This window comes from Acidimicrobiia bacterium, from assembly GCA_040881685.1.
Lineage (GTDB): Bacteria > Actinomycetota > Acidimicrobiia > IMCC26256 > PALSA-555 > SHVJ01.
Genome location: JBBECS010000044.1, coordinates 2,746 through 53,518, shown reverse-complemented (window position 1 = coordinate 53,518; position 50,773 = coordinate 2,746). Strand labels below are relative to the sequence as shown.

Genomic DNA, 50,773 nt, shown 5'->3' with positions numbered 1-50,773 from the left:
CAGCCGAGCCGACTGAGACCGCCGACGATCACCCGTCGGTATGGTCGCAGACGCAGAACTCGTTGCCGTCGGGGTCGGCCATCCGGATCCACGTGCTCCCGTGCTCGATCGACGGTGAGGCTTCGAGTCGCTGGGCCCCCAACGCCACCAAGCGCGCCGCTTCGGCTTCGATGTCGGGGACGTGCAGGTCGAGGTGCATCCGGTTCTTTCCCGCCTTGACCTCGGGTACGCGCTGGAGGAGGAGGTTCGGCCCCTCGCGACCGTCGGGCGTGAGCAACGTGTAGTTGTCGACCGCTCCAACCGTCACGTATCGCAGCACAGCTGCCCAGAACGGCGCGAGCGCCTTGGGATCGGCGCAGTCGAGCACGAGCCCGAGTGAGGCGTCCGGTGCCGGCGTGTCTTCGGTCATGGGATCAGTCCTCGTCGGCAAGCCCGGGGATCAACGGCCCGGTCATGTAGCCGCCGTCGATGATGAACTCCGACCCGGTCGAGAAGGAGCTGTCCTCCGACGCCAGGAACACCATCATCTTGGCCACCTCTTCCGGAGTCCCGATGCGCGGGATCGGTTGGCCGATGTAGGCGGAACCCTGGTCGAGGTTCGCGAACTCGGGCTGGTCGAGCATCTCGGTGTTGATCCCACCGGGGTGCACCGAGTTCACCCGGATGCCGAAGTGCCCGAGCTCCATCGCCGCGACTTTGGTCATGCCGCGTACTGCAAACTTGCTGGCCGTGTAGGCCACCAGGCCCATCGTGCCGACGAATCCCGACGTCGATGACGTGTTGATGATGGAACCACTGCGCTGCTTCTTCATGTGTGGCGTGACCGCACGCATGCCGAGGAAGCAACCCACCTGGTTGATGTTGATGATCTGCATGTAGTCGTCGAGCGTGTGACCGTCGAGCATGCGCACCCGCAGGATGCCCGCGTTGTTCACCAGCACGTCGACTCGTCCGAAGCGTTCGATGGTGGACGCGACGATGGCGTCCCATTCGTCGGGCTGGGTTACGTCGAGGTGCTGATAGATCGCGGCATCGCCGACGTCGGCCGCAACCTTCTCGCCGCGATCGTCGAGCACATCGCCGAAGACGACCCGCGCCCCCTCCTCCACGAAGGTTCGGACCTCGGCTTCGCCCTGCCCCCGGGCACCGCCGGTGACGATTGCGACCTTGTCGTCGAGCCTTCCCATGGGTCCTCCTCGAAGTCGCCAGCAGATTAGGTGGTGGCGTTTTTGGGCATCCAAGAGGGCACGAGGGACACAGCTCGGCCGACGGGGCCGGCGTCCCCGGTCGAGAGGAGTCCCCAGATGCTGGCGTTTCTCGCAGCGTTCGGGCCCGTAGACGAGTCGACGGCGATCCTGAGGCTCGTGGCCGTGGTGTGCTGGGTTGTCGCGGCGTTCTTCAGCGCCCCAGCTCGGTTGCGCAGTGGTGGCATCGGCTTGATTGCGCTCGGACTGGCACTGTGGTTCTTCCCGGACATGTGGAACACCGTCGACGCCGCGTTCTGACCTGGTGAGGCCGCGACGGCCGATGTGCCGTCGCGGCTGTGTCCTACAGTCGCCGCGTGCAGCTCCACTACGACGAGGCGACCGAGCGGTTTCGCGCGGAGCTCGACGACTGGCTCGACGAGCATCTGCCGCCGCCCGAGGAGAAGCGCGAACGTCCACAGTCGAGCGCGCACATCCCCGAGTGGGCGCGGCGCTGGCAACGGTCGTTGTTCGACGCGGGGTGGCTCGTGCCGGGCTGGCCCCCTGAGCTCGGGGGACGCAACGCGACCCCGGTGCAGCAGATGGTGTACTTCGAAGAGCTGGCGCGGCGACAGATCTGGCGGTCGTACAACATCCAGGGCGTGTCCATCTTCGCCCCGTCGGTGGTCGACTTCGGCACCGAGGAGCAGAAGCAACAGTGGGCTCTCCCCGTACTCCGTGCAGAGCGCACCACGTGCCTGGGCATGAGCGAGCCGGGCGCGGGCAGTGACCTCGCCGGTCTCTCGACGCGCGCGGAGCTGCGCGACGACACCTTCGTCATCAACGGCCAGAAAGTGTGGACGTCTGGTGCGCACCACGCCGACTTCTGCATCTGCTTCGTGCGCACCGACCCGTCGGCACCGAAGCACCGGGGGATCAGCGTGCTGTTGCTCGAGATGAGCACCCCCGGCATCACGGTCCGCCCGCTCCCGAGCCTGGTGAACCGGACGTCATGGGTGGACTTCAACGAGGTGTTCTTCGACGACGTGGAGGTTCCGCGCGAGAACCTGCTCGGCGAGCTGAACGACGGGTGGCGGGTGGCCAACGCATCGCTCGGCCACGAGCGCGGCATGCTCTGGGTCTGGGAGTCTGCCCGCCTCGACCGGGCACTCGAGCTCGCAGTCGACGAAGCCCGCCGAACGGACCACAACGATCGTCGGTTGGGCGAGCGGGTCGATGTGCGCGACGCGTTGGCCAACGCGTATGTCGACGCGCTGGCCTTGCGGTGCCTCGGCTACCGCGGCTTCGCGAAGTTCGCGCATGGCGAGACCGCGCCGGAGCACGTGATCTTGAAGCTGTTCGGCTCGGAAGCGAATCAGAGGCTCTTCCTGGGCTTTGCCGAAGGTCTCGGTGCGCCGGCGCTCGACGTCGAGACGCCGGACGACGCACTCCGCATGGACGACGGCTGGCCGTGGGTGAACCGGTACCTCGCCTCGTTCGGCACCACGATCTCGGGAGGCACGTCGGAGATCCAGCGCAACATCATCGCCGAGCGCATCCTCGGGCTCCCGCGCTAGACCTGCACGCCCGTGGCTCAGGCTCGCCAAGACCTCGACCAGTTCTTTCACCCCGACGGTGTCGCCATCCTCGGTCGAGTCGACCGCGACGGCGACGCCCGCGCGTTGCTCGACGAGTACCGATCACGGTACGGCACCGATCGCGTGTACCTCGTCAACCCGAAGGGCGGGTCGATCGGTGATGTCCCGGTCTACGAGAGCGTCGTCGACATCCCCGATCCGGTCGGGCTCGCGATCATCAGTGTGGGCCCGCGCTTCTGCATCGACGCGATCGAGGAATGTGGACGCAAGGGCATCCCATACGCCCTGATCTTCACCGCCGGGTTCAGCGAGGTTGGCCCCGAGGGCGCGGCGCTCGAGGATCGCCTCGCGTCGGTGGCGCGGGAGCACGGCATTCGGGTGTTCGGACCGAACACGAACACGAATGCCTTCGAGCGGATGCCCGAGATCGCAGGGCTGCGCGGCGGCAAGATCGGCCTGCTGACCCAGAGCGGTCACAACGGTCGTCCGGTGGTGCAGGGGGCCCACTTCGGCGTCGGCTTCTCTCGCTGGGTGCCGACCGGCAACGAGGTCGACCTCGAGGTCGCCGACTTTCTCGAGTACTTCGCGTATGACGACGAGACGGCGGTCATCGCGGGCTACTTCGAGGGCTTCAAGAACCCAACCGCGCTCCGACGCGCGCTCGACGCGGCGAACGCCAACGGCAAGCCCGTCGTCGCGCTGAAGATCGGCTCGACCGCGGCGGGCAGGCGCATGGCGAGCTCGCACACCGGTCACTTGACTGGCGCCGACGCCGTGGTGGACGGGCTGTTCGCGCAGCACGGCGTCACGCGGGTGCGCGACCTCGACGAGCTGCTCGAGACCGCGGCCCTGTTCGCAAAGCTCCCGCCAGGGACCGGGCCGAACGTCTGCCTGTATTCGGTCTCTGGCGGATCCGGCACGCTGATGGCCGAGATCGCCGAGACGGCGGGGGTGCCGGCGCCGTTGCTCTCGAGCGAGACGCAGACGCGTCTCCACGAGCTCATCCCTGACTACCTCACCGTGGCCAACCCGGTGGACAACGGCGGCCAGTTCCTCGGCGGACCACAGGAGCACCGCCTACGCGCGCTCGAATTGATCGCAGCGGATCTGGCGGTGGACGTGATCGTGGTCGGAATCACCGGCGCGCTCGCATCGATGACCGACAACTTCGGCGCAGACTTGCTTGTCTTCGCGCCGACGGCCGCGAAGCCTGTCGTAGTGACATGGAACTCTCCCAAGACGGACGAGCAGGGGTTCCGCGACATCGTGGCGTCCGGGCTCCCGTTGTTTCGGTCGTTCCGTAACTGCTTCGCGGCGCTGCGGGCCTACGCCGACTACCAGCAGAGGGCAAACGGGTTCCGGGTGCGCGTGCCGATCGAGCCCAGGGCGGAAGAGCGGGCCGCCGCCAGCAGCGCGTTGTCTGGTGACGGGACGCTGGACTCAGCTTCCGCGCGTTCGCTGCTCGAGGCGTTCGACCTGCCACTCGTGCGCGAGGCGCTCGTCACGTCCGCCTCCGACTTGGGTGCTGCGGCAGAGCGCATCGGTTGGCCGGTGGTGATGAAGCTGGTGTCGCCCGACGTTCCGCACAAGTCCGACGTCGGGCTCGTGCGCCTCGACGTGAGCTCCGTCGATGCAGCGACCGGCGCCTACGAGGAGCTCGTCGAGCGTTCCCGCAGCCTCGACGACTCAGCGCGCGTGGACGGCGTCGTCGTGCAGCAGCAGGTGTCGGACGGCGTCGAGATGATCGTGGGTGCGACCCACGATCCCGTGCTCGGGCCGGCCGTCCTGGTGGGCACAGGCGGGATCTTCGCCGAGGTCCTCGATGACGTAGCCGTTCGCCCCTTGCCACTCGACGCCGACGATGCACGCGAGATGGTGCACAGCTTGCGCGGGCACGCGTTGCTGGCGGGCGCGCGCGGCCGGCCACCCGTTGACGAGGAGTCGTTGGTGCGGGTGATCGTGGCCGTGGCGCGGCTGTGCGCGGCGGCTGAGGGGCGGTTGAGCGAGCTCGATCTCAATCCCGTGCTGGTCAGCGCGACGGGCGCGATAGTTGTCGACTGGCTGGCCATCGCCGGTGAGGCTGAGCGTCCGGTGCATCCGTAGCATGGCGCCCGTGGTCCAGACGCCGACGACTGATCTGTCCGTCGACGAGATCGACTTCGGGAACATGGAGATCTGGCACCGGACCGATTGGGACGGGATGTACGCCAAGCTCCGCCACGAGCGTCCGGTCTCGTGGCACTCCGAGCCTGAGATCGAGGGGTTGGGCGCACCAGGCCCTGGCTTCTGGTCGCTCACCCGCTATGACCACATCCAGCACGCGAGCCGCCGCCCCGACGTCTTCCTCTCGGGGAAGGGCACGAACATCCCCGACTTCCCACCCGAGGTCTACGAGTTCCTCGGCTCGATGATCAACATGGACCCGCCGCGGCACACACGCTTCCGCCTCCTCGTGAACCGCGGCTTCACGCCGCATCAGGTCGCGGCGCTCGAGCAGAGCGTGCACGGCCGCGCTCGGGCGATCGTCGATGCGGTCTGCGAAAAGGGTGAGTGCGACTTCGTCGACGAGATCGCATCGGCACTGCCGCTCCAGATCATCTGCGACATGATGGGAATCCCGGCGTCGGAGTACCGATCCGTCTTCGACAAGACGAACGTGGTGCTCGGCGCGAGCGACCCCGACTATGGCGGCCTGATCACCGACGCGTTCGCCGCCGCGTACGAGCTCTGGACGTATGCCCAGGAGCTGCGCGCTGATCGCGTCAAAAGTCCCCGTGACGACATCACCACGAAGATTGCGTTGGCCGAGGTGGACGGGGAGAGCCTGACGCCGGAGGAGTTCGGGTCGTTCTTCGTGCTCCTTGTGGTGGCGGGCAACGAGACCACGCGCAACGCCATCAGCTTCGGGATGAAGGCGCTCACCGACTTCCCCGAGCAACGACAGATCTGGCTCGATGACTTCGATGGAGTCGCGGACACGGCCGTCGAGGGGATCATCCGGTGGTCCACGCCGGTGATCCACTTCCGCCGCACGTGCGCGGCCATCAACGTCGAGATCGGCGGTCAGGCCATCAAGGAAGGCGAGAAGGTCGTCCTCTGGTACAACTCGGCCAACCGCGACGAGGAAGTGTTCGACGACCCCTACGCGTTCAACGTGCGCCGGGACCCCAACGAGCACCTCGGCTTCGGCGGCGGCGGCCCGCACTTCTGCCTCGGTGCCCACCTCGCCCGTCGTGAGATCCGGGTGATGTTCGACGAGCTGCTCCACCGCCTCCCCGACATCGAGGTGAGCGGGGAGCCCGCATTGCTCTTCTCGAACTTCATCCACGGCATCAAACGCATGCCGGTTCGGTTCACGCGAACTCGTCCCTCGAAGTAGGCGGGAGCATGCGGCGCGGGTCGTGGAGCCGGTCGGCCCAACTGCGTCGCCGCGCTGTCCGGCAAGCGCGCCGCGCGGCGGGGTCGGTGCGGGCCGTGCTCGGCGGCGAGAAGGCCCACCGTCCACCCGAGGAAGATGCCGAGTACAACGCTCACGTTGCCGCCGTAGGTTGGCCGATCGAGCCGGACGAGCGCCTCTCGATTGGCGGTGAGAGGTTTCTCTTCACGCACACGAACACGACCAGCAGCCTCGCGGTAGACGAGAAAGAATTCTTTGTGTACAAGCGGCCGAGCCTGATCCAGGCATATCGGAAGCTCGGTAAGGAGGGTGGGTACAAGACGGTCGTCGAGCTCGGAATCCTGAATGGAGGGAGTACGGCGTTCCTCTTCCAGCTGTTGGAGCCGGAGATCCTTGTCGCCTTCGATGTCGTCCACACTCCGGTGCCCGCCCTCGAGCGTTTCGTCGACGAGCACGAGCTCCAGGGAAGACTTCGCCCCTACTACGGCGTCGACCAAGCTGACACCGGGCAACTCTTACGGCTGGTCGACGAGGCAACTGGTGGCAAGCCGCTCGATCTGGTTGTTGACGATGCGTCGCATTCGTACGCTCCGACCCGCGCGAGCTTCAACGCACTGTTCCCACGTCTCCGCGACGGTGGCGTCTTTGTCATCGAGGACTGGGCCTGGGCACACGTTCCCGGAGAGCACTTCCAGCGTCACGGCGGCCCGTTCCCTGGCGAGCCGGCCCTGACGAACTTGATCGTCGAGATCATGTTGTTGCAAGGCACGCGCCCAGACCTCGTGCCGCAGGTCGAAGTCCGGCGCAACATGGTCCAGATCGTGCGTGGTCGCGGCGACCTTCCGGTCCCGATGGACATGGCGACCCTCATCCTGAATCGCGGCAACCCGTTCCACCCGAGTGTCTAGAAGGTCACAGCACCTCGATCGGAATGGCGTCGTAGGCGCACGCGAAGGCGCTCGGGATCTTCTTCGGCTCGGCTCCGGCGGCGAGCCGCATCTCCGGAACCCGCTGCACGAGCTCCTCGAACAGCACGCGGATCTCGAGGCGAGCGAGCGACGCGCCGAGGCAGAAGTGCGTGCCGAACCCGAAGGCGACGTGATGGTTGTGCTCGCGGGTGACGTCGAGGGTGTCGGGATCGTGGAAGACGCGCTCGTCGCGGTTGGCTGACGAGTACATGAGCACGAGCTCGTCACCGGCGCGCAGCGCCTGATCGTGGATCTCGTGGTCCTCGGTTGCGGTGCGACGCATGTTGAGGATCGGTGTGACCCAGCGGATGAACTCCTCGACGCCGGTGGCTCCGAGGATGCCGGGGTCCGCGACGAGAGCGGCGTGCTGCTCGGGGTTGCGGATGAGCTCGAGGCACATGGTGCCGATCACCGTGCGGGTCGTCTCGGCGCCGCCGTCGAGCAACAAGAGCGCTTCGTGCACGATCTCGTCGTCGTTCATCGGGCGCTTGGTGCCGTCGGGGAACTCGACCTCTTCGTGCGCCCATACCGAGATGAGGTCGTCCTGCGGGTCAGCGCGGCGTGCTGCCAGCACTTCGAGCGCGGCACCCGCGAACTCGAGCACCGCGCTCATGACCTCGGGCGTCGCTTCCGGGTCGCTGCCGTCGAGGTTGTAGCGGCCCCCCTGGAGCATCGTGACCTCGGACCACTCGCGGCACTTGTCGGCGAGTGACGGAGGGAAGCCGAGCATCTCGCAGATCACTCGTGCCGGCAGTGGCGCCGCGAGCGCGGTGATCACGTCACCGCCGCCAGCACCGATCCACGCGTCGAGCAGGTCGGTGACGACGCCGCGCACGTGATCCTCGTGCTGCTTGACCGAGCGGGGCGTGAAGCGACGCGCGACGAGCCGGCGCTTGTTCTGGTGGAGGGGGTCGTCGTTGTTGATCATCGAGACGTCCCCGATGATGCGCGGGCGGGACCCGTGCGAAGAGGTGTAGCGACGGGGGTCCTTCTCGATCGCGACGATGTCGTCGTAGCGGCTGATGCCCCAGACGCGACTGACGGGGTCCCAGTACGCGGGCGCCTCGTCGCGCAAGCGCCGGTACGTGGGATACGGGTCACCGGCGTAGAACCGCCCGTCGAGCACGTTCACGTCCAACGCCACGGCCAGGAGGCTAGCGAGTAGGGACGGAGTGGCTTTGCCGCTTCGTCACCGGCCGAAGCCTGCGGAGTCGACCCAGAAAGTTAGGGGACGGAGTGGCTTTGCCGCTTCGTCACCGGCGGGAGACGAAGCCTGCGGAGTCGACCCAGAAAGATGGGTAGCGTCGCCGCCCGTGACCGCAGGATGGGAGCCGCCGCCGCGCATCGAGACGCGCCTGCGCGTGATGACGTGGAACCTTTGGTGGCGCTTCGGCCCGTGGGAGGCGCGCCAGCCGGCCATCCTCGAGACGCTGCGCCAGGTCGATCCTGACATCGTGTGTCTCCAGGAGGTGTGGGAGACCCGCGACGGTGAGAGTCAGGCCGCGACACTCGCCGACGCGCTCGGCCTGCACCACGTCTACGCCGCTGGGCTCGGGCTCGACCTCGCACCCGAGAGCGTCGGTAACGCGATCCTGTCGCGTTGGCCGATCGAGGAAACGGAGTCACGCCCGTTGCCGGCACCTGCCGACCTGAACGAGCTGCGCGTCGTGCTGCGCGCCGACGTCGACGGACCCCGCGGCCCGATCGAGGTGTTCTGCACGCACCTCAACTGGCGTCTCGATCAGAGCCACGTGCGCCAGACGCAGCTTCGTGCCGTGTGCGACTTCATCGCCGAGACCAAGGATCAGCGCACATACCCCCCGATCCTGTGCGGCGACATGAACGCTGATCCCGTGTCCGATGAGATTCGGATGCTCACCGGGTTCGCGGCTGCAGCCGTGCCCAAGCTCGTGTTCTTCGACTCGTGGGCCGCCGCCGGCGACGGTGGACCCGGGAACACGTGGTCACGTGCCAACCCGTTCACCGCGCTCGACGCGGATCCGAGGGACGGGCGCATCGACTACGTGCTCGTCGGGTATCCGTTCGACCAGGCCGCAGGCGAGCCCGTGGCGTGTCGAGTTGCCGGCGACGAGCCCGCCGTCGGTGTCTACCCATCGGACCATTTCGGGGTCGTCGCCGAGCTGCGGTACTAAGGAGCGCGATGGTCAAGCCCGGTGGCGCGGACGCCCTCCTCGCTTCGATGCGCGTGAAGCCTGGTGACGCGCCCGAGCTCGACGCGCATGACCCGGCCGCGAAGCTGGGTCTCGAGAACAAGGACCAGGCCCAAGGTCTGGTGCGCGACCTGCTCGTCGAGCTGAACGAGCTACACGACCGGCTGTGGGCCGAAGCCGAGCGCAGCGTGCTGCTCGTGCTCCAGGGCATCGACGCCTCGGGCAAGGACGGCACCATCCGCAAAGTGCTGTCGGGCCTCAATCCGCAGGGCTGCCAAGTGGCGGGCTTCAAGGCGCCGAGCGACAACGAGCTCGCGCAGGATTACCTCCGGCGGGTCCACCACTTGTGTCCGGCGCGTGGGCAGCTCGGCGTGTTCAACCGGTCCCACTACGAAGATGTCGTCGCGGCGCGCCTCATCGGTGCGGTCAGCCACGAGCAGTGTCGGCTTCGGTACGGCCACATCTGCGAGTTCGAGCGCATGCTCGTCGAAGAGGGCACGACGGTGGTCAAGGTGTACCTCCACATCTCGAAGGAGCAGCAGCGAATCCGCTTCCAGGAGCGCATCGACAACCCCAACAAGGCGTGGAAGTTCAAGGCCGGCGATCTCGACGTGCGCGAGCGGTGGGACGAGTACCGCACCACGTACGAAGAGGTCATCACCCGGACATCGACCGACCACGCGCCGTGGCACGTGGTGCCGGCCGACCGGAAATGGGTGCGCGACTTCGCGGTCGCGACCCTCCTCGTGGCGACGTTCCGCCGGCTCGACCCCCGCTTCCCCCCGCCGGACCCCACCTTCGAGGGTCTGGTCGTCACGTAATCAGTCGACTGGCCGCCCCCGTTCCCCATCGGCAACAATGGGGTCCCCATGGCCGTCGAGTCCAGAGATTCCATCTCCCTGAAGCCGGCGGAGCTCGACGAGATCGGACAGTTCCTTCAAGGCGTGGGCCTACCGCTCGCCGAGGAGCAGCTCGACCATCACGTCGAGCAGTTCCCCCTCGTGGCCGTCCTCACCGAGGACAGCGCGCTCTCCGGGTTCCTCTTCGGCTCGCTCGAGCGCATCGGCGGCACGCCCTGCATCCTCTGGGGGCTCGGGGCGACCCGAAAGGGCCGCACCGCCCGCGGGACCCTCGAGGGCCTCGTCGGCGAGCTCTACCGACGGGCCGCGATCTCGTTCCCCGACGAGGACGTGCTCGTCGCCGGCCGGATCGCGCACCCTGCGGCGTACTCGTTGTTCGGCGTGCTCAGCGACGTGTGCCCGCGCCCGAAGTACACGCCCAACGGCGAAGAGCGCGCCTGGGGTCGACGCCTGGCCCGCCGCTTCGGCTGCGACGCCCGCTACGACGACCGGTCGTTCAAGCTCAAGAAGGCCAAGACGAGCGAGCTGGTGCTCGACTCCCGCCACGTGAAGCTCGGCGGCAAGGCCGCGGCCGACCTCGTCGGCACCCTCGAGCCCGCGAAGGGCGAGGCACTCATCGCGTACGGCTGGGCGATGGCCGAGCAGCTCGCCGACGGCCTGGCAGGGCCCAAGTCTTAGCTGTGTGAATGCGCCGCCTCCGGCGGCGCTCACACAGCCAGTCCGAAAAGGTCACGACCAATCAGACCGACGTGCTCTTTACCGCGGCGTCGAGTTGTGCGCGTAGCTCCGCTGGGTCGGTGACGGGTTGTTGGCACGCGTAGTGCTGGCAGACGTAGGCCGTGGGGCTGCCGTCTACGAGGGGGCGATCTGCCAACAAGGGTGAGTGTTCGGCGCCCTTCCCGGCTTCCGCTCGTAGGACGACTGCTGAGGGCAGCACGCGACTCGTGACCTCGTGCCACAGCGCGTCGGCGTGATCGCCGGGTGCACCGATGACGGCGACCTCGATCGGTGGCGTGACGAAGCGTTCGAGCGCGCCCAGCAGGTACGCGAATGCTGTCGGGTGCTCGCCGAGGAGCGGGGCCAATCCGCGCAGCCAGGCTCCCGCGAGCTCTTCGTAGCGCGACTCGCCGATGAGCGCCGCGAGTCGGAGCAGGCCGTTGCATGCGAGTGAGTTCTCCGACGGTGTCGCGTTGTCCTGCATGTCCTTGGGCCGCACGATCAACTCTTCGGCGTCGCTTCCCGTCGTGAAGAAGCCGCCGCGTTCAGCGTCGTGAAACAGCCGGAGCAAGTCGTCGGCGATGGCGCGCGCCTCCCCGAGCCAGGCCACGTCATCGACCTCGGCCAACGTGATCAGCGCCTCGAGCAACGCCGCGTAGTCCTCCGCGTACGCCAGCAGGTTGGCGCGGCCGCCTTGCCACGAGCGCAGCAATCGGCCGTCGTCACGCCGAAGCTCGCTCAACAGGAAGCGGGCGTTTGCGCGTGCGGTGTCCATCCAATCGTCGCGCTCGAGCGCGGCCGCCACCTCGGCCAACGTGCGCAGGAACAATGCGTTCCACGCGAGCAGCACCTTGTCATCCAGGCCGGGCCGGGCCCGCTGGGAGCGCACCTCGAACAGGCGCCGGAACGCACGCTCCACCGCAGCAGGGCGGTCCTCGGTGCGATCGACGGCGTGCAGGATGTTGCCGCTGTACGCCGTGTGCGGGTCGGTGAAGTTGCCGCTGGCGGTGACGCCGCAGTATCGGATCACCTCGGCCGCGTCGTCACCGCAGATCTCTTCGATCTCTGCCAGCGACCACAAGTAGAACTTGCCCTCGATGCCTTCGGAGTCAGCGTCCTCGGCAGAGCAGAAGGCGCGGCCGTCGGCGGTGGCGAGGTCCCGAAGTACGTACGCGACGGTCTCCTCGACGACCCGGCGGTAACGAGGCTCGCCTGTGACGAGGAAGCCGCGCAGATACGCGCCGGCGAGGAGCGCTTGGTCATACAGCATCTTCTCGAAGTGCGGCACGAGCCAGTAGTCGTCGACCGAGTACCGGTGGAAGCCGCCGCCGACGTGGTCGTACATGCCACCGGCGGCCATCCCGTCGAGTGAGCCCGTGATCGTCTCGCGTAGCTCGGCGGACGGCTCGCGCACGGACCGCCGGGCGAGGAAGTCGAGCGTCATCGCTTGGGGGAACTTCGGGGCCCGCCCGAACCCACCGAATCGCGGGTCGAACTGCTGTCGGATGTTGGTCCAAGCGTCGTCCAGGATCTCCGGACTCGGATCGGCACCGCCGCCACCGCCGAGCGCGGTCGTGCGCTCGATGGCCTCGCGGAGTCGGCCTGCAGCGTCGAGCAGCTCGTCGCGCCGCGAGGTCCACGCCTCGTCGATCGCGTGCATCACCCGCACGAAGCCCGGCATGCCCTGGCGGTCGTCCTTCGGGTAATACGTGCCGCCGTAGAACGGACGACCGTCAGGGGCGAGGAAGACCGTCATCGGCCAACCCCCGTGCCCCGTCATCGCCTGCACCGCTTGCATGTAGATGGCGTCGACGTCGGGGCGCTCCTCGCGGTCGACCTTCACGTTGACGAAGAGCCGGTTCATCTCCGCGGCCACGTCGGCGTCTTCGAACGACTCGTGGGCCATGACGTGGCACCAATGGCACGCTGAGTAGCCCACCGACAGCAGGATCGGGCGATCGCGGTCGCGAGCCTCGGCGAACGCTTCCTCACCCCACGGGAACCACTCGACCGGGTTGTCAGCGTGCTGGCGCAGGTACGGGCTGGTCTCGTTCGCGAGCCGGTTCACTCGAGCGCGTCCGTGGCCTTCGCCTTGGCCCAGCGGTAGTCGGGCTTGCCGGACGGGGAGCGCACGACCGCGTCGACCTCGACCACATCGCGCGGCACCTTGTATCCGGCGAGTCGGCCTTGCGCGTGCTGGTGGATCGCGTCGACCGTGACATGCGTGTCGCCCCGCGTCTGCACCACCGCGACGACGCGTTCTCCCCAGCGCTCGTCCGGCACGCCGACGACGACCGCGTCGAACACGTCAGGGTGTGCCTTCAGCACGCCCTCGACCTCTTCTGGGTACACCTTCTCGCCGCCGGTGTTGATGGAGACCGAGCCGCGCCCGAGCACGGTGATCGTCCCGTCATCCTCGATGCGGGCGTGATCGCCGGGAACCGACCACCGAACGCCGTCGACCATCGGGAAGGTGGCTGCCGACTTCTCCGGGTCGTTGAAGTAGCCCATCGGGATGTGGCCGCGCCGGGCCAGCTTCCCGACCTCGCCCACCGCGGCCGGCTTCATGTCGTCCGTCAGCACGGTGTTGTCGTCGGTCATCGCGAAGCGCGGTTGCGAAGGGATCTCGCTGTCTTTGGCCGCGACCATCGTTCCTTGACTGCCGGTCTCCGACGCGCCGATCCCATCGACCAGGATCGCGTTCGGGAGCTTGGTCGCGAGCTCGCGCTTGACCGACGGCGAGAGGATCGCGCCACCCGACACGATGACAATCGTCGGGCTCAAGTCGACTGACGCCGGGAGCTGATCGAGGGCTTCGGACAGGGGTCTCCCCATGGCGTCGCCCACGAACACGAGGAAGTTGACGCGCTCGGAGTGCACGAGCTCCCACACGTGCACCGGGTCGAGGTGTCGGTGATCGTCGATGATCACGGCTCCGCCCGTGTAGAGGGCGCCAAACGCGAGCCAGTGTGCGGTGCCGTGCATGAACGGGCAGGCGGGCAGACAGCGTGTGAAGCCCCCTCGGGCTCGCTCGGAGATCTCCTCGGGCGCGCTGATGGGGTTGCCGAGCCCACCGCCGCCCAGCGCGGCGAAGAAGATGTCTTCGTGACGCCACATCACGCCCTTGGGCATCCCGGTGGTCCCACCCGTATAGAGGATGTACAGGTCGTCGGCCGAGCGAGGACCGAAGTCGCGCGCAGGTGACGCAGTCGCGAGCGCGGCTTCGTACTCCACCCCGTTGCGCAGCTGAACCTCGATACCCGATTCGTCATCCACCCAGACGGCTGCGTTGAGACCGGGCAGATCCTCCTCGACTGCGGCGAGCCGTGGCGTGAGCTCACGATGGAGCACCACCGCCTTGGCCTCGGCGTTGTCGAGCAGGTACCGCAGCTCGCCCTCCACATAGCGGTAGTTCACGTTCACCGGGACGGCGCGGAGCTTGAAGGCCGCCAGCATCGCCTCGAGGTACTCCGTGCCGTTGTAGAGGTACAGCCCGACGTGGTTCCCGGCGCCGACGCCGTGCTCGCTCAGCACATGCGCGAGACGGTTCGCTCGCTCGTCCGCGTCGGCGAACGTCAATCGGCGCGCGCCGCAGACCATGGCCTCCTGGTCGGGTACCGCATCGACCACGAGCTCCCACAGGTCGGCGAGGTTGTACGTCGCAGGCATCTTCTCCGCTCTCGGCCCTACGGGCCGGGCCGCTCGGGCCCCGCTCACTGCGCCGCAGGGTACCTGCGGCGCGGGCGTTCGCTTCAGGTCGAACGTACCGAGGGTGATCAGACGCCGAGGCGCGTGAGCGCCGCGTCCACCGCCGGCCATGCTCGAGCAGCGAACGTCGATCGCTCCTTGGGGTCGGGGGCAGCCTCGTCGGCTTCCTCCCAGAGTGCAGTCTCGAGCGGTGCCAGCACGGCACGGATCTCCGCGAGGACGGTGCCGTTCTCCTCGACTCGGTCGCGCAACCGGGCGAAGCGATGCCACGTCTCGGTCTCGGCCAATGGCTCGGCCACCGAGGGCGGGAACGTCGGGAGGTACACGCTGGTGCACGGGCTTCCAAGCGCGAACCACGCCCGCAGCGGCACGTCGGCATCCGCGGACAGCTCGGCGACCATCGACGCGGTGGTCGCCTGAACCGTGCGGATGTGCCAGCACACGGTGAACCCGCCCCATCCCGGCGCGTCTGTGGGTGGCGGGGGATCGACGTCGTCGGGGGCGGAGCCGGGCGCTCCCCAGGACCGCTGGCCGTGGTGGCGCATCGTGGCGACGAGATCGCGCGGGCCAAGTGCGGCCGCACCGGTGGCCACACACGATCGAGTGGCGGCGAGGCGCACATCGGACGGCTCGGTCGGAACCGTCGGGTCGAGCCGGCGGGAGAAGTCGTCACCGGCGCGGACCTCACTCGACGAGCGGGTCCAGTCGGATCCGAGGGTCACGCGGTTCGAGATCGCCGCGCCGTCGTCGACGCGTCTGGCCACCCACGTGCGGCCGCTCGTCTCGAGTACCCACGCACCGTCCGGATCGGCCGCGAGGAACGATGACCAATACGGATCGTCCTCAGCCTCGGTGCAGGGGCCACCTTGGCCGTGGCGCTCGAGCAGGCTCGTCATGACGTCCACGGCCTCGTCGGCGGAGCGCCCGCGCTCAAGGCCGAGTCGAACGAGGTCCATGCCGGTGAGCGATGGCGGCGCGTCGTGCGGATCGTCGACCGTGAAGATGCGCTCGTTGCCGATCGCCACGCGATGCTCGTTCAGCCCGTGCTCGAAGCCCCACATCCAGGCCGGACGTGAGCCGACGACAGCCAGCGCACCGGCGTCGTCGAGCTCGGCGTGTGTGGTGCGCAACGTGCCTCCACTCGCGCGTGGCGGGTGTGCTTCGAGGAGCTGCATTTCGTCACGCGGACGGTCCGAGTTCTTGGCAAACAGCGAACGGCCCGCACCGATGACGCAGAGCGTGTCGCACACGGGTGCGTCAGCCGGAGAGCTGTCGAGTGAGGTGGCCCGCGCTCAGTGGTTCGCCGGTCGAGGCTTGGACGAGCTCGTCCCACCGCAATGATCCGCCCGGCGCGAAGAACTCTTTCGCGAGGAACTCGCCAGCGGCCTCGCAATCGACGAAGTCGTCGGCGCGGGCGCTGATCGCAGCATCGAGCTGCGACGCGACGAGCTCGCCGTAGAGATAGTTCTGGTAGTAGACCGGAACGACCGCGAGGTGGATCTTCGAAGCCCATTCCGCGCCGTGCGTCTCGTCCGGTCGATGGATCTGCTGGAAGCGCTCGACGAGATCCCACCACAGCGTGCCGAGATCGATCTCGGGATCGGCGTAGAGCTGGCGCTCGAAGTGCGTGACCACGAGCACCCAACGTGCAAACGTGAGCAGCGACGCGCGCTGAGCGAGCGCAAGTCGAGGAGTGAGGTCGGCCACGGTCGAGGCGTCGAGGCCGACGACGCGTTCCAACCAACGGGGATCGCGCGCGAGTCGCCCGAACAGCATCGCCACACCCTCGGTTGTGAGCGAGTGCGACGCCTCGCGCAGGAGCCAGGGGACGTCGGAGCGAACCTCTCGGTCGTAGATCCCGTGGCCGAACTCGTGCAGCATCGTCTCGGTCCACCGCTCGTTGGGCTCGACGTTGCAGAGAACACGAACGTCACCTTCACGATCAATGTCGATGCAGAACGCGTGTTGGCTCTTCCCGGCGCGGGCGTAGAGGTCGCTCCGCTCGAGGACGGGTCGGATGTCGAGGCCCATGCCGTCGAACGTGCGCACGGTCAGGGCCTCGAGGTCACGGCCGGCGAACACCGGATCCAGGTCGACGGCGCCGCTCGTGGGTGGGTCCTGGAAGAACGGGTCGTCGACATGCCACGGCCGCAGCTCGTCGACCGAACACCCGAACCGCGTCGCGAGCGTCAGGTCGAGGGCACCCTTCCATTCGGTGAACGGACCGGTCGTCTCACGCTCGACCTCATCGAGCGTGGCGAAGAGGCGGTTCTCCTCCATCTCGCCGGTCGCGAGCGCCAAGGCGAAGTAATCGCGGTAGCCGAGCAGCCGCGCCGCCTCGTTGCGGATTCGCGCGAGCTCTCGCACGTGCTCAGCCACCTCCAGGCCGATCTGCTTCGAGGCCGCCCACGCCCGTTGCCGCAAGCCCGGGTCGTCGCTGGTGCGAAGGATCTCAAGGATCGTGTTGTCGTCCACGCGTTCGCCGTCGAGCTCGCCGCGGAACGTGTTGAACGTGGCGTCAACCGACGTTTCGAGCTCGACGAGCCGGCGCCGCATGACTTCCGGAACTTGATGGGGAGTACTGGCGTCGTGCAACAGGTCGAGCTGGCGACGCACGATCGGGTCGGGCTCACCGGAGGCGCGAGCTTCGCGGATCGCCGTGAACGCCTCAGGGTCGGCGAGAGCCGCTCGTCGCGCGAGATCGGCCTCGGCCTGGCGAGCCGACGCAGCGTCGGACGCGTTGGTGCTCGCGTCCCACCACGCGTGTGCGAGGTCAACTTCGAGTGGTCGCAGGCGCGCCTCGAGGTCCGCGACGAGCTGCTCGTTGGTGCGGGTCACGGCGGGGGAGTCTACGGACGGTCGCGGCGGGTGCCGCCCGGCTTCGTGCCGACGGCGAAGAGTGCCTCGTCGACACAGTTGACGGGGTCGGGCACCGCCTCGGCAAGCAGCTTCCGCGCGCGCTCGCGGAACTGCGTCCAGCCGTCTTCGCCGAGCACATGGCGCAAGTAGCGGCTTCGGTACGTGGTGTCCTGGCCGGTGAGCCAGTCATCGAGGGACAGGCGGTAGCGATACGCGCGGCCGCTGACCTCGAGGTGACGAAGGCCAGCGCCGTCCAGCGCGAGCCGGAGGTTGGCGGGGTCGTCGAAGAAGTCGTCCCACGGGGTCCCGGCCGCGGCCACCTCGTCGAGGTCGTCAGCCGACGCGAACTCACTCGCCGCCGCGGTCCACGCCGCGTGCGCGGCGCGGTCCTGCTCATCGTCGACGGGTGGGCCCTCGCCGAGTGCCCCCCACGCGGAGACGCCGAGACGGCCGTTGGGGAGCAGCACGCGCACCATGTCGGCGAGGACCGTTGCGTACTCCGACACATGGGCGATCACGAGGTTGGCGACGACCCGGTCGAAGGTGGTGTCGGCAAATGGCAGGCCGGGGGCTTCGGCGGCTGCGCGCAGCACGCCGGCGTGCCGCTCCTCGCGGAGCATCGCGGTCGAAGGGTCGACCGCGACGACGACACCGCTGGTTCCCGTGGCCACGATCGCGACGTCAGCCGCCACGCCGGTCCCCGCGCCAACGTCGAGCACCGTGCCGGTGAACGGCGGAGCGACGGCAGCTACGAGGTCGCGAGCGAGCGCCGCGTTGCGTTCCGCCCGGACCCGGGCGTACGCATCGACGACCGAGTCGTACGAGCGCCAGGCGTCGTGGTCAGGCGCTGTAGGCACACCGAGACGATAGGTTGCGCGCACCCCGACACGAGGACGGTTGATCTATGCCGGAGATCCGATTCGGTGCGTTCGCGCCGCAGGGATGGAAGACCGAGCTGGTCGGGATCCCCGACCCGCGTGACAAGTGGGCAATGTGCCTGGAGACGGCTCGACTCGCCGAGAGCCTCGGCTACGACTCGATCTGGGTCTATGACCACTTCCACAACGTGCCGGTGCCTGCTCACGAGACGGTGTTCGAGTGCTGGACCGTCATGGCCGCGCTCGCAGCCGCGACCACTCGCATCCGCCTGGGTCAGATGGTGACGTGCACGTCGTACCGCCCGCCGGCACTCACGGCCAAGGTCACTGCGACGATCGACGTGATCAGCGGTGGTCGCCTCGACTGGGGTGTCGGCGCCGGCTGGTACGACCACGAGTACCGCGCGTACGGCTACGAGTTCCCTGCGGCAAAGGTTCGCATCGGCATGCTCCGCGAGGCCGTCGAGGTCGTCAAGGCGATGTGGTCGGAGGCCGACGCCACGCACGAGGGCCGCTACTACCGCCTCGACGGCGCGCAGTGCGACCCGAAGCCGCTCCAGCAGCCGCACCCTCCGATCTGGATCGGCGGCGGGGGAGAGCAGATCACGCTACGGGTGGTCGCGCGTCTCGCCGACAAGTCCAACTTCGGGGGAAAGCCGGAGGAGTGGACCCACAAACGTGACGTGCTGCGCGGGCACTGCAAGGACGTGGGTCGCGACGCGGGCGAGATCGAGCTGACTTGGAGCCCAGAGGTGTGCGTGCGGGAGACCGAGGCGGAGGTGCGCGACTTCGCCGAGGGGCGCAAGGCTCGAGGTTGGCGCGAGCCGTTCGAGTCCTGGCAGGCCGGCAACCTCGTGGGAACACCCGAGCAGGTCTCCGAGAAGATCCGCACCTACACCGACCTCGGCTGCACCTACTTCGTGCCGTGGTGCAGTGACTACCCCGACGACACGACGCTCAGGTTGTTCGCAGAGAAGGTCATGTCGGAGTTCAAGTGACACCGACATGCGTCTCTCACCCCAGCATAGCCGGGTGAGAGACGCACCCTTTAGCTGAACCAGATGCGCTGGTATTCGCGCGATTGGGGGTGGAGCAGGAGGCACACGAGGGCCACCTGGAACATGAACGTCAGGACCAGCGGGAAGGTCAGGACGTCTGCGCCGGCGAAGATCAGCACGAGGGCGACGATGAGGACCGCGGCGCCGGTGGCGAGCCCGTAACCCCACTTCTTCTCGTTCGCGATGCCGTACGCCCCGAAGCCCAATGCGACGGCAATGAGCAGTCCGAGTGGTGACAGGGAGAGCACGGCGAAGAAGGCCTGGACGTAGCAGAGCAAGGTGCCCATCACGAGGGTCTGGGGCTGGTACTGGTTGAGGAAGCGGCGCTCGTTCACGGGACCATTGTGGTCGACGGAGGGTGGGTCCCGGTGATCGGGTGCCGCGACCGGAGCTGACCGCACGCGGCGTCGATGTCGACGCCCCGCGTCCGGCGGATGGTCGTGGCCACACCCGCGGCACGAAGTCGGGTGGCGAAGTCACGCATTCTGGCTCGCGTGGGTGCGCGCCCCGTGAACCCAGCGGTGGGGTTCAACGGGATCAGGTTCACATGCGCACCGCCGACGCCCTGCCAGCCGCGCAGCAAGCGCGCGAGCGCGTCGGCTTGGAGACGAGAATCGTTCACCCCCGCGATGCAGGCGTATTCGAAGGACACCCGCCGACCGTGCGCGCCGGCCACTTCGGCCGCCGCATCCAGCAACGCGGCGATGGGATACCGGGCATTGAGCGGAACCAGCTGAGACCGCAGCTCGTCATCGGGGGCGTGGAGCGACACGGCAAGCGTGACGGGAAGGCGCTCCTTCGCCAGCCGCAGCATCCCCGGCACGACCCCGACAGTGCTCACCGTCAGATGCCGCGCCGAGATGCCCAGGTCGTGGTGGAGGCGCTCGACCGACGCCCACGTCTCGTCGTAGTTGGCCAGCGGTTCACCCATCCCCATGTACACGACGTGGGTGACCGGCTGCGAGCTCCCGTGCCCGGCGCGCACGACCTGCTCGATGATCTCGCTCGCATCGAGGTGTCGCTCGAACCCGGCCTGACCGGTTGCGCAGAACGTGCACACCATCGCGCACCCGGCTTGCGACGACACGCACACCGATGCTCGCGACGGCGAGCGCATGAGCACGGTCTCGACCTGTGCTCCGTCGCGCGCCGCCTCGTACAGCCATCGAGTCGTCTCGCCGTCCGCCGACGTGGCTTCGGCCGAGGTGGCGAAACCGAGGGGCAGCGCTTCGACGAGGCGCGCCCGCAGTGCCTTGGGCAGGTTCGTGGCGTCGTCGAGCGCCACCCTCCGGCGATACAACGCATCCCATACCTGTTCCGCGCGGTACCCGGGCTCTCCCCACGATTCGAGGAGCGTTCGGAGCTCCTCCTGGGTGGTTCCGTACCGGGTGAGGGCGGGCGCGCTCATTGCACGTCTTGCCCGTACGCGCGGTCCACCCGGGCGACGCTGAACCCGAGATCCCGATACAGGCCGATCGCGGGCGCGTTCTCCGCGTCGACGAACAACATGCCGACGGGCGCGCCGCGTTCGTGCAGGGAAGCCAGCCCACCGAGGACGAGCGCGCGACCGAGTCCGGTGCCTTGATGAGATGGGTCCACGCCGATGACGAAGATCTCCCCGAGCACGTCGGGCTCGTGCGGCGGAACCGCAGGATGCAGCTTTGTCCAGCAGAACCCGGCGAAGCCATCCGCGGTGGCGGCGACGAGAAATCCCTTCGCATCGAACCACGGTTCCGCCTCGAGGCGACGCAGGTCGTCCTCGGACCATCTGCCCTGATCCGGGTCGTGCGCGAACGCCCGGTTGTTCACGAGCACCCACTGATGCTCGTCGCGTCCGGGCACGAAGGAGCGCACCTCGACGTTCGTCGGCCAGCGGGGCTGCTCCGCGAGCGGGAGCGGCACCCGCATCTGCCAGAGCTCTCGTTCGCGAATGAAGCCCGAGGACGAAGCAAAGGCATCGGCGCGCTCATCGGTGCCGAAGGCCCAGATCGCCAGATGGCCACCACCACGGGCCGACACGGCTTCTACAGCCACGCCCACCAGCTTGCTCGCGACCCCAGCCTCGCGGTGGTCCGGGTGCACCACCACGGCCGCGGTGAACGCTCCGTCAGGTCGCGCGGTGAGATGGAGCGCGCCGGCCGCGGTGCCGTCGACTTCGGCGACAAGGAGCGTGGACGTCGGGCTCGGCGCGGCGAGATCGCGCCACACGCCGTCACCGAGCGACGGGTGGCCGTCAACGGCTTCGGCTGCGTCGGCCGCGGCGCGCACGACGGAGAGGTCAGCGGGCGCGATCGGAGCGCACGTGCGCACGTCGACCATCGCTCGAGGCTAATGGGCATATCGTCAGACGATGGCACGGCCGAGGGGGGCACGAGCGCGCGCCGACATCGTGGTCGATCGACTGGGTCGCGAGTATCCGGGGTCCGCGCGTGATCTGTGCGCGTTGGTGCACGACGGTCCGTTTCAGCTGTTGGTCGCCACGATCCTCTCCGCACAGTGCACCGACGAGATGGTCAACAAGGTGACGCCCGCGCTCTTTGGCCGCTATCCGACGCCTACCGACTTGGCCGAGGCCGACCCCGCCGAGGTGGAGGTGTTGATCCACGCCACCGGCTTCTTCCGGCAGAAGACCAAGAGCCTCGTCGGGATGGCCGCAGCGCTCGAGGAGCGGTTCGAGGGGAAGGTGCCGACCGAGCTCGACGATCTCGTGACGCTGCCCGGCGTCGGGCGCAAGACCGGCAACGTGATCCGATCGGTGGCGTTTGGGCTCCCCGGGCTGCCCGTCGACACGCATGTCGGTCGCCTGTCGCGGCGTTTGAAGCTCACGGCCGAGACCGACCCCGTAAAGGTCGAGCGGGAGCTCGACGGTCTTGTCGAACCCGACGAGCGAGGCGGCCTCTCCCTCCGACTCATCCTGCACGGTCGCAAGGTCTGCGACGCGCGCCGACCGCGCTGTGACGTCTGTCTCCTCAACGACGTCTGCCCGTCCGCCTTCAAAGTGTGACGCAGCCGCGGTGATCTGATTTTGGCGTCGATAAACATCGCTCTACGAGCACTAGCGACGCCAAAACGTTCGGCCCCTCATGGTGAGGCGGTCAGCGTTCGAGGAGGGCGATCGCGCGGTCGAGTGAGCGACGGGCCACACGGAGGGCGCGCTCGGCTGCGAAGAGGTCCGAGGAGACCGCGGAGTCGGACGTGTCGTCGTAGCGCTCTGCGGTCGTGACCACACGCTCGACGACGTCGTCGATCTGTGCGCGCAAGGTGGAGAGCTCGGCGAGATCCGACGTGGTCATGACCGAAGCCTGCCGCTGCGGCGAGAGATGGGGCAATTCGCCGGGTTCGTCCGAGTTCGATGATTACGATGAAGCGGCTTCCCATGCTGGCGCGACTCGATCTCCGCGGCTTCACCGGCGACCTCGTCGCGACTGTCGCGCGCCGTCCGAGCGATGCAGACGTCACCAAGGTGACTGCGGTCCGCGAGATCATCGCCGCCGTACGCGACCGCGGTGACGAAGCCATCCGTGAGTACACCGAGCGCTTCGATGGCTGCGCGCTCGACGACGCCAGGGTCACTCCGGAGGACGTGAAGGCGGCGCTGGAAGGCGCGTCCCCCGACCTCCGAGACGCGCTCGAGTACGCCAAGGGCGAGATCACCGAATACCACGAAGCCCAACGAAGACCCGAGGCAACGGTCGAGAACGACGGCGTGCATGTTCGTGAGCTGGTGATCCCGGTTGATCGCGCGGGCTGCTACGTCCCGGGCGGCCTGGCGAACTACCCATCGACGGTGTTGATGACGGCCGTTCCGGCTCGCGTGGCTGGTGTGCCCGAAGTGGTGCTGTGCATCCCGCCCGACCGCAACGGCTGCGTGTCTCAGCCAACGCTCGCCGCGGCCGCGCTGGCCGGCGTTGACGAGGTGTATCGGGTTGGCGGCGCGCAAGCGATCGCGGCGATGGCGTATGGCACCCAGACGATCCGGGCTGTTGACGCGATCTTCGGACCCGGGAACGAGTACGTCGCGCTCGCCAAGCGAGAGGTTGCGGGCGAGGTGGTCACCGATCACGCCGGACCATCCGAGCTGGTCGTCGTGGCCGACGCCCACGTGGCACCGGAGCTGATTGCCATCGACCTGCTGGCGCAGGCCGAACACGGCCCTGGTGGCAGCGCCGTGCTCGTCACCTGGGACGAAGGCGTCATCGCCGCCGTGGCCGCCGCGCTCACGAAGCTGATGGCTGATGCCCCGCGCCGCAGCGAGATCGACGCCACGCTGTCCACCGGGGGCCGGGCGATACTCGTCGACGATGCAGAGCAAGCGCTCGCGGTCGTGAACGCCATCGCACCCGAGCACCTCGAGCTGATGACGGATGACCCTCAGCGCCTTGTTCCGCTCGTGCGCAACGCCGCCGCGGTGTTCTGTGGTTCGTGGACACCGACGGTGGTCGGGGACTACGTCGCCGGGGTGAACCACGTACTGCCCACCGGTCGCGCGGCACGGTTCGCGAGCGCGTTGCGCGTCGACGACTTCTTGAAGCACGTGCACGTTGTCACGCTCGACGAAGCGGCGCTCCGGCGGGTCACGCCCTACATCCGGACGCTGGCGCGGGTCGAGGGGCTCGACGAGCACGCCCGGTCCGTCGTGATGCGGGAGGGTTCGTGACGCTGCCGCGACCACGCGCCGATCTGAGCGCCCTCGAGGGGTACCACTCGCCGCAGCTCGACGTGTCGGTCCGGCTGAACACGAACGAGAGCCCATACGCGCCGCCGCCGGCATTCGTCGACGCGTGGCTGGAGGGGCTCCGGGCCGTTCCCTTGAACCGCTATCCGGATCGGAGCGCGCGAGAGCTCCGGGACGGGCTCGCCGCGTCCATGGACCAACCGACGGCGCGGGTGTTCGCCGCCAACGGGTCCAACGAGGTGCTCCAGACCCTCCTGCTTACGTATGCGGGACCGGGACGGCGGGCGCTCGTCTTCGAGCCGACCTACGCCTTGCACGCCCACATCGCGCAGATCGCGGCGACGGAGGTCGTCACCGCCGAACGTGCCGGTGACTTCACCGTGTCGGCCACCGAGGCCGGCATCGTCATCGCGGCCGATCGGCCCTCGGTCACGTTGCTGTGCAGCCCGAACAACCCCACCGGGACGGTCGAGTCTCGAGCGACGATCGAAGGGCTCTTGGGCGCAGTCACTGACCACGGTCCCGGCCTGCTCGTCGTCGACGAGGCCTACGGCGAGTTCGCCGAGCACAGCGCGCTTGACCTCGTCGGCGATGATGTTCCGCTCGTCGTCGTGCGCACGTACTCGAAGGTCTGGTCATTGGCCGCGCTCCGTCTCGGATTCGCCGTCGGCCCCCCGTCGGTGATTGCCGAGCTCGAGAAGACCGTGCTGCCGTACCATCTGTCTGCGGCCACGCAGGTGGCGGGATGTCAGGCGTTGCGATTCGATGCCGAGATGCGAGCCCGGGTGACAACCCTGGTCACCGAGCGCCACCGCCTCGCGAGCGCGCTGGCCCGCCTGCCCGGCCTCACCGTGTATCCGTCTGGCGCCAACTTCGTGCTCGTACGGGTCGACGGCGATGGCCACGCGCTGTGGCAGCGGCTGGTAGAACGCGGGATCCTGGTACGTGACTTCTCACGGTGGCCCCGGCTCGACAATTGCCTGCGGATCACGGTGGGCACTCCCGAGGAGGACGACGCACTGCTGACTGCGATGCGCGAGGCGCTCACGGAGCAGGCCGCGTGAGCGCGGCGCGGCGGGCGGAGAGCCACCGCAAGACGAAGGAGACGCGCGTCGATCTCACGCTCGCTGTTGACGGCAAGGGCGACGCGTCGGCATCGTCCGGGATCCCGTTCTTCGATCACATGCTCGAGCAGCTGGGGAAGCACGCTGGCTTCGACCTGCGTATCGAAGCCGAGGGTGATCTCCACGTCGACCTTCATCACACCGTGGAGGACGTGGGGATCGCGCTCGGCGAAGCGCTGAAGGAAGCACTCGGCGACAAGGCGGGAGTTCGTCGCTTCGCGTCGGCGCTCGTGCCTCTCGACGAGGCGCTCGTGCAGGTTTCGCTCGATCTTTCCGGGCGACCGTTCCTCGTGTACGAGATCGACCCGGTGGTGGAGTGGATTGGCACGTTCGATCCGCAGCTTTGCGAGGAGTTCTGGCGGGCGTTCGTGGTCGCCACCGGCGCGACGCTGCACCTCCGATCTCTTTCGGGGCGCAACGGCCATCACGTGATCGAGGCATCGTTCAAGGGCGTCGCGCAGTCGCTTCGTGATGCCGTGAAGATCGAAGGCGCGAACGTCCCGAGCACGAAGGGCGTGCTGTGAGCGACCCATCCGGGTGAAGTTCACGGTCTATCCGGCGATCGACGTTCGGGCAGGACGCGCGGTCCGCCTTCAGCGGGGCGACTTCGCCGCGGAGACGGTGTACGACGACAGCCCGGTGAGCGTCGCGCGCGCCTTCGCGCTCGCAGGAGCCGAATGGATCCATGTTGTCGACCTCGACGCAGCCCGTACCGGAGAGCCCGCGAACCTCGCGGTCGTCGAGGCCGTCGCCAGCACGGTGGCATCGCGCATCCAGGCTGGCGGTGGTGTGCGAAGCGCGGCTGCTGCGGGGGCGCTCCTGCTCGCGGGTGCGGCGCGCGTTGTCGTGGGGACGGCCGCCGTCGAAGACCCTGGGCTCATTCATGACCTGTGCACGATGCATCCAGGCCGGGTTGCCGTCGGTCTCGACGCGCGCGGGCGCGAGGTCGCGGTACGCGGATGGACCGAGGGTTCGGGTCAGGACTTGGTGGAGACGGCAGCACGCTTCACCGAGTCGGGCGTCTCGTGCCTCATCGTCACCGAGATCGGTGTGGACGGGACCATGGAGGGACCATCGCTGGACCAGCTGCGCGAGGTCCTCGCGGCCACCGCCGTCCCGGTCATCGCGAGCGGCGGGATCGGCGGTCTCGGAGACCTCGCCGCGCTGGCCGAGCTCGAGGCGGCCGGGCGGCGCCTCGCCGGGGCGATCGTTGGCCGGGCGCTCTACGAGGGTCGCTTCACGCTGGCCGAGGCCCTCGCTGCGGTGGTCTGACCAGCACCCTTCGCGCTGCCGAGCGGGGAAGGCGCACTCGGGTCCGGGGGTTCGGGTACGGTCCCGCGAATCCGCTGCTGCCAACCCGAGGAGTTGCGATGAGCGAGGACAGCCACCTCGACGAGGGATTCTTCAGGCGGTACCGCGAGCTGCTCGACGCGGAAGACGCCGCCTTCGACGAGCTCGAGCACGCCTACGAAGAAGGCGACCGGGCCCAATACGAGCAGGATCTCGTGCTGTGGCGCTCTGTGGTCGAGCGTCGCGCGTCGTTCCTCGATCGCAAAGGTGTGATGCAGGTGCGCGTCAGCTAGACCCCTGCTTCGCCGGCGCTCCGAACTCCTCCAGCACCGCGTCGATCAGACGCTTCGATACCCACGCCGGGCCGGCGCCCTCGAAGTGGCGACCGTCGCGTGGTCGCAGGCTCACGCCGTGCACGAACTCAGGGCAGGGCGCGCCACCCGGGCACACGATCTCCGCGAGATCGACGATCTTCACCGTGTCGGCATGCTCGGCGGCAAACTGCCTGAACAAGCGGTTGAGATGTGGGTAGAGCTTGATCAAGTACGGGTCGGCCTCCCCGAGCTCTGATTGCTCTGCCTGTTGCGGCAGCGTCAGCAACACCAAGGTCGCGCCTCCTGCCGTCAGGCGCTGACGTGATTCCTCGAAGTCGGCGAGGAGGGCGGCGTCGCCCTCCGGCGTGCGGAAGTCGAGTCGCACCCCGTCGTAGAGGTGGTTCGACGCTTCCCAACTGCTCAACCACAGGACGACCTGAGGCTGGTACTGGGCGATGTTCGACTGTTGGTAATCGGCGGTGCTGCGCGCACAGTTGGGAGCCCACGGGACGAACTCGCCAGTCCTGCGCAGCGGGATCGCGGTGGTCATGCCACAGCCCGGCCTTGTCGCCGCGAACAGCGTGAGCCCGCGCGACGCCGCCTCGGCCGTGAGCCCGTTGGCGAGCGATCCGCTCAGGGAGTCGCCGACTAGCAAGAAGCGGGTGGGGAGCGTGGCGTTGGGATCGGTCGGTGGCGGCGTCGTGCTCGACGGTGACTTCGGCCCGACCCTGATGACATCGCCGGGATCGGCGGTCACGAACTTTGGTGCCGTGGTCGCGCCAGACGTGGTCACGAGGATGATGACCGCCACCAGTGCCGCTCCCACCGGAGCCGCGAGGCGCGCGGTCCAGCCGCGAAGTGCGCCGTACCGGATCGGGCGCTCGATGACGTAGTACGAGATCGTGGTGGCAGTGAACGTGACCGCCAAGCGGACCAACGCAAGGCCGAACCCGCTGATGCCGGTGCGTGGCTCCGAGATGGCGATCTGCACGGGCCAGTGCCACAGGTACAGGCCATACGAGACCTGTCCGACCCAACGGACGGGGCGCAATGAGAGCAGCGCGTTGAGTGGCGTTCGGGATGGTTGGACGATGGCGGCGATGATCGCGGCGGTCGCGAAGGCGAACGCGAGGAACCCTCCCTGATAGAGCCACGCGTCTTGGTCGTGAGCGACTGCGAACGCGACGACCGTGAGCGCCGCCCCAACCGCGCCGCCGAGCTGCACGGCAACTTGGGTCGCGCGGGTTCGTGGCGCCCAGTGCAACAGAACGATTGCGAGCAACGCACCGACGAGCAGTTGACTCGCGCGCGAATCGGTACCGAAGTACGCGCGCGAGGGATCGCTGGAGTCGAAGAGCTGGGAGCACAGGATCGCGGATCCGACGATCCCTGCCACGCACAGCGATGCGAGGACGCGAGGGCGGCCACGCGCGACGCGCAAGCATCCAAAGGTGATCAAGGGCCAGAACAGGTAGAACTGCTCCTCGATCGCCAACGACCATGCGTGCCGAAGCGGAGACGCCTCACTGAAGAGGTCGAAGTACGACGTGCCCTCGCTGATGAAGTGCCAGTTGGCGCTGTAGAAGAGCGTCCAGAGCGAGTCGGCGCGAATCGAGCCGAGCCGGTCGGAGTTGACGGCGAGCGCGGACCAGATGGCGATGGCGCTGAGGGCCACCAGCAGCGCCGGGAAGAGCCTGCGGGCTCGGCGGGCCCAGAACGCTCCGAACCGGAGGGTCCCATGGCGGCCCCACTCGGTGAGGAGGAGCGAGGTGATCAGGTACCCCGAGAGGACGAAGAACGTGTCGACGCCGAGGAAACCCCCGGGAGCCCACGACGCGCCGAAGTGGTAGGCGATGACCGAGCCGACTGCGACGGTGCGCAGCCCGTCGAGGGCAGGTTTGTAGCCGATCGAGCTTTGATGCGGTGCGGTCAAGGGATCAATGATGCCCGATGCGCGCGGTCGCCAATCAGTCGCTCAGCTTCGAGCCTGACGCGCGACAAATCCGATCACGAGCTCAGAGAGGCGGTCGGTGCGCCCGACGAAGAAGTGGCTCGCTCCGCCAACCACCTCGACATCGACGTGAGACCAGGTGTCGGCGATCGCGGCGGCTTCAGATGGTGGGCACACCTCGTCGTGCTCGGCCAGCACGAGCAGCTTGTGCCGCGGGTCGCGAGCGACTGCGTCGAGGTCCGCAATGAGTCGGAGCGACGGCGCGATCGCGACCCATGACGTGACTTCGGGATCGAGGACCGAGAGGGCAATGTCGGCGCCGAACGACCAGCCGACGAGCACAAGAGGGGAGTCGGCGGGCAGCATCGGCGCGAGCGCACGCACCGCCGCGCTTGCGTCGTCACGCTCGGCACGACCGCCGTCGTGAACGCCGGTGCTTGCCTCGACGCCGCGGAAGTTGAAGCGGAGGGTGACCGCGCCGATGTCGGGAAGCCCCTCGAAGAGGGCGCCGATCACGAGCGAGCGCATCGTGCCGCCGTACTGGGGATGCGGATGACACAACACCACGCCTCGTGTCGGTGTGCCGGGTGGTCGTGCGATCTCTGCTTCGAGCATCGCGCCGTCGGACGAGCTCAGCGTGAGGACCTCCGTCGCGGCCACGGTGCCCAGCGTAGGGATCGGGCACTACGGTCCCGGCTCGGGCGCCGCACGACACGTGCGGCGCTTGTCCTCGCATCAAGTCGTGATGCCCAGCTGATCGAGGATGAACGCGAGCACGAACGCCTCGTCGTGCCATGTCTCGTAACGACCCGAGGGGCCATGGTGACCCGCACCGAGCTCGGTCTTCAGGTAGATGGGCGCGTCGCCGGTCGTGGTGGCGCGCAGCTTCGCCACCCATTTCGCCGGCTCCCAGTACTGCACGCGCGGGTCGTTGAGCCCGGCGGTCGCGAGGATGGCGGGGTAGGGCTCCGAGCGCACATTGTCATACGGCGAGTACGACTCGAGGTAGTCATACGTCGTCTGCTCGGCCGCGGGGTTGCCCCACTCCTCCCACTCGGTGATGGTGAGCGGGAGTCCCGCGTCGAGCATCGTGGTCAGCGTGTCGACGAAGGGCACCTCGGCAACGATCGCTCGGAATAGGTCGGGCCGCAGGTTCACCACCGCGCCCATGAGCAGGCCACCCGCACTGCCGCCGCGCGCCACGAGACGGTCCGGTGTCGTGTAGCCCGACGCGACGAGGTGCTCGGCGCACGTGATGAAGTCGTCGAAGGTGTTGCGCTTCGAGTCGAGCTTGCCGTTCTCGTACCAGTGTCGCCCCATCTCGCCGCCACCACGAACGTGCGCGGACGCGTACGCCACGCCCCGTTGCAGCAGGCTGAGGCGCGAGATGCTGAACCCGGGGTCGATGGAGTGCTCGTAGGAGCCGTAGCCGTAGAGCACGAGCGGCCCACCGCCGGGCGGGAGGCCGCGGCGGTGTACGAGCGAGATCGGCACGCGCGTGCCGTCGGCGGCGGTCGCCCACAAGCGGTGTGATTCGTAGTCCGCTGCGTCATAGTCGGCGACCGGTTGGCGCTTCACGACCGTTGCCGCGCGCGCGTCGAGGTCGTAGTCGAAGTCGGTGATCGGAGCGACCAGCGACGTGTACGCGTACCGCAGGTGGGTCGACGCGAATTCGGGGTTGGCGCCGACCCACGCGTCGTAGACCTCGTCCGGCATGGGGATGAGGTGGTCGTCCCCGCGCTCGTGGTCCAGCACCCGCAACCGCTCGAGTGCCTCCGCCCGCTCCGTGATCACGAGATGGCCGGCGAAGGCATCCACGTCGACGAGCCGCACGTCGTCGCGGTGGGCGACGACCTCCTTCCACCCTTGGCGACCGGAGCCGTCGACCGGCGTCACCATCAGCTTGAAGTTCGGCGCCCCGCCGTCGTTGGTGAGCACGTAGAAGCGGTCATCGTTCGCGTCGTGGTGATGCTCCACGTGGTACTCGACGCCCTGCTCCCGCGCCGCAAGGACCCGCGGTTCGGCCGTCGGGTCGTCGGATGCACACACGCGTACTTCGGTCGTGAGCTTCGAGCCGCTCGTGATGATCAGGTAGCGCCCGGTCCGCGTCCGATCGACGTGGACTTCGAAGCGCTCGTCGTCCTCCTGATACATGAGCGCGTCGCTGCTCGTCGATGTCCCGAGGGTGTGCCGCCAGATTTGCCATGGGCGCATCGTCGCGTCGGGTCGTACGTAGAACACCATCTGCCCATCGCTGGCCCAGGCCAGCCCGTAGTACACGTCGCCGATCTCGTCCGGCAGGTCCACGTCGTTCGCGAGATCACGGAAGCGCAAGGTGGCGCGCTCGCCTCCGGTGAGATCGGCGCTGTACGCGAGCACCGAGTGGTCGGGTGACACGGCCATCCCTCGCAAGGCGAAGTAGCTCGCGTCGGCGGCGAGTGCATTCTCGTCGAGCACCACTTGCTCGCCGGGCGGCGTCCCCGGTGGCGCATCGGGGTCGGGGAGCGCGTTGCTCCCGCGGGGGCGGCGACAGTGGACCGCGTACTCACAGCCGGCGATCGTGCGGCTGAAGTACTCCCATTCACCCCACGGCGTGGGAGCGGACGCGTCGGTTTCGCGTACGCGCGTCTTGATCTCGGTGAAGAGCTGTTGACGAAGCGGTTCGAGCCGCGCGAGCGCAGCCCCGACGTACTCGTTCTCGGCCTTCAGGTACGCGAGGACGTCGGGATCGTCCCGGTCGCGCATCCAGTAGAAGTCGTCGACTCGCTCGCGGTCGCCGTGCCGCAGGGTCGTGGGGCGCTGCGGCGCGCGCGGCGGGTCGAGTGAAGTGGCCATGGGTCGCCGAGTTTCGCGCGTGCGCAGATTTGGGACCGGGATGACCGAAGGCAGGGCTACGCTCGAACGCGAACGAGATGTAGCGGAGGCGTGGCCGGATGGCCGGGACGCCGGAGCGAAATCGACCATTGAGATGACGGGCCCTACCGCGACACCGATCGACGCCTCTGACGACCAGCTCGCCGCGATCTCCTGGAACGCAGACGGGCTGGTGGCGGCGATCGTGCAAGAAGAAGGAACCGGGCGGGTGCTCATGCTCGGGTGGATGAACGAAGAGTCGCTGCGCCGCACGTTCGCCGAGGGTCGTACGGTCTTCTGGAGCCGCACCCGCGGCGAGCTGTGGCGCAAGGGCGACACGTCGGGCGACCGGCAGTGGGTACGCGAGGCGTATTACGACTGCGACGGCGACACGTTGCTGTTCGTCGTCGAGCAGGAAGGGCGCGGTGCCTGCCACACGGGCGAGCGATCGTGCTTCTTTCGCGCGTTTGGCGACCAGTGAGCCAACCCAGCAACGTGCGGCCGTCGCGCGACGACTTCCGCTCGATGGCGCGGGACCACACCGTCGTCCCGGTGTGGCGCGAAGTGCTGGCCGACCTCGAGACCCCCGTCTCCGCCTTCGTGAAGCTCGTCGGAGCCGATGCGACCGGTCCTCCAGGCTTCCTGCTTGAGTCGGTCGAGCACGCCGAACGATGGGGTCGCTTCTCGTTCCTCGGCCGTGATCCCGCGTGCACGCTCGTGGTGCGCGGTCGGCACGTGGAGGTCGATGGCCGACTTCCCGACTCGGTGCCGCGTGACGCCGGAGCGCTCGCCGCCTTGGAGGCGCTGCTCGCCGCGCACCGGGCGCCGCAGGTTCCCGACCTCCCACCCTTTCACGGCGGCGTGGTCGGATACCTCGGGTACGACGTCGTGCGCGAGATCGAGCGGCTCCCGGAGGCACCGCCCGACGATCTCGGCCTGCCCGACGCCGTGCTCTCGCTCACCGGTCACGTCACCGCGTTCGACCACTTTCGCCAGCGATTGTCGCTGATTGAGAACGTGTTCCTCTCCCAGGAGCCCGACGTGGACGACGCGTACGACCGCGCGGTTGCGCGCCTCGATTCCCTCGTGGAGGAGCTCGCTCGTCCGCTGCCGTACACACCATCGCCGCCGCCTGCCAACGAGCTCACCGAGACGGCCGCGGTTCAGTCGACGATGCCAGGCACGATGTTCCAGGACGCCGTGGAAGCGGCGAAGGAGCACATCCTCGCGGGCGACATCTTCGAGATCATCCTCGCTCAACGGTTCACACTTGATGAGCCGGTCGATCCGTTCGACGTCTACCGCGTGTTGCGCCAGGTCAATCCCTCGCCGTACATGTTCTTCGTCCGCCACCCCGAGGCAACGCTCGTCGGTTCGTCACCAGAGCCCATGGTCAAGGTGATCGACGGCCGCGTGATCATCCGTCCGATCGCCGGAACGCGGTGGCGCGGTCAGACGGAGGAGCACGACCGTCGCCTGGCCGCCGAGCTCTCGGAGAACCCGAAGGAGCGAGCCGAGCACGTGATGCTGGTCGACCTGGCGCGCAACGACATCGGCCGCGTGGTGCGCTTCGGTTCCCTCCAAGTGGACGAGATGATGACGCTCGAGCGTTACTCACACGTGATGCACCTCACGAGTCAGTGCTCCGGGGACCTCGCCGACGGAAAGAACGCCGTCGACGTGCTGCGGGCGACATTCCCAGCTGGAACCGTGAGTGGTGCGCCCAAGGTGCGCGCCATGGAGATCATCGACGCGTTGGAGCCGGTGAAGCGTGGGCCGTACGCCGGCGTGGTGGGTTACTTGGACTTCTCGGGCAACCTCGACACCGCGATCGCCATTCGCACGATGGTGTGGCGGGGCTCGCAGGCCAGCGTGCAGGCCGGCGCGGGAGTGGTCGCCGACTCCGATCCAGCCGACGAAGACCTCGAGTGCCACAACAAGGCGCGTGCGCTCCTTACCGCGGCGGCCGCGGCCCGCAAGCTCACGCCGCTGGGATCATCGTGACGGCGTTGGTGGCGGATCGCTCGCCCCGCGGTCTCGTGGTGGTGAGTGGTCCCGATGCGACCTCGTTCCTCCAAAGCTTGGTGTCCCAGGATCTCGACGCGATCGGTTCGGGCGCGAGCGGGCCGTCGTTGTTGCTGACCCCTAAGGGCAAGCTCGACGCAGTCTTCCGGGCTACCCGGGTGGGTGACGACGAATGGTGGCTCGACACCGAAGCCGACTACGGACCGCGCCTGGCCGAGTCGCTCACGCGCTACCGCATCCGGGTGAAGGCCGACATCGAAGACCGCACCGCGTCGACGGGGCTGGTTTCCGCAATCGGGTTGGACGTCGCCGGAGGGTCGAACACGGTCACGATCCCAACGCGCTGGGGTGACGTCAACGGGATCGATGTGGTGGGCCCGGTTGGCGCGCTCGAGTCGGTCCTGCCGGATGCCGCGCGCTGTTCGCCGGAGGCGTTCGAAGCGTTTCGCATCGAGCACGGTGTGCCGCGTCTCGGCGTCGACATCGACGACACGACGATCCCGCAGGAGGCGTTCCTCGAGCGCGACGCCGTGTCGTTCACCAAGGGGTGCTTCCTCGGCCAGGAGCTCGTGGCCCGCATCGACACCCGTGGGCACGTCAACCGCTACCTGCGCCAGCTGCGCGTCGACGGCCCGGCCGTGCCTGCGCGCGGCGCCGTCGTGCACGCCGGCGACAAAGAAGTCGGCGCCGTCACCAGCGCCGCCTCGGTACCTGGCGAGGACCGGGTCGTCGCGCTCGCCATGGTCCGCCGCGAGATCAACCCTCCGGCCGACGTCACCCTCCGCTGGGACGGCGGACAAGCCCCAGCCCACGTTTTGGCGTCGATAGCAGTCGAATAGCGACTGTCTGCGACGCCAAAACCTTCGGGGGCTCAGCCTTCGGGTGCCGTGGGGAGGCGGACGACGAAGCGGGTGCCGCCGGCGTCGAGGGGCTCGCACGTGGCTTCGCCGCCCATTGCGCTGGCGAGCTCGTGCACGATGGCCAGACCGATCCCGGTGCCGACCTTGCGACCCGGCGTGGTGCGAGCGGTGTAGAGGCGGTCGAAGACGCGCCCGCGCTCGGCGGCGGCGATGCCAGGACCGTCGTCGTCGACCCGCAGCTCGACGTGCCCGTCGTCCCGGTGCACATCCACCACGACCGAGGTCGCGGCGTACTTCAAGGCGTTCTCCAAGAGGTTGGCGACGATCTGCGCGAGGCGCTCGGGGTCGGCGTTCGCCTCGACGGGTGAGCCCGGTGTGAGATCCAGCTGGACCCTGAGCTCGTGCGCCGCCGGCGCGAAGCCCTGCACCGTTGCCCCCACCACGGCGCGGGCGTCGACCGGCGCGGGGGCGAGTGAGAACTCGTGGGTGTCGAGTCGGGCCAGGTCGAGCAGGTCGGCAACCAGACGCTCGAGTCGTCGCGCCTCGGTAGCGATGACCCCCGCAGCCCTGGCGCGGTCGGTCGGAGACTCGATGACACCGTCGGCCATGCCTTCGGCGTACCCCTTGATCGACGTGAGCGGCGTGCGCAGGTCGTGGGAGATGCTCAAGAGGAACGCGCGCTCGTGACCACGGGCGGTCTCGAGCTCGTCGGCCATCGTGTCGATGCTGCGCGCCAAGCTGCCGAGCTCGTCGTTCGGCATCGAGGTCGCGTCGACGCGCGCCGAGAGGTCGCCATCGGCGATCCGGCCTGCGGTCGCTTGCATCGCCGCGATCGGCCGTGTCAGTCGGCGCGCGAGGAACGCCGACACCGCGGTGGCCACGATCAACGCGAACAGGCTGGTGAAGAAGAGGTAGGGGCCCGCGTCGCCGAGCGGACGGTTCTCCACGGCTTGGGTGAGCACGACGACGGGGGTCAGCCCGTTGATCGCCGTGATCGGCTGCGCGACGAACGCGGTGTCGTCCTCGACGCCGGACTGGCGTCGCCCGTGGGCGAGGATCGTCGTGTCGAGATCCTCGACTGCGAGGTTGCGGGGCAGCTCGACGAGCTGGGGGCCGGACGTGGAGCAGGGGAGCACACCGCCGAACTCCTCGCGCACGTCACCGACCTCGTCCACCGTCACCACGCTGCCCCCGGTCGCACGCAGGAGCCCGGCGATCAAGAGGCACAGCCTTCGGCCGGCGGGACCACCCTCGGGCGCCTGTGCAGCTTCTCGCCCGAGCGTGCTGAGCTGGCGGGCGACGGTGGGAGCCTGTCGCTCGAGATCGGCGATGGCATCACTGGCCGACGTGTCGCGGGCAAGGCCGGCCGCGCCGAGCGCGGCCACCGCCACAACGCCGAACGCGATCGCCACCCAACCCACCAGCCGCCGAGTGCGCAAGCGGCGCGCCGGTCTCCTCACGACGAATGCGACCCCGACTCCAACCGGTAGCCGACGCTCCTCACCGTGGTGATGTCGACCGCGTCGCCCAGCTTCTTGCGTACCTGCGCGATGTGCACGTCAACCGTGCGCGCGTCCCCGAACCAGTCATGACCCCAGACGCCATCGAGGATCTGCTGGCGTGACAACGCGAGACCTGGTCGCTCGGCCAGGAAGCGCAGGAGATCGAACTCCTTGGTCGTGAATTCGACGGCGGCGTCATCGACACGGACCTCGCGACGCCCCGTGTCGATGGTGACGCGTCCCGCCTGGACCACTTCGGCTGCCGGCGCGCCGTCCACGCGTCGCAAGACGGCCTTGACCCGTGCCACCAGCTCGGCCGCCGAGAAGGGCTTCGTGAGGTAGTCGTCGGCACCCAACTCGAGACCGAGGACGCGGTCGACTTCGTCGGCTCGGGCCGTGAGGAAGATGACGGGGACCTGCGACGACTGGCGGATCCGCTTGCAGATCTCGAGGCCGTCGATGTCGGGGAGCCCGACGTCGAGCACCACGAGGCGTGGCCTGTGTGTTCGCCAGGCGTCCAGCCCCGCTTCACCCGTCGCCGCCTTCAGCACCCGGAAGCCCTCGCGCTCGAGATACATGCCGACGAGGTCGGCGATGTTCGCCTCGTCGTCGACGACGACGATGGTCCCTCGTTGCATCTCAACCATTCTGATCCGCTTTCGTCCTGCGGATCTTGGATCCCAGAAGATCAGGAGAGTGTGAGCCGGATGTGAAGCTCAGCTGAGGCGGTTCGTCTTCACCACTTCACTCAACCAGCGCGCGCTGGGCTTGATGGCACGTTCCTGGGTCTGGCGATCGACGCCCACGATCCCGAATCGCATCCGGTAGCCGAAGGCCCACTCGAAGTTGTCGAGGAGCGACCAGTGGAAGAAGCCGCGCACGTCCAAGCCGTCGGCGATGGTCCGAGCCACGCCCGTGAGTGAATCGCGCAGATAGCGGACCCGCTGCTCGTCGTCATCGGTGCCGATGCCGTTCTCGGTGACGTACACGGGCACGCCCGTGACCTCGACGGCATGGCGGATCGCGGCTTCGGCAGCCGCGGGCCAGTACTCGTAGCCCATCGGGAGCACCTCGACACCGGGTTCCGGTCCGGTCACGCCCTTGGCGTTCACGCGGGTCCGTGAGTACGCCTGCACTCCGAAGAAGTCGTCGCCGCGACACGATTCGAGGTACACGTCCTCGTGATGGGCGCGGTATTGCTGCATGTCGGCTTCGACGCCCGGCTCGGCGGCCCAGTCGCTCATCGAGAGCGTGAGGCCCACGGGGAAGTCGCCCCGGCTGGCCTTGAGCGCCTCGAACGCGCGGCCGTGCGCGGCGATGAGTGTCTCGGTGGCCCGCGCGTACCTGTCGAGGTCCTGCGTAAGACCCGGCGGGAAGGCGCCCATCAGCCACCCCATGAGCGGAACGATGTTCGGTTCGTTGATCGTGCATGCCATGGAGATGCGGTCGCCCAGCGCGTCAGCAGCGTGCTCGCAGAAGCGGGCGAACCGCTCTGCCGTGACGGGGTTGGCCCAACCACCGTCGACTGCGGCCCATCGCGGCGTGGTGAAGTGATGGAACGTCACCACGGGTTTCAGCCCGCGCTCGTGACAAGCGTCGAGCATCCGTGAGTAGTGGTCGAGCTGCGAACGCGACCACTCACCTTCCTCTGGTTCGATGCGTGACCACTCGAGCGAGAAGCGGTACGCACCAAATCCCAGCTCCACGAGGATGTCGAGGTCGTCTGGGTAGCGGTGATAGTGGTCGCACGCGTCGCCTGACGGGTCTTCGCAGACCGTGTTTGGCGCGTGCTCCCACGCCCACCAGTCGTTGTTCCAGTTGCTGCCTTCCACCTGGTGCGCGGCGGTGGCGGTGCCCCAGAGGAAGCCGTCGGGGAACTCGATTGGTGTCATGGGGCGGATCGTACGGCCGTCACCCCGAGTCCCGCGGGGTCCTGCGGGAAGCGGCGCGACGTGACGATGCCGAGCAACGCAACTGCGAACATCAATCCGAACACGACGATGAGCGCGTCACGGCGTCCGCTCGCGCCGGCGACAGCCACGGCCACGATCGCTCCGCCGAGACCGGTTCCGAGCGCCTGACCGAGCCCGTCGCTCAGCTGGAGTGCCGAGGTGGCCGCGCCCTGGCTGCTCGCGTCGGCCTCGGACAACACGGTGGTCGAGGCTGTGCTGTACGACAGACCCATCCCGAAGCCGCCGATGCCCCACGCCACGCCCGCGACCCAGACGGGAACGGCGCGCATCAACGCGGTCGCCGAGAGCGCGATCCCCACTGCGACCAGCGCGATGCCGGCCGAGGCCATCGAGCGTCGGGTCCACCGACCGGAGCGGTGAGCCTGCAGCCAGGAGCCGCAGGTCCACGTGAGCGTGGCCGGCGTGAGCACGAGACCCACACCAACCGCCGAGAGACCACGCACGTTCGCCAACGTGAGCGCGAGGAACGCGTCGGCGCCGAAGAACGCAAAGGTCTCCAGCCCGCGTGTCGCGACCGCAGCTGGCATACCCGGTCGAGCGCGCAGCGTGCCGGCGGGCGTGAGCTTGCGAAAAGCGGGTACACCGAGCGCGACCCCGAGCACCACGAGCGGCGCACCCACGACGAGCGCGTCGGCTCCCAACCCGGCGACCAGCAGTCCCGCACCGGCGGCAAGGCGAACGGCGGCGCCCACCGGCAGCACCCCCTCGGTCAGGCGCGTCCCCGTGCCCAGCGTGCGCATCACCGGCAGACAGAGCGATGCCGCGATCACCGGAAGAACGGCGAGGCCCAAGAACACGAACCGCCAGCCTGCTTCTTCGGCGATCACGCCCGCGAGCGCCGGCGCCGCGAGACCCGGGACCACCCATGCGGTGGACAGGAGCGCGAACTGTCGCGGCCGCTCGTGCTCGTCGTAGGCGCGCCCGATCGCAACGTAGGCGGTTGCGACCATCGCTCCCGCGCCGAGGCCCTGGAGCGCGCGCCCCGCGACGAGCACGGGCATGGTGGGAGCGAGGCCGCACAGGAGCAAGCCGGCCATGAACAGCGCGAGGCCGATCGAGTACGGCGCTGCCGGGCCGTGCCGGTCCGACGCGTGCCCGGCAACGACGACGCTCACGAGGTTCGCCAGCATGAACGCGGCAAACGTCCACCCGTAGAGCTCCAACCCACCGAGATCGCGCGCCACTCGCGGCGCGATGGTGGCAACCGAAAGGGCCTCGAAGGCGATGACCGACACATTGAGCAGCAGCCCGATCGACAGTCGCCTTCGGTCCACCGCGCATCCTGGCACGATGTCGTGCCGGGTCTGATCCCCTTTCCTGCCACACTCGCGTTCCGATGAGTGCGCTCGACGAGATCCTCGCGAACAAACGCGACGAGGTGACGGTGCTCCACCAGCCGGAGACCCGAGAGGCGATCCGTCGCGGCGCGCTCGAATCCGGCCCGACCCGCGGCTTCGAGACGCGCTTGCGAGAGCAGGCCCGAGTCGCCGGCACGCTGGGTGTGATCGCCGAGATCAAGCGTCGCTCGCCCTCGAAGGGTGAGCTCGCGCCCAACCTCGACGCCGCTCGAACCGCGGCCGCCTACGCGACCGGCGGCGCCGCGTGCATCTCGGTGCTCACCGACGGCCCGTTCTTCGGCGGCTCCGTCCGTGACCTGCAAGACGCCCGCGCGGCGGCATCGGCCACGCCCGTGCTCCGCAAGGACTTCACGATCGACCCCGACCAGGTGTACGAGACGCGGGGGATCGGGGCCGATGCGATCCTGCTGATCGTTGCTGCCGTCCCCGACGACGGGATGCTGCGCGACCTGCACGGGCTCGCACTCGAGCTCGGTCTCGACGCGGTCGTCGAGGCGCACGACGAAGCCGAGCTCGACCGCGCGCTCGGCATCGGCGCCAGCTGCGTCGGTGTCAACGCGCGCGACCTCGAGACGTTCTCGGAGGATCTCGGCGTGGCCGAACGGCTGGTGGCCCGTGTTCCGCCTGAAGTGGTCGCGGTCGCAGAGAGCGCGATCCGAAGTGTCGATGATGCTCGACACATGGCTGCGGCGGGCTTCGACGCCGTGCTCGTTGGTGAGGCGTTGGTGCGCGCCGTCGACCCGGCCACACTCGTGCGCGATCTGGCTGCCGTACCAACGACCGCGCGCGGCTGAGAAGAGCAGCGAGCGCGTCAGCTCGCGCGTGGCTCGTCGAGCAGCTCGAGGCCGGGCGGGCCCTCGAATGCGACCAGGCGGTCGTCCGCGGCTTCGATCATGAGCTGCCCACCCATGAGGTCGACACCGTCGAGGCGGAAGCTCCCGATCCAATCGGGGAGCGCCGGCGCGAGATTGAGACGCTTGCTGCGCACGTCAGGCTCGAAGCGCAGGAGCGTGCGCAGCATGAGCAGGGGCGACGCGGCGGCCCACGCCTGCGGTGAGCACGATGTGGGGTACGCGACCGGGAACGAGTAGTCGGAACGCGAGAAGCCTGCGAATAGCTCGGGGAGACGATGACCGAACTCGCCGGCGGCACCGACGATGCCCTCCATCACGCGGTGCGCCTCTTCGATGAGGCCGTACCGCATGAGCCCCGCGGCGCAGATCGCGTTGTCGTGCGGCCACACGCTGCCGTTGTGGTAGCTGACGGGATTGAAGCGAGGCGTGCCGGTGGCGAGCGTGCGTATCCCCCAACCCGAGAACATGTCGTCACCGAGCAGCTGCTTGCCGACGAGCGGAGCCTTCTCATCGTCGACGATGCCGGTCCACAGGCAATGGCCCATGTTCGACGTCAGCGTGTCGATCGGCCGCTTGTCACGGTCGAGGCCCATCGCGAAGCGCCCGAGGTCATCGAGCCAGAAGTCTCGGTTGAAGCGGACCTTGAGATCATCGGCGCGCTCGCGCAGTCGCCGCGCCATGGCGTCGTCACCATGCTCCGTGGCGAAGTGCGAGCGCGCGAGCAGCGCGGCATAGACGTAACCCTGCACCTCACAGAGCGCGATCGGAGGCTCGGCGAGCCGTCCGTCCAGGAAGGTCGTGGAGTCCCACGAGTCCTTCCAACCCTGGTTCCTGAGCCCTCGATCGGACGTGCGCATGTACTCGACGTAGCCGTCGCCGTCACGGTCGCCGAACTCGTCGATCCACGTCAGGGCGCGGTCGGCGAAGGGGAGCAACGCGTCGACGTCCTCGGCGCGCGTCCCCCAGCGCTGCAGCTCACCGAGCACCATCACGAACAACGGTGTGGCGTCGACGCTGCCGTAGTAGACGTTGCCCCCGCCGAGCGACAGTCGCGCGCTCTCACCGAACCGCATCTCGTGGAGGATCCGACCCGGTTCCTCTTCGGTGAGCGGGTTGACGTTCTCGCCCTGGTAGCGGGCAAGGGTCTGGAGCGTTCCGAGCGCGAGGTCGGGATCCACGAGCATCGACATCCACGACGTCAGCAGCGAGTCGCGCCCGAACACCGTCATGAACCACGGCGCACCGGCGGCGACGACCGTGCGGTCAGGGTGCTCGGGATCGAAGAGCCGCAGCGCGGCGAGATCTTCGGCCGAGCGGTCGTAGAGCCGTGCGAGCTCGATGTGGTCGGTAGTGAGGGTCGGCAGGTTGTGCCGCCACGCCTCGAGTCGCGTGCTGGGGGCGGCACGCTCGACCGGGTGGCCACACTGATGGCGCGGCGTCACCTCGACGTCATCGATCACCGGGGTGACCTGAAGGCACACCGACCAGTCGTCGCCCGGCGGCACGATGATCTCGTAGCTCGCGGTCGCCGACCCCACGATGCGTGGCGGCTGTGAGAAGTCGAGGTGTACGGCGCGGCGGAAGGCACCCCGCGTGTACGTGTGGGTGATGCGGCTCTCGTGGTGCTCGACTTGGAGGTCACCCACCTTCTTGACGCGGCCTTCCTTGACCTCGAAGAGATCTGCGAAGTCACAGCCGATCTCGAACTCGAGATGGCAGAAGGCGGATTCGGCTCCGTAGTTGCGGATGACCACGTCCTCACGCATGCCGCGTCCGATGAAGCGTTGGCGCGTGACGACGAGGCTCGAGTCGGCGCGCCCGTGCTCCGGTGAGGCCTGCACCACGAAGGTTGCGCTGAAGGGATCGACCAGGTGCGCCGCGAGCGGCTCGGGCCATTCGCCGTTGATCTTGAGGCTCAGCTCCGCGAGGAACCGAGTGTCGCGGAAGAACAGGCCGTGAGGATGGCTCGTCATCATGTCGCCCGACGGCAACGAGATGCAGAACGCCGAACCCTCGACCAGCGTCACCGCCGCGGAGTCGAGAGGTGACGTCGCACCGGAGGTCCACATGCGAGCCACGGGCCCATTGTGACAAGCGCACGGGTGCTTCCGGTGCCACCAACCCCGTCTGAGCGTGAGACGATGACCGGGTGCGCATCGCCGAGATCGCTCCGCCGTGGTTCACCGTCCCTCCTCGCCATTACGGCGGCATCGAGCTCGTCGTCTCGCTGCTGGCCGACGGGCTGGAGGCCCGCGGCCACGAGGTGACGCTGTTCGCCTCCGGGGGCTCGAACACCAAGGCGGAGCTCGTGAGCCCGCTGGACGATCCTCCTGATCCGTCCCTCCTCGGCAACATGTGGTTCGACGCGTTCCATGCGCTCTCGTCGTACCTCGACGTCGGCCGGTTCGACGTGGTGCACGACCATTCCGGGATCGTGGGCCCCTCGCTAGCCGCGGTGCTCGGCGGCCGCCCACCGGTCGTGCACACGCTGCACGGACCGTGGACGGAGCCGACCCGCCGCTACTACTCGCTGATCGACCAGCGGGTGCACCTGGTAGCGATCAGCAACGCGCAGCGGCGCGACAACACGGCGTTGCGGTATGCGGCGACGGTGCACAACGGGATCGATCTCGACGCCTATCCGCTCCGCGAAGCCAAGGACGAGTTCCTCGTCTACGTGGGGAGAGCCAACCCGGACAAGGGGACGACCCGCGCCATCGAGGTGGCGCGCCGGGCCGGACTGCCGCTGGCCATGATCGTCAAGAAGGCCGAGCCGTTCGAGCGCTCCTACTGGGACGAGATCGTCGTGCCGCTCCTCACCGACGAGGTCGAGGTGTACGAAGCGGTGCCGCACGAGGTCAAGGTCGACCTGTTGTCACGCGCCAAGGCGATGGTGTTCCCGATCGACTGGCCAGAACCCTTCGGTCTGGTGATGGTCGAGGCCATGGCCTGCGGCACGCCCGTCGTCACGTGCCCGGCCGGTGCCGCGGTCGAGGTCGTGGTGGACGGTGTCACGGGATATCTGCGCGAGTCGATCGATGATCTCGTCGAAGCCGTCCACGCCGTCGACCGCTGTGATCCGAACGCGTGCCGCGAGCACGTTGTCGAGCACTTCTCCGCCGATCGGATGGTGGATGCGTACGAGGTGCTGCTCGGCGAGGTGGCTAGCTCGGCGTCGTGACCGCGTTCGACGGCCGGTCGAGCAGCCGGCTGACGATGACGAAGATCACCACGGCGTAGAGCCACCCGAGCAGGACGTCGCTCACGTAGTGCTCGGCCCCGTATACGAGCATGAAGATCATCGCAGCGTTGTATGCGAGCGCGAGCCAGCGCCCGCGCGGTGCTCGCCGCCATACGAAGAGCAGCATCAAGAACGGCCAGGCCGCGTGGAGGGAGGGGAGTGCCGCCACCGGGTTGGCCACGTTGGTGTTGCGACCGGCGAACGCATCTGCGGCGCCGGATACCCCGAGCGCCTCCCAGACCCGCTGCACGACCCGGATGGTCGGCTCGAGGTCGCCCTTCTCGCTCGCGTACCACGGTGGTGCGGCTGGCAGGATGAAGTAGGTGACGAAGCCGGCGAGCGACACCGCCAGGATCACCATCGCGAAGCGGCGAAAACGCGGGCGGTCGCGCAAGTAGAGGTAGAGGGCGAAGCACGGCGTCATGACGAAGTGCGACAGGTAGACGCAGAACACCGCGTAGTCCCACGGGTGCGGCCGTTTGCGGACGTCGAACCAGTCTTGGAGCAGCACGGTCGGTGCGGTGCCGCCGAACACGATCTCGTCGAAGCGCAACTGTGGTTCAATCACCGCGCGGGGCACGAGCTCTCCGGCGAAGCTGCGAACGAAGTCATAGCCCGCGAGGATCACCAGCACCGGCAGCCAGTCGATGATCACCTTTGCGATCGGATGCGGGTTGTACGCGCCGGCAAGAACGATGGCGACCGCGAGCCAGAACCACATGTACTGGCGCTCGGGAACCGAGAAGGCGATCGCCACCACGATGGAGGCCGCGAGATACGCGCCAACGATCGGGAGCCGGTAGCGCACGAGCCACGCAGCGGCGCTCGGCAGCTTGGCTGTCGTCGTCTTCTGCTGCGTCGCCGGTCCCATGAGCGCCGAGAGCGTAATGGTCAAGCCCCGTAGCGGGCGTCCGGTACCGTCGTACGTGTGTTCGTGAAGATCTGCGGCATCGCGAACGAAGAGGACGCGCTGCTCGCCGTCGCGCTCGATGCTGACGCGCTCGGCTTTATGTTCGCGCCCGGGAGCCCACGCCTCGTCTCGCCGGCCGATGTGGCTCCGATCCTGCGGCGCCTGCCCGCGACGATCACCACGATCGGCGTGTTCCGCGACGAGCGGCCCGAGCGGGTCGTCGATGTGGTGAACAGCCTTGGGCTCGGCGGCGCCCAGCTGCACGGGCGCGAGCCTGCATCCGAGGTGCGCTGGGTTCGTGAGCGCGTCCCGCTCGTGATCCAGGGCTTCGCTGCGGGTGACCCCGGGATCGCCTCGGTGGCCGATGGCGGCGCACAGATCGTCCTCGTCGATGCCCCGGAACCAGGCTCTGGGCGCGTGTTCGACTGGTCGCTGGCCGAGGGCGTGCCTCCCGGCGCGCGGCTGCTGCTCGCGGGGGGCTTGACGCCCGACAACGTGGCCGACGCGATCCGGCGCGTGCGGCCGTGGGGCGTCGACGTGTCGACCGGCGTCGAGACCTCACCTGGCTCCGGTCGTAAGGACGCGGCTCGGATGCGCCGGTTCATCGAAGCTGTGCGCGCCACCGCCGACGAGCTCGCCGTCGATGGTTGGGATCCCGACGACGGATCCTTCGGACCCTACGACTGGCAGGTGGACGAGCGACCGGCGTAACCGAAACGATTTGGTCGTTCGGCAGGGTGTGGTGTGACCTTGTCGTGAGAGACGCCAACTGAGGAGTGTGATGGGGATCGCGCGCGGAGCGCCGGTACGGCTCGAGGGTTCGGGGCCGGTACCGACCGGACTCGGCCGCTTCGGCGAGTTCGGCGGTCGGTTCGTTCCTGAATCGCTCGTCCCGGCGTTGGAACAGCTCGAAGAGGCCTTCCGGGTCGCGTGGGCGTCCACGGAGTTCCGCGACGAGCTCGCGCACCTGCTTACGAACTACGCGGGCCGGCCGACGCCCGTGACCGAGTGTCGCCGGTTGTCGGAGCGCCTCGGTGTGCGCGTGCTCCTCAAACGTGAGGACCTGACGCACACCGGCTCGCACAAGATCAACAACGTGCTCGGCCAAGCGCTACTCACCCAGCGCATGGGGAAGCATCGGTTGATCGCCGAGACCGGCGCCGGTCAGCACGGTGTTGCGACCGCGACCGCTGCCGCGTTGTTCGGGCTGGACTGCACCGTCTTCATGGGTGCTGTCGATGTCGAACGGCAGGCACTCAACGTCTGGCGGATGAGGCTCCTCGGTGCCGAGGTCGTGCCCGTGGAGTCGGGGAGTGCCACGCTCAAGGATGCGATCAACGACGCGCTGCGCGACTGGGTGGGGACCGTCGAGGACACGCACTACTGCATCGGCTCGGTCGTCGGGCCCCATCCCTACCCGTGGATGGTTCGCGAGTTCCAGCGCATCGTCGGTGACGAAGCGCGCGAACAGTGTCGAACGATCCTGGGCGGTCACGATCCCGATGTGGTCGTGGCCTGCGTCGGAGGCGGCTCGAACGCGATCGGCACATTCGCGGGCTTCCTGGACACGAGCGCGCGCCTCATCGGCATCGAGGCGGCGGGCCTGGGTCTCGAGAGCGGGCAGCACGGCGCGTCGATCACGCGCGGGGTGCCCGGTGTTCTCCATGGCGCGCGTTCGTTGTTCCTCCAGAGCGAGGAAGGCCAGATCCTCGAGGCGCACTCGATCAGCGCCGGGCTCGACTACCCGGGCGTCGGTCCTGAGCACGCCGCGCTCGCTTCGGAGGGTCGCGCCGAGTACCACTCGGCGACCGACGACGAGGCGCTCGGAGGGTTCCAGGTGCTCTCGGCCACCGAAGGCATCGTGCCAGCGCTCGAGCCCGCCCACGCGATCGGTTGGCTCGCCCGTGAGGCGGGGCACGAGGTGCCATCGGGCTCGACCGTGCTCGTGACCCTCTCGGGACGCGGCGACAAGGACGCCGCGCAGGTCGCCGAGCGCCTCGGAACGGAACTCGGTTGAGACTCGAAGCACACCTGCGCGCGCGTCGCGACGCGGGCGCCAAGCTGCTTGTTCCCTACGTGACCGGCGGGCTCGGGCCGGATTGGCTGGACGTCGTGCGGGCCGTGGTCGACGCCGGCGCGGACGCCGTCGAGATCGGCATCCCGTTCTCGGACCCGGTGATGGACGGTCCGACGATCCAGGAGGCGTCGCAGCGCGCACTCGACGCGGGTGCGACTCCGGCCACGATCGTCGCCGAGGCTGCGAAGCTCGACGTCGATGCTCCGCTGGCCGTCATGACGTATTACAACCCGGTGCACCACACCGGGCACGAACGATTCGCGGCATCTCTCGCCGACGCCGGCATCGACGGCGCGATCGTCCCGGACCTCCCTCTCGACGAGCTCGATGGGTGGGGCGACGCAGCCGACGCCGCCGGCATCGAGACCGTGCTCCTCGCGGCGCCGACCACTCCCGACGATCGCCTCGCCCGGATCTGCGAACGTTCTCGAGGGTTCGTCTACGGGGTGTCGCTGCTCGGCGTGACCGGCGAGCGCGACAGTCTCGCGGTGAACGCAACCGACATGGGCCGGAGGCTCAAGGCCATGACCGACCGCCCGAGCCTTCTCGGCATCGGCATCTCGACCGGGCCGCAAGCGGTGGAGGGAGCCGCGGCGGCCGATGGTGTGATCGTCGGCAGCGCCCTCATCAAGCGGTTGTTGGACGGTGACGGCCCGGAGGGCGCGGGCGCGTTCATCGGCGAGCTGCGCAAGGCACTGGACGAATGACCGAACCGTCGTTCCCACCCTCTGACGAGTGCGACCTGTGCGAGGCCGCTCGCATCACCGAGTGGTTCCACGAGGATGACGTGTGCTGGATCGCGGAGTGCGAGATCTGCGCCGTGCCCATGGTGGTGTGGCGGGTGCACCACACCGAACCGTCACCCGACGCCCTCGACTACATGCACACCCGGCTGGCTGAGGTCGTCGGGACGCACTTCGAGTTCGAGCACTACGTCGATGACAACATGCGCAACATCCCGGACCACTACCACGCGCACGCCCGACCCAAGGGCGGCTTCTTCGGTCACGGTCTGCGTCGAAAGCAGTAGGCGCGCAACGGTGGGCGGCCAGGAGGCCGCCCACCGCATGCGGGGGGGTTGGAGATTCGGTTCTCAGTACGCCTGGCTAGTACCCGTACCCTCCCGTGGGCGGGTTCGTGTCCGGCTTGTCTTCGGAGCTGACCTTGCTCCCGGATCTCGAGAAGAACGCGAACTTCATTCCCTCACCGATGTGAATGTTGCAGTACCCGGGCACGGGCTTGCCGTTGGCCGGAATCTTGACGTCCACCGTGATCGAGTCGTCCTGGGTGATCGTCTCGTCGATGTCCTGGCTATCGATGGTGAACGTGTGTTGCTCGGCGCCGTCGTTCGTGACGGTGACGGACACCGTCTCGCCCTTGACACCCTTGATGAACGTGGCGTCGAAGAAGTAGTCGTCGGCGCTGATCTCGATCGCGCCGTCCTTGACCTTCTCCGTTCCCTTGTTGTTCACCTTGCCCTCGAGCTTGACCGGCTTCTTCTTCGTGGGCCCCCACGCAGCCGCCGGCAGGGCGATGCTCGCAGCCGCGGCGAGGGCGACGAAGATCACGAGCGCCTTGCGCATGGCGGTCCTCCTTGGGTCTCGAGGGGACTACGGGTCTGGGCGACGAACGGATTGCCTCTGCCGGGGTAAGTTCCCGGAGGCCGGGCATGTCAATCCGCTGGCGCCGCTCGGCCGTATTCCGTCATGTGGTCCGTTGCCGACGATGCCTTGCTGGCCGGGATGGTGGCCGGCGATACCGGGGCCGCGGCGGCGTTCGTCGCCCGGTTCCAACGGCGCGTGTTCGGTCTGGCGATCACGATCGTGGGCGACCCCCGCACGGCCGAGGACGTCGCCCAAGAAGCGCTCGTGCGGGCGTGGCGCCACGGCGCCGCCTACGACCCGAGACGGGGGAGCGTCGCGACCTGGCTGCTGGCGATCACGAGGAACCTGGCAATCGACGTGATGCGGGTCCGGCGCCCAGCGCCGATGGACCCGGACGCACTGGTCGAGCTCCCCGTGCGCGACGGCGCCGCCGGACCTCCCGAGCTCGCCGCGATGCACGAGGACGGCGACCGGCTACGTCAAGCACTCACGACGCTGCCCGACGACCAGCGGCGCGCCATCGTGCTCGCGGGCATCGCCGGCTTCAGTGCGCGCGAGGTAGCGGAATCGGAAGGCATCCCGCTCGGCACCGCGAAGACCCGCATCCGCACCGCGATGTTGCGATTGCGGTCCGTGCTTGTCACGCAGGAACGTGCCGAATGAAGACGGGCCGATGATCAGCTGCGCGACGGCCCGTGAGCGTGCACCCGAGCTCGCGCTCGGCATCCTGGACGGTGCGGAGCGTGCCGAGCTCCTGCACCATCTCGTCGACTGCGCCAACTGCCAGGCGGTCGTCGCCGAGCACAACGAGATTGCCGACCTCTTGCCGCAGCTCGCACCGCAGGTCGACGCGCCGCCCGGGTTCGACCGGCGCGTGCTCCGCGCCTTTCGCGGCGAGCGCCGACGCATCACGCGCCGCACGCTTACGGCGGTGGCCGCGGCTATCGCCGCAGCCACGATCACCAGCATCGCCGTGGTCAGGGTCATCGATGCAGACGACGAGCGCTCGGTCGCTGCACCTGAGCTGCGCACGGTCTCGATGATCGGCGCCGGCGGAACCCCAGTAGGACGGCTCACCGTTTCGGCCGGCACGCCTGCTGCCCTTGCCGTGAGCGTCGACTACGCGGTTCCCGACGGTGGATACACGCTGCGCTTGCGCATCGCTGGTTCCGACACCGGCGAGAACCTCGGGACGATCACGATCGTGGACGGTCGCGGGCAGTGGAACGGTCGAGTGTCGATCCCCGCTAGCGGCCACCCGACGGTGGCGCTCGTCACCCCTGCCGGCGCGACCGTGTGCGAGGCACAGCTCTCCGACTGACGGGGCTAGGCGCGCAGACGCTCTTCGAGGAAGGCGAGCACCCGGTCGAGCGCGGCTCGGGTCGGGTGACCCGGCGTGTCGACGAGGTGCTCGGTTAGCACGGAATGGGCAAAGCGTGAGATCCCGTTCGGGTTCCCGCGTGACGAGTCGATCTCCACCGCGATGAAGGCGTCGCCGAGCTCCCGGTGGAGGGTCTCGAAGCGCTCGGCGGGAACCGCGAGATCCTTGGTGAAGCGCAACCCGAGGACGCACGCACCCTGCGCGCCGCGCCGCTTGACCTTCTCGAGGTCATCATCGCTGACGCCGAGCGCGGCCTTGCGCTTCTTGCCGATCGGGAACGGCGCCGACGGTTGGCTCAGCACCGGCGCCAGCATCCGTTCGTCCACCATCATCCCGAGCGCGAACCCGCCGGTGAAGCACATGCCGACCGCACCTACCCCAGGGCCGCCGCACTCGGCGTGGGCCTCCGCGGCGAGTGCGCGCAGCCAGCCGATGATGGGGCTGGTTCGGTCGAGGGCCAACGCGGCGAACTCGCTCGCGACGCACGCCCGGGTGAGGGACCGGATCACGTAGCCAGCGGACATCTTCTGTCCCGGCGTACCGAACAACGAAGGCATCCGCACCGAGAAGCCGCGGTCGACCAGGCGTTGCGCGAAGGCCGCAACTGCTGGCGTGATCCCGGGAACTTCGTGGATGACGATCACCGCGGGACCGCCTCCGGCTCGAAACACCTGCCGGTCGAGGCCCTCGTGAGTGAACGTCGACTCGGTGAAGGCGCTCAGCGCATCGCTCATCTCGATCACACCTCCGAAGGGCTGATCTCATCGAGCCTACGAGCGCGGGTCTCCGGGAGGCGGGGGACGAGGAAGAAGGCGGCAACGAGAGGTGCCACGCCGAGCATCGCGATCGCGGGTCCGAGCCCGCCGGCCACGTCCTTGAGCCGCGGTGCGAGCAGAAGCCCGAGCGCGGCGCCGGCCACGCCGCATACGAGCAAGAACCCGTTGGACGTGCCTCGGGCTTCAGTAGGGAAGAGCTCGTTGTTCGTCGTGCCGAGGCTGATACCGGCGCAAGCCGCCGCGACGATGGAGACGGTCGGCATGATCCACAACAGCGCGCCGCTGCCGAGGAAGAACGTGACTTGGAACAATGTGGCGACGAGAAGGCCCCCGATGATCACGAGGCGTCGGCCGCGCGACTCCGCTAGACGTCCGGCGACGACGACACCGATCACGCCCGGAACGCCGGCTGTGACCCCGCGCAACAGCGCGATCTGCGAGTTGGAGAAGTCGTGCGTGTGTGTGAGGTAGCGGTTCGTGAGTTGCGAAGAGGGCGCGCTGAACAGGTTGACCAGGAAGCCGACCAGCCCCAGGACGATGAACCGTCCGCCGTATCGACGGTCGAACGGCTCGAGGAGCCGGGCCCTCGCGCTCGCCCTCGACCTCG

The 50,773-nt window shown here is 68.3% G+C and carries 50 protein-coding genes; 26 read left to right on the top strand and 24 right to left on the bottom strand.

All coding sequences use genetic code 11. From position 1 onward, the window contains the following. Positions 1 to 28 precede the first annotated feature (28 nt). Both WEE69_11510 and WEE69_11505 read right to left on the bottom strand, forming a co-directional pair. Positions 29 to 409 carry a VOC family protein gene (locus tag WEE69_11510; GenBank protein ID MEX1145921.1) on the bottom strand — a complete coding sequence of 127 codons (381 nt, stop codon included), beginning with the start codon at positions 407 to 409 and terminating at the stop codon, positions 29 to 31. Positions 410 to 413: 4 nt separating this feature from the next. After that, the gene (locus WEE69_11505; protein ID MEX1145920.1) at positions 414 to 1,187 is read right to left on the bottom strand and encodes a glucose 1-dehydrogenase; all 774 of its coding nucleotides are present in this window, start codon (positions 1,185 to 1,187) and stop codon (positions 414 to 416) included. Between the two features lie 117 nt (positions 1,188 to 1,304). Here WEE69_11505 and WEE69_11500 point away from each other — a divergent pair, with 117 nt between their 5' ends. From WEE69_11500 to WEE69_11480, 5 genes are all read left to right on the top strand, one after another. Continuing rightward, positions 1,305 to 1,505 (top strand): hypothetical protein, encoded by a 201-nt coding sequence (locus tag WEE69_11500; GenBank protein MEX1145919.1) that lies wholly within the window; start codon positions 1,305 to 1,307, stop codon positions 1,503 to 1,505. 56 nt (positions 1,506 to 1,561) lie between these two features. Beyond that, entirely contained in the window at positions 1,562 to 2,761 is a 1,200-nt protein-coding gene (locus WEE69_11495; GenBank protein ID MEX1145918.1) for an acyl-CoA dehydrogenase family protein, read from the top strand. A gap of 12 nt (positions 2,762 to 2,773) precedes the next feature. Next, positions 2,774 to 4,885 (top strand): acetate--CoA ligase family protein, encoded by a 2,112-nt coding sequence (locus WEE69_11490; protein MEX1145917.1) that lies wholly within the window; start codon positions 2,774 to 2,776, stop codon positions 4,883 to 4,885. 10 nt (positions 4,886 to 4,895) lie between these two features. After that, positions 4,896 to 6,161, top strand: coding sequence for a cytochrome P450 (locus WEE69_11485; protein ID MEX1145916.1), 1,266 nt, complete (start codon positions 4,896 to 4,898; stop codon positions 6,159 to 6,161). An 86-nt stretch (positions 6,162 to 6,247) separates the two neighbouring features. Beyond that, the gene (locus WEE69_11480; protein ID MEX1145915.1) at positions 6,248 to 7,087 is read left to right on the top strand and encodes a class I SAM-dependent methyltransferase; all 840 of its coding nucleotides are present in this window, start codon (positions 6,248 to 6,250) and stop codon (positions 7,085 to 7,087) included. A 4-nt stretch (positions 7,088 to 7,091) separates the two neighbouring features. Here WEE69_11480 and WEE69_11475 read toward each other — a convergent pair whose 3' ends face one another. Continuing rightward, positions 7,092 to 8,291, bottom strand: coding sequence for a cytochrome P450 (locus tag WEE69_11475; protein ID MEX1145914.1), 1,200 nt, complete (start codon positions 8,289 to 8,291; stop codon positions 7,092 to 7,094). A 169-nt stretch (positions 8,292 to 8,460) separates the two neighbouring features. On the opposite strand from WEE69_11475, the gene WEE69_11470 reads away from it, so the two are divergent. Genes WEE69_11470 through WEE69_11460 form a run of 3 tightly spaced genes read left to right on the top strand, consistent with a single transcriptional unit; the run spans position 8,461 to position 10,856 of the window. Continuing rightward, complete coding sequence (locus WEE69_11470; GenBank protein MEX1145913.1) at positions 8,461 to 9,300, top strand: endonuclease/exonuclease/phosphatase family protein; 840 nt, start codon at positions 8,461 to 8,463, stop codon at positions 9,298 to 9,300. An 8-nt stretch (positions 9,301 to 9,308) separates the two neighbouring features. Then, complete coding sequence (locus WEE69_11465) at positions 9,309 to 10,139, top strand: PPK2 family polyphosphate kinase (protein ID MEX1145912.1); 831 nt, start codon at positions 9,309 to 9,311, stop codon at positions 10,137 to 10,139. A 48-nt stretch (positions 10,140 to 10,187) separates the two neighbouring features. Continuing rightward, complete coding sequence (locus WEE69_11460) at positions 10,188 to 10,856, top strand: hypothetical protein (protein ID MEX1145911.1); 669 nt, start codon at positions 10,188 to 10,190, stop codon at positions 10,854 to 10,856. Positions 10,857 to 10,917: 61 nt separating this feature from the next. Here the strand turns inward: WEE69_11460 and WEE69_11455 are convergent, their stop codons facing one another. The 5 genes from WEE69_11455 to WEE69_11435 form a co-directional block, all read right to left on the bottom strand. After that, positions 10,918 to 12,963 carry a thioredoxin domain-containing protein gene (locus tag WEE69_11455; GenBank protein MEX1145910.1) on the bottom strand — a complete coding sequence of 682 codons (2,046 nt, stop codon included), beginning with the start codon at positions 12,961 to 12,963 and terminating at the stop codon, positions 10,918 to 10,920. Further along, positions 12,960 to 14,564, bottom strand: a complete 1,605-nt coding sequence (locus WEE69_11450) for an acyl-CoA synthetase (GenBank protein ID MEX1145909.1) — start codon at positions 14,562 to 14,564, stop codon at positions 12,960 to 12,962. Before WEE69_11450 ends, WEE69_11455 begins: the two co-directional genes overlap by 4 nt. Before the next feature lie 107 nt (positions 14,565 to 14,671). Further along, entirely contained in the window at positions 14,672 to 15,853 is a 1,182-nt protein-coding gene (locus tag WEE69_11445) for a C69 family dipeptidase (GenBank protein ID MEX1145908.1), read from the bottom strand. Positions 15,854 to 15,860: 7 nt separating this feature from the next. Next, positions 15,861 to 17,441 (bottom strand): M2 family metallopeptidase, encoded by a 1,581-nt coding sequence (locus tag WEE69_11440; protein MEX1145907.1) that lies wholly within the window; start codon positions 17,439 to 17,441, stop codon positions 15,861 to 15,863. Positions 17,442 to 17,452: 11 nt separating this feature from the next. Continuing rightward, positions 17,453 to 18,319, bottom strand: a complete 867-nt coding sequence (locus WEE69_11435) for a methyltransferase domain-containing protein (GenBank protein MEX1145906.1) — start codon at positions 18,317 to 18,319, stop codon at positions 17,453 to 17,455. Positions 18,320 to 18,366: 47 nt separating this feature from the next. Here WEE69_11435 and WEE69_11430 point away from each other — a divergent pair, with 47 nt between their 5' ends. After that, positions 18,367 to 19,338, top strand: a complete 972-nt coding sequence (locus WEE69_11430; protein MEX1145905.1) for an LLM class F420-dependent oxidoreductase — start codon at positions 18,367 to 18,369, stop codon at positions 19,336 to 19,338. A gap of 50 nt (positions 19,339 to 19,388) precedes the next feature. Here the strand turns inward: WEE69_11430 and WEE69_11425 are convergent, their stop codons facing one another. The 3 genes from WEE69_11425 to mshD are packed head-to-tail and all read right to left on the bottom strand — an operon-like array spanning position 19,389 to position 21,717. After that, entirely contained in the window at positions 19,389 to 19,733 is a 345-nt protein-coding gene (locus WEE69_11425) for a hypothetical protein (GenBank protein MEX1145904.1), read from the bottom strand. Next, complete coding sequence (gene rlmN, locus WEE69_11420; protein MEX1145903.1) at positions 19,730 to 20,806, bottom strand: 23S rRNA (adenine(2503)-C(2))-methyltransferase RlmN; 1,077 nt, start codon at positions 20,804 to 20,806, stop codon at positions 19,730 to 19,732. The genes WEE69_11425 and rlmN overlap by 4 nt, the downstream gene beginning before the upstream one ends. After that, a complete protein-coding gene (mshD, locus tag WEE69_11415) occupies positions 20,803 to 21,717 on the bottom strand; it encodes a mycothiol synthase (protein MEX1145902.1) in 915 nt (304 codons plus the stop codon). The genes rlmN and mshD overlap by 4 nt, the downstream gene beginning before the upstream one ends. 31 nt (positions 21,718 to 21,748) lie before the next feature. Between mshD and nth the strand changes: the two genes are divergently transcribed. Continuing rightward, positions 21,749 to 22,402 (top strand): endonuclease III, encoded by a 654-nt coding sequence (gene nth / locus WEE69_11410; protein ID MEX1145901.1) that lies wholly within the window; start codon positions 21,749 to 21,751, stop codon positions 22,400 to 22,402. A 91-nt stretch (positions 22,403 to 22,493) separates the two neighbouring features. On the opposite strand, the gene WEE69_11405 is transcribed toward nth, so the two are convergent. Then, a complete protein-coding gene (locus WEE69_11405; protein ID MEX1145900.1) occupies positions 22,494 to 22,691 on the bottom strand; it encodes a hypothetical protein in 198 nt (65 codons plus the stop codon). Positions 22,692 to 22,759: 68 nt separating this feature from the next. Between WEE69_11405 and hisD the strand changes: the two genes are divergently transcribed. The 5 genes from hisD to WEE69_11380 all read left to right on the top strand — a co-directional run bounded on the left by hisD (position 22,760) and on the right by WEE69_11380 (position 26,780). Continuing rightward, on the top strand, positions 22,760 to 24,055 hold the full coding sequence (gene hisD / locus WEE69_11400; protein ID MEX1145899.1) for a histidinol dehydrogenase: 1,296 nt from the start codon (positions 22,760 to 22,762) through the stop codon (positions 24,053 to 24,055). Continuing rightward, positions 24,052 to 25,137 carry a histidinol-phosphate transaminase gene (gene hisC, locus WEE69_11395; GenBank protein MEX1145898.1) on the top strand — a complete coding sequence of 362 codons (1,086 nt, stop codon included), beginning with the start codon at positions 24,052 to 24,054 and terminating at the stop codon, positions 25,135 to 25,137. The genes hisD and hisC overlap by 4 nt, the downstream gene beginning before the upstream one ends. Then, positions 25,134 to 25,721 carry an imidazoleglycerol-phosphate dehydratase HisB gene (hisB, locus tag WEE69_11390; protein MEX1145897.1) on the top strand — a complete coding sequence of 196 codons (588 nt, stop codon included), beginning with the start codon at positions 25,134 to 25,136 and terminating at the stop codon, positions 25,719 to 25,721. Before hisC ends, hisB begins: the two co-directional genes overlap by 4 nt. A gap of 13 nt (positions 25,722 to 25,734) precedes the next feature. Further along, positions 25,735 to 26,469, top strand: coding sequence for a 1-(5-phosphoribosyl)-5-[(5-phosphoribosylamino)methylideneamino]imidazole-4-carboxamide isomerase (gene hisA / locus WEE69_11385; protein ID MEX1145896.1), 735 nt, complete (start codon positions 25,735 to 25,737; stop codon positions 26,467 to 26,469). A gap of 98 nt (positions 26,470 to 26,567) precedes the next feature. Next, the gene (locus WEE69_11380; protein MEX1145895.1) at positions 26,568 to 26,780 is read left to right on the top strand and encodes a hypothetical protein; all 213 of its coding nucleotides are present in this window, start codon (positions 26,568 to 26,570) and stop codon (positions 26,778 to 26,780) included. Here WEE69_11380 and WEE69_11375 read toward each other — a convergent pair. From WEE69_11375 to WEE69_11365, 3 genes are all read right to left on the bottom strand, one after another. After that, on the bottom strand, positions 26,773 to 28,734 hold the full coding sequence (locus tag WEE69_11375; GenBank protein MEX1145894.1) for an acyltransferase family protein: 1,962 nt from the start codon (positions 28,732 to 28,734) through the stop codon (positions 26,773 to 26,775). The two genes, WEE69_11380 and WEE69_11375, sit on opposite strands and share 8 nt — an antisense overlap. A 42-nt stretch (positions 28,735 to 28,776) precedes the next feature. Next, positions 28,777 to 29,412 carry a hypothetical protein gene (locus WEE69_11370; GenBank protein MEX1145893.1) on the bottom strand — a complete coding sequence of 212 codons (636 nt, stop codon included), beginning with the start codon at positions 29,410 to 29,412 and terminating at the stop codon, positions 28,777 to 28,779. 75 nt (positions 29,413 to 29,487) lie between these two features. Beyond that, on the bottom strand, positions 29,488 to 31,587 hold the full coding sequence (locus WEE69_11365; GenBank protein MEX1145892.1) for a S9 family peptidase: 2,100 nt from the start codon (positions 31,585 to 31,587) through the stop codon (positions 29,488 to 29,490). Positions 31,588 to 31,720: 133 nt separating this feature from the next. Between WEE69_11365 and hisI the strand changes: the two genes are divergently transcribed. Genes hisI through WEE69_11350 form a run of 3 tightly spaced genes read left to right on the top strand, consistent with a single transcriptional unit; the run spans position 31,721 to position 34,469 of the window. Further along, positions 31,721 to 32,086: a phosphoribosyl-AMP cyclohydrolase gene (gene hisI / locus WEE69_11360; protein MEX1145891.1), complete on the top strand. Its 366-nt coding sequence runs from the start codon at positions 31,721 to 31,723 to the stop codon at positions 32,084 to 32,086. After that, the gene (trpE, locus tag WEE69_11355; protein ID MEX1145890.1) at positions 32,083 to 33,609 is read left to right on the top strand and encodes an anthranilate synthase component I; all 1,527 of its coding nucleotides are present in this window, start codon (positions 32,083 to 32,085) and stop codon (positions 33,607 to 33,609) included. The genes hisI and trpE overlap by 4 nt, the downstream gene beginning before the upstream one ends. Next, positions 33,606 to 34,469, top strand: a complete 864-nt coding sequence (locus tag WEE69_11350; GenBank protein ID MEX1145889.1) for a glycine cleavage T C-terminal barrel domain-containing protein — start codon at positions 33,606 to 33,608, stop codon at positions 34,467 to 34,469. Before trpE ends, WEE69_11350 begins: the two co-directional genes overlap by 4 nt. Positions 34,470 to 34,501: 32 nt before the next feature. Here the strand turns inward: WEE69_11350 and WEE69_11345 are convergent, their stop codons facing one another. The 4 genes from WEE69_11345 to WEE69_11330 form a co-directional block, all read right to left on the bottom strand. Further along, complete coding sequence (locus WEE69_11345) at positions 34,502 to 35,929, bottom strand: HAMP domain-containing sensor histidine kinase (GenBank protein ID MEX1145888.1); 1,428 nt, start codon at positions 35,927 to 35,929, stop codon at positions 34,502 to 34,504. A gap of 17 nt (positions 35,930 to 35,946) precedes the next feature. Then, complete coding sequence (locus WEE69_11340; protein MEX1145887.1) at positions 35,947 to 36,639, bottom strand: response regulator transcription factor; 693 nt, start codon at positions 36,637 to 36,639, stop codon at positions 35,947 to 35,949. 69 nt (positions 36,640 to 36,708) lie between these two features. After that, positions 36,709 to 37,884, bottom strand: coding sequence for a family 1 glycosylhydrolase (locus tag WEE69_11335; protein ID MEX1145886.1), 1,176 nt, complete (start codon positions 37,882 to 37,884; stop codon positions 36,709 to 36,711). Next, positions 37,881 to 39,239 (bottom strand): MFS transporter, encoded by a 1,359-nt coding sequence (locus WEE69_11330; protein ID MEX1145885.1) that lies wholly within the window; start codon positions 39,237 to 39,239, stop codon positions 37,881 to 37,883. The genes WEE69_11335 and WEE69_11330 overlap by 4 nt, the downstream gene beginning before the upstream one ends. A gap of 62 nt (positions 39,240 to 39,301) precedes the next feature. Here WEE69_11330 and WEE69_11325 point away from each other — a divergent pair, with 62 nt between their 5' ends. Continuing rightward, positions 39,302 to 40,117 (top strand): indole-3-glycerol phosphate synthase TrpC, encoded by an 816-nt coding sequence (locus tag WEE69_11325; protein MEX1145884.1) that lies wholly within the window; start codon positions 39,302 to 39,304, stop codon positions 40,115 to 40,117. A 17-nt stretch (positions 40,118 to 40,134) separates the two neighbouring features. Here the strand turns inward: WEE69_11325 and WEE69_11320 are convergent, their stop codons facing one another. After that, complete coding sequence (locus tag WEE69_11320) at positions 40,135 to 42,246, bottom strand: glycogen debranching N-terminal domain-containing protein (GenBank protein ID MEX1145883.1); 2,112 nt, start codon at positions 42,244 to 42,246, stop codon at positions 40,135 to 40,137. A gap of 80 nt (positions 42,247 to 42,326) precedes the next feature. Here WEE69_11320 and WEE69_11315 point away from each other — a divergent pair, with 80 nt between their 5' ends. After that, entirely contained in the window at positions 42,327 to 43,358 is a 1,032-nt protein-coding gene (locus tag WEE69_11315; protein ID MEX1145882.1) for a glycosyltransferase family 4 protein, read from the top strand. Here WEE69_11315 and WEE69_11310 read toward each other — a convergent pair. Next, on the bottom strand, positions 43,342 to 44,289 hold the full coding sequence (locus WEE69_11310) for a phosphatase PAP2 family protein (protein ID MEX1145881.1): 948 nt from the start codon (positions 44,287 to 44,289) through the stop codon (positions 43,342 to 43,344). The two genes, WEE69_11315 and WEE69_11310, sit on opposite strands and share 17 nt — an antisense overlap. A 57-nt stretch (positions 44,290 to 44,346) precedes the next feature. Here WEE69_11310 and WEE69_11305 point away from each other — a divergent pair, with 57 nt between their 5' ends. The 4 genes from WEE69_11305 to WEE69_11290 all read left to right on the top strand — a co-directional run bounded on the left by WEE69_11305 (position 44,347) and on the right by WEE69_11290 (position 47,435). Further along, positions 44,347 to 45,039, top strand: coding sequence for a phosphoribosylanthranilate isomerase (locus tag WEE69_11305; protein ID MEX1145880.1), 693 nt, complete (start codon positions 44,347 to 44,349; stop codon positions 45,037 to 45,039). 70 nt (positions 45,040 to 45,109) lie between these two features. Further along, complete coding sequence (gene trpB / locus WEE69_11300) at positions 45,110 to 46,345, top strand: tryptophan synthase subunit beta (protein ID MEX1145879.1); 1,236 nt, start codon at positions 45,110 to 45,112, stop codon at positions 46,343 to 46,345. Next, complete coding sequence (trpA, locus tag WEE69_11295; GenBank protein ID MEX1145878.1) at positions 46,342 to 47,112, top strand: tryptophan synthase subunit alpha; 771 nt, start codon at positions 46,342 to 46,344, stop codon at positions 47,110 to 47,112. Before trpB ends, trpA begins: the two co-directional genes overlap by 4 nt. Continuing rightward, complete coding sequence (locus WEE69_11290; protein MEX1145877.1) at positions 47,109 to 47,435, top strand: hypothetical protein; 327 nt, start codon at positions 47,109 to 47,111, stop codon at positions 47,433 to 47,435. Before trpA ends, WEE69_11290 begins: the two co-directional genes overlap by 4 nt. Before the next feature lie 76 nt (positions 47,436 to 47,511). Here the strand turns inward: WEE69_11290 and WEE69_11285 are convergent, their stop codons facing one another. After that, positions 47,512 to 47,988, bottom strand: a complete 477-nt coding sequence (locus tag WEE69_11285; GenBank protein MEX1145876.1) for a hypothetical protein — start codon at positions 47,986 to 47,988, stop codon at positions 47,512 to 47,514. A 123-nt stretch (positions 47,989 to 48,111) separates the two neighbouring features. Here WEE69_11285 and WEE69_11280 point away from each other — a divergent pair, with 123 nt between their 5' ends. Continuing rightward, the gene (locus tag WEE69_11280; protein ID MEX1145875.1) at positions 48,112 to 48,672 is read left to right on the top strand and encodes a sigma-70 family RNA polymerase sigma factor; all 561 of its coding nucleotides are present in this window, start codon (positions 48,112 to 48,114) and stop codon (positions 48,670 to 48,672) included. A 10-nt stretch (positions 48,673 to 48,682) separates the two neighbouring features. Next, positions 48,683 to 49,330 (top strand): zf-HC2 domain-containing protein, encoded by a 648-nt coding sequence (locus WEE69_11275; protein ID MEX1145874.1) that lies wholly within the window; start codon positions 48,683 to 48,685, stop codon positions 49,328 to 49,330. A 5-nt stretch (positions 49,331 to 49,335) separates the two neighbouring features. On the opposite strand, the gene WEE69_11270 is transcribed toward WEE69_11275, so the two are convergent. Together WEE69_11270 and WEE69_11265 are read right to left on the bottom strand one after the other, a co-directional pair. Next, positions 49,336 to 50,124, bottom strand: a complete 789-nt coding sequence (locus tag WEE69_11270; GenBank protein ID MEX1145873.1) for a dienelactone hydrolase family protein — start codon at positions 50,122 to 50,124, stop codon at positions 49,336 to 49,338. Between the two features lie 5 nt (positions 50,125 to 50,129). After that, positions 50,130 to 50,773: MFS transporter (locus WEE69_11265; protein ID MEX1145872.1), on the bottom strand; the 644-nt coding region annotated here is incomplete at its 5' end.

Excerpts from the sequence above, each read along its gene's own strand:
- WEE69_11465 (MEX1145912.1), top strand. The coding sequence starts at position 9,309 with ATGGTCAAGCCCGGTGGCGCGGACGCCCTCCTCGCTTCGATGCGCGTG.
- hisI (MEX1145891.1), top strand. The coding sequence starts at position 31,721 with ATGACGGGCCCTACCGCGACACCGATCGACGCCTCTGACGACCAGCTC.
- WEE69_11340 (MEX1145887.1), bottom strand. The coding sequence starts at position 36,639 with ATGGTTGAGATGCAACGAGGGACCATCGTCGTCGTCGACGACGAGGCG.
- WEE69_11500 (MEX1145919.1), top strand. The coding sequence starts at position 1,305 with ATGCTGGCGTTTCTCGCAGCGTTCGGGCCCGTAGACGAGTCGACGGCG.
- hisD (MEX1145899.1), top strand. The coding sequence starts at position 22,760 with ATGAAGCGGCTTCCCATGCTGGCGCGACTCGATCTCCGCGGCTTCACC.
- WEE69_11450 (MEX1145909.1), bottom strand. The coding sequence starts at position 14,564 with ATGCCTGCGACGTACAACCTCGCCGACCTGTGGGAGCTCGTGGTCGAT.
- rlmN (MEX1145903.1), bottom strand. The coding sequence starts at position 20,806 with ATGAGCGCGCCCGCCCTCACCCGGTACGGAACCACCCAGGAGGAGCTC.
- WEE69_11285 (MEX1145876.1), bottom strand. The coding sequence starts at position 47,988 with ATGCGCAAGGCGCTCGTGATCTTCGTCGCCCTCGCCGCGGCTGCGAGC.
- WEE69_11320 (MEX1145883.1), bottom strand. The coding sequence starts at position 42,246 with ATGTGGACCTCCGGTGCGACGTCACCTCTCGACTCCGCGGCGGTGACG.
- WEE69_11270 (MEX1145873.1), bottom strand. The coding sequence starts at position 50,124 with ATGAGCGATGCGCTGAGCGCCTTCACCGAGTCGACGTTCACTCACGAG.
- trpB (MEX1145879.1), top strand. The coding sequence starts at position 45,110 with ATGGGGATCGCGCGCGGAGCGCCGGTACGGCTCGAGGGTTCGGGGCCG.
- WEE69_11365 (MEX1145892.1), bottom strand. The coding sequence starts at position 31,587 with ATGGCCACTTCACTCGACCCGCCGCGCGCGCCGCAGCGCCCCACGACC.
- WEE69_11405 (MEX1145900.1), bottom strand. The coding sequence starts at position 22,691 with ATGACCACGTCGGATCTCGCCGAGCTCTCCACCTTGCGCGCACAGATC.
- nth (MEX1145901.1), top strand. The coding sequence starts at position 21,749 with ATGGCACGGCCGAGGGGGGCACGAGCGCGCGCCGACATCGTGGTCGAT.
- WEE69_11325 (MEX1145884.1), top strand. The coding sequence starts at position 39,302 with ATGAGTGCGCTCGACGAGATCCTCGCGAACAAACGCGACGAGGTGACG.
- mshD (MEX1145902.1), bottom strand. The coding sequence starts at position 21,717 with ATGGTCGACGTGCGCACGTGCGCTCCGATCGCGCCCGCTGACCTCTCC.
- WEE69_11460 (MEX1145911.1), top strand. The coding sequence starts at position 10,188 with ATGGCCGTCGAGTCCAGAGATTCCATCTCCCTGAAGCCGGCGGAGCTC.
- WEE69_11310 (MEX1145881.1), bottom strand. The coding sequence starts at position 44,289 with ATGGGACCGGCGACGCAGCAGAAGACGACGACAGCCAAGCTGCCGAGC.
- WEE69_11290 (MEX1145877.1), top strand. The coding sequence starts at position 47,109 with ATGACCGAACCGTCGTTCCCACCCTCTGACGAGTGCGACCTGTGCGAG.
- WEE69_11505 (MEX1145920.1), bottom strand. The coding sequence starts at position 1,187 with ATGGGAAGGCTCGACGACAAGGTCGCAATCGTCACCGGCGGTGCCCGG.
- WEE69_11280 (MEX1145875.1), top strand. The coding sequence starts at position 48,112 with ATGTGGTCCGTTGCCGACGATGCCTTGCTGGCCGGGATGGTGGCCGGC.
- WEE69_11380 (MEX1145895.1), top strand. The coding sequence starts at position 26,568 with ATGAGCGAGGACAGCCACCTCGACGAGGGATTCTTCAGGCGGTACCGC.
- WEE69_11430 (MEX1145905.1), top strand. The coding sequence starts at position 18,367 with ATGCCGGAGATCCGATTCGGTGCGTTCGCGCCGCAGGGATGGAAGACC.
- WEE69_11510 (MEX1145921.1), bottom strand. The coding sequence starts at position 409 with ATGACCGAAGACACGCCGGCACCGGACGCCTCACTCGGGCTCGTGCTC.
- WEE69_11275 (MEX1145874.1), top strand. The coding sequence starts at position 48,683 with ATGATCAGCTGCGCGACGGCCCGTGAGCGTGCACCCGAGCTCGCGCTC.
- WEE69_11335 (MEX1145886.1), bottom strand. The coding sequence starts at position 37,884 with ATGACACCAATCGAGTTCCCCGACGGCTTCCTCTGGGGCACCGCCACC.